This window comes from Acinetobacter sp. WC-323 (genome assembly GCF_000314615.1).
GTDB lineage: Bacteria > Pseudomonadota > Gammaproteobacteria > Pseudomonadales > Moraxellaceae > Acinetobacter > Acinetobacter courvalinii.
In genome coordinates, this window is the sequence record NZ_AMZS01000033.1 from 57,672 (window position 1) to 112,204 (window position 54,533).

At 44.9% G+C, this 54,533-nt stretch carries 51 protein-coding genes and 2 tRNA genes (1 of these 53 only partly in view); 9 read left to right on the plus strand and 44 right to left on the minus strand.

Annotation, left to right across the window (positions count from 1 at the left end; all coding sequences use genetic code 11):
- Positions 1–558: the 3' portion of a DedA family protein gene (locus tag ACINWC323_RS13065; RefSeq protein WP_005228354.1), read on the plus strand. It extends 81 nt beyond the left edge of the window; the window shows 558 of its 639 coding nt (coding positions 82–639); its start codon lies off the left edge, out of view; it ends in the stop codon at positions 556–558.
- A 12-nt stretch (positions 559–570) separates the two neighbouring features.
- Here ACINWC323_RS13065 and ACINWC323_RS13060 read toward each other — a convergent pair whose 3' ends face one another.
- The 5 genes from ACINWC323_RS13060 to ACINWC323_RS13040 all read right to left on the minus strand — a co-directional run bounded on the left by ACINWC323_RS13060 (position 571) and on the right by ACINWC323_RS13040 (position 3,405).
- Entirely contained in the window at positions 571–1,161 is a 591-nt protein-coding gene (locus tag ACINWC323_RS13060) for a LysE family translocator (protein WP_032881273.1), read from the minus strand.
- Positions 1,162–1,370: 209 nt separating this feature from the next.
- Positions 1,371–1,760 carry a hypothetical protein gene (locus tag ACINWC323_RS13055; protein ID WP_005228352.1) on the minus strand — a complete coding sequence of 130 codons (390 nt, stop codon included), beginning with the start codon at positions 1,758–1,760 and terminating at the stop codon, positions 1,371–1,373.
- A gap of 9 nt (positions 1,761–1,769) precedes the next feature.
- Positions 1,770–2,612: a ParA family protein gene (locus ACINWC323_RS13050; protein ID WP_005281283.1), complete on the minus strand. Its 843-nt coding sequence runs from the start codon at positions 2,610–2,612 to the stop codon at positions 1,770–1,772.
- A gap of 82 nt (positions 2,613–2,694) precedes the next feature.
- Complete coding sequence (locus ACINWC323_RS13045; protein WP_009510358.1) at positions 2,695–3,087, minus strand: SirB2 family protein; 393 nt, start codon at positions 3,085–3,087, stop codon at positions 2,695–2,697.
- A 9-nt stretch (positions 3,088–3,096) separates the two neighbouring features.
- Positions 3,097–3,405 carry a BolA family protein gene (locus tag ACINWC323_RS13040; RefSeq protein ID WP_005228347.1) on the minus strand — a complete coding sequence of 103 codons (309 nt, stop codon included), beginning with the start codon at positions 3,403–3,405 and terminating at the stop codon, positions 3,097–3,099.
- 189 nt (positions 3,406–3,594) lie between these two features.
- Here ACINWC323_RS13040 and ACINWC323_RS13035 point away from each other — a divergent pair.
- The 4 genes from ACINWC323_RS13035 (at position 3,595) to ACINWC323_RS13025 (ending at position 5,354) form a co-directional block, all read left to right on the plus strand.
- Positions 3,595–3,670, plus strand: a tRNA-Gly gene (locus tag ACINWC323_RS13035).
- 45 nt (positions 3,671–3,715) lie between these two features.
- Positions 3,716–3,791 (plus strand) — tRNA-Gly (locus tag ACINWC323_RS13030).
- Positions 3,792–4,352: 561 nt separating this feature from the next.
- Positions 4,353–4,658 carry a hypothetical protein gene (locus ACINWC323_RS0118875; RefSeq protein ID WP_150956799.1) on the plus strand — a complete coding sequence of 102 codons (306 nt, stop codon included), beginning with the start codon at positions 4,353–4,355 and terminating at the stop codon, positions 4,656–4,658.
- 255 nt (positions 4,659–4,913) lie between these two features.
- A complete protein-coding gene (locus ACINWC323_RS13025; protein WP_009510396.1) occupies positions 4,914–5,354 on the plus strand; it encodes a hypothetical protein in 441 nt (146 codons plus the stop codon).
- 297 nt (positions 5,355–5,651) lie between these two features.
- On the opposite strand, the gene ACINWC323_RS13020 is transcribed toward ACINWC323_RS13025, so the two are convergent.
- The 8 genes from ACINWC323_RS13020 to ACINWC323_RS12985 all read right to left on the minus strand — a co-directional run bounded on the left by ACINWC323_RS13020 (position 5,652) and on the right by ACINWC323_RS12985 (position 14,838).
- The gene (locus ACINWC323_RS13020; protein WP_009510392.1) at positions 5,652–6,023 is read right to left on the minus strand and encodes a rhodanese-like domain-containing protein; all 372 of its coding nucleotides are present in this window, start codon (positions 6,021–6,023) and stop codon (positions 5,652–5,654) included.
- Between the two features lie 213 nt (positions 6,024–6,236).
- Positions 6,237–7,595 carry an MFS transporter gene (locus ACINWC323_RS13015; protein ID WP_009510402.1) on the minus strand — a complete coding sequence of 453 codons (1,359 nt, stop codon included), beginning with the start codon at positions 7,593–7,595 and terminating at the stop codon, positions 6,237–6,239.
- Between the two features lie 121 nt (positions 7,596–7,716).
- Positions 7,717–8,742, minus strand: coding sequence for an enoyl-CoA hydratase/isomerase family protein (locus tag ACINWC323_RS13010; RefSeq protein ID WP_009510386.1), 1,026 nt, complete (start codon positions 8,740–8,742; stop codon positions 7,717–7,719).
- A 12-nt stretch (positions 8,743–8,754) separates the two neighbouring features.
- On the minus strand, positions 8,755–9,528 hold the full coding sequence (locus ACINWC323_RS13005; RefSeq protein ID WP_009510510.1) for an enoyl-CoA hydratase: 774 nt from the start codon (positions 9,526–9,528) through the stop codon (positions 8,755–8,757).
- Positions 9,529–9,549: 21 nt separating this feature from the next.
- Positions 9,550–10,677, minus strand: a complete 1,128-nt coding sequence (locus ACINWC323_RS13000) for an acyl-CoA dehydrogenase family protein (protein ID WP_009510504.1) — start codon at positions 10,675–10,677, stop codon at positions 9,550–9,552.
- A 10-nt stretch (positions 10,678–10,687) separates the two neighbouring features.
- Positions 10,688–12,337: an AMP-binding protein gene (locus ACINWC323_RS12995; protein WP_009510484.1), complete on the minus strand. Its 1,650-nt coding sequence runs from the start codon at positions 12,335–12,337 to the stop codon at positions 10,688–10,690.
- 81 nt (positions 12,338–12,418) lie between these two features.
- A complete protein-coding gene (mmsB, locus tag ACINWC323_RS12990) occupies positions 12,419–13,309 on the minus strand; it encodes a 3-hydroxyisobutyrate dehydrogenase (RefSeq protein ID WP_009510343.1) in 891 nt (296 codons plus the stop codon).
- Positions 13,310–13,320: 11 nt separating this feature from the next.
- The gene (locus ACINWC323_RS12985) at positions 13,321–14,838 is read right to left on the minus strand and encodes a CoA-acylating methylmalonate-semialdehyde dehydrogenase (RefSeq protein ID WP_009510405.1); all 1,518 of its coding nucleotides are present in this window, start codon (positions 14,836–14,838) and stop codon (positions 13,321–13,323) included.
- A gap of 165 nt (positions 14,839–15,003) precedes the next feature.
- On the opposite strand from ACINWC323_RS12985, the gene ACINWC323_RS12980 reads away from it, so the two are divergent.
- Positions 15,004–15,885 carry a LysR family transcriptional regulator gene (locus tag ACINWC323_RS12980; RefSeq protein WP_005228339.1) on the plus strand — a complete coding sequence of 294 codons (882 nt, stop codon included), beginning with the start codon at positions 15,004–15,006 and terminating at the stop codon, positions 15,883–15,885.
- Between the two features lie 67 nt (positions 15,886–15,952).
- Here ACINWC323_RS12980 and ACINWC323_RS12975 read toward each other — a convergent pair whose 3' ends face one another.
- The 4 genes from ACINWC323_RS12975 to ACINWC323_RS12960 form a co-directional block, all read right to left on the minus strand.
- Positions 15,953–17,389, minus strand: coding sequence for an amino acid permease (locus tag ACINWC323_RS12975; protein ID WP_009510496.1), 1,437 nt, complete (start codon positions 17,387–17,389; stop codon positions 15,953–15,955).
- Between the two features lie 194 nt (positions 17,390–17,583).
- Positions 17,584–17,943, minus strand: coding sequence for a RidA family protein (locus tag ACINWC323_RS12970; protein WP_004773310.1), 360 nt, complete (start codon positions 17,941–17,943; stop codon positions 17,584–17,586).
- Positions 17,944–17,953: 10 nt separating this feature from the next.
- Positions 17,954–19,057 (minus strand): alanine racemase, encoded by a 1,104-nt coding sequence (gene alr, locus ACINWC323_RS12965; protein WP_009510434.1) that lies wholly within the window; start codon positions 19,055–19,057, stop codon positions 17,954–17,956.
- 24 nt (positions 19,058–19,081) lie between these two features.
- Entirely contained in the window at positions 19,082–20,338 is a 1,257-nt protein-coding gene (locus ACINWC323_RS12960) for a D-amino acid dehydrogenase (protein WP_005281316.1), read from the minus strand.
- Between the two features lie 139 nt (positions 20,339–20,477).
- On the opposite strand from ACINWC323_RS12960, the gene ACINWC323_RS12955 reads away from it, so the two are divergent.
- A complete protein-coding gene (locus tag ACINWC323_RS12955; RefSeq protein ID WP_004773316.1) occupies positions 20,478–20,945 on the plus strand; it encodes an Lrp/AsnC ligand binding domain-containing protein in 468 nt (155 codons plus the stop codon).
- Between the two features lie 62 nt (positions 20,946–21,007).
- Here ACINWC323_RS12955 and ACINWC323_RS12950 read toward each other — a convergent pair whose 3' ends face one another.
- The 13 genes from ACINWC323_RS12950 to ACINWC323_RS12895 all read right to left on the minus strand — a co-directional run bounded on the left by ACINWC323_RS12950 (position 21,008) and on the right by ACINWC323_RS12895 (position 33,531).
- Entirely contained in the window at positions 21,008–21,376 is a 369-nt protein-coding gene (locus ACINWC323_RS12950; RefSeq protein ID WP_005228335.1) for a ribonuclease E inhibitor RraB, read from the minus strand.
- A gap of 132 nt (positions 21,377–21,508) precedes the next feature.
- Positions 21,509–21,982, minus strand: a complete 474-nt coding sequence (locus ACINWC323_RS12945) for a GNAT family N-acetyltransferase (protein ID WP_009510408.1) — start codon at positions 21,980–21,982, stop codon at positions 21,509–21,511.
- Between the two features lie 25 nt (positions 21,983–22,007).
- Positions 22,008–22,673, minus strand: a complete 666-nt coding sequence (locus tag ACINWC323_RS12940; protein ID WP_009510490.1) for an RluA family pseudouridine synthase — start codon at positions 22,671–22,673, stop codon at positions 22,008–22,010.
- 102 nt (positions 22,674–22,775) lie between these two features.
- Positions 22,776–23,228 (minus strand): hypothetical protein, encoded by a 453-nt coding sequence (locus ACINWC323_RS12935; RefSeq protein ID WP_009510333.1) that lies wholly within the window; start codon positions 23,226–23,228, stop codon positions 22,776–22,778.
- Between the two features lie 572 nt (positions 23,229–23,800).
- Positions 23,801–24,688 (minus strand): DMT family transporter, encoded by an 888-nt coding sequence (locus ACINWC323_RS12930; protein ID WP_009510445.1) that lies wholly within the window; start codon positions 24,686–24,688, stop codon positions 23,801–23,803.
- A 72-nt stretch (positions 24,689–24,760) separates the two neighbouring features.
- Entirely contained in the window at positions 24,761–25,459 is a 699-nt protein-coding gene (locus tag ACINWC323_RS12925; protein ID WP_009510502.1) for a hypothetical protein, read from the minus strand.
- 37 nt (positions 25,460–25,496) lie between these two features.
- On the minus strand, positions 25,497–26,072 hold the full coding sequence (locus ACINWC323_RS12920; RefSeq protein ID WP_009510492.1) for a DUF4126 domain-containing protein: 576 nt from the start codon (positions 26,070–26,072) through the stop codon (positions 25,497–25,499).
- A 127-nt stretch (positions 26,073–26,199) separates the two neighbouring features.
- Positions 26,200–26,343 carry a zinc ribbon-containing protein gene (locus ACINWC323_RS19675; protein ID WP_004637424.1) on the minus strand — a complete coding sequence of 48 codons (144 nt, stop codon included), beginning with the start codon at positions 26,341–26,343 and terminating at the stop codon, positions 26,200–26,202.
- A 349-nt stretch (positions 26,344–26,692) separates the two neighbouring features.
- The gene (locus tag ACINWC323_RS12915; protein WP_009510351.1) at positions 26,693–27,772 is read right to left on the minus strand and encodes a hypothetical protein; all 1,080 of its coding nucleotides are present in this window, start codon (positions 27,770–27,772) and stop codon (positions 26,693–26,695) included.
- Between the two features lie 79 nt (positions 27,773–27,851).
- On the minus strand, positions 27,852–30,458 hold the full coding sequence (acnD, locus tag ACINWC323_RS12910) for a Fe/S-dependent 2-methylisocitrate dehydratase AcnD (RefSeq protein WP_009510426.1): 2,607 nt from the start codon (positions 30,456–30,458) through the stop codon (positions 27,852–27,854).
- On the minus strand, positions 30,458–31,615 hold the full coding sequence (gene prpC / locus ACINWC323_RS12905) for a bifunctional 2-methylcitrate synthase/citrate synthase (protein ID WP_009510470.1): 1,158 nt from the start codon (positions 31,613–31,615) through the stop codon (positions 30,458–30,460). Before prpC ends, acnD begins: the two co-directional genes overlap by 1 nt.
- 328 nt (positions 31,616–31,943) lie before the next feature.
- Positions 31,944–32,828: a methylisocitrate lyase gene (gene prpB / locus ACINWC323_RS12900; protein ID WP_009510488.1), complete on the minus strand. Its 885-nt coding sequence runs from the start codon at positions 32,826–32,828 to the stop codon at positions 31,944–31,946.
- A complete protein-coding gene (locus ACINWC323_RS12895; protein ID WP_005228321.1) occupies positions 32,821–33,531 on the minus strand; it encodes a GntR family transcriptional regulator in 711 nt (236 codons plus the stop codon). Before ACINWC323_RS12895 ends, prpB begins: the two co-directional genes overlap by 8 nt.
- Positions 33,532–33,982: 451 nt before the next feature.
- Between ACINWC323_RS12895 and ACINWC323_RS12890 the strand changes: the two genes are divergently transcribed.
- Positions 33,983–35,197, plus strand: a complete 1,215-nt coding sequence (locus ACINWC323_RS12890; RefSeq protein ID WP_009510370.1) for an amino acid aminotransferase — start codon at positions 33,983–33,985, stop codon at positions 35,195–35,197.
- 60 nt (positions 35,198–35,257) lie between these two features.
- On the opposite strand, the gene dld is transcribed toward ACINWC323_RS12890, so the two are convergent.
- From dld to lldP, 4 genes are all read right to left on the minus strand, one after another.
- Positions 35,258–36,964, minus strand: coding sequence for a D-lactate dehydrogenase (gene dld, locus ACINWC323_RS12885; RefSeq protein WP_009510335.1), 1,707 nt, complete (start codon positions 36,962–36,964; stop codon positions 35,258–35,260).
- 288 nt (positions 36,965–37,252) lie between these two features.
- Complete coding sequence (gene lldD, locus ACINWC323_RS12880; protein ID WP_009510356.1) at positions 37,253–38,404, minus strand: FMN-dependent L-lactate dehydrogenase LldD; 1,152 nt, start codon at positions 38,402–38,404, stop codon at positions 37,253–37,255.
- Positions 38,401–39,153, minus strand: coding sequence for a transcriptional regulator LldR (lldR, locus tag ACINWC323_RS12875; RefSeq protein ID WP_005228317.1), 753 nt, complete (start codon positions 39,151–39,153; stop codon positions 38,401–38,403). Before lldR ends, lldD begins: the two co-directional genes overlap by 4 nt.
- Before the next feature lie 19 nt (positions 39,154–39,172).
- Entirely contained in the window at positions 39,173–40,840 is a 1,668-nt protein-coding gene (gene lldP / locus ACINWC323_RS12870; protein WP_171062169.1) for an L-lactate permease, read from the minus strand.
- Between the two features lie 383 nt (positions 40,841–41,223).
- Between lldP and ACINWC323_RS12865 the strand changes: the two genes are divergently transcribed.
- Positions 41,224–42,594, plus strand: coding sequence for a phosphohexomutase domain-containing protein (locus ACINWC323_RS12865; RefSeq protein ID WP_032881278.1), 1,371 nt, complete (start codon positions 41,224–41,226; stop codon positions 42,592–42,594).
- A gap of 53 nt (positions 42,595–42,647) precedes the next feature.
- Here ACINWC323_RS12865 and galE read toward each other — a convergent pair whose 3' ends face one another.
- The 10 genes from galE to wecB all read right to left on the minus strand — a co-directional run.
- On the minus strand, positions 42,648–43,664 hold the full coding sequence (gene galE / locus ACINWC323_RS12860) for a UDP-glucose 4-epimerase GalE (protein ID WP_009510336.1): 1,017 nt from the start codon (positions 43,662–43,664) through the stop codon (positions 42,648–42,650).
- Positions 43,657–45,330, minus strand: a complete 1,674-nt coding sequence (gene pgi / locus ACINWC323_RS12855; protein ID WP_009510475.1) for a glucose-6-phosphate isomerase — start codon at positions 45,328–45,330, stop codon at positions 43,657–43,659. Before pgi ends, galE begins: the two co-directional genes overlap by 8 nt.
- 2 nt (positions 45,331–45,332) lie before the next feature.
- Positions 45,333–46,592 carry a nucleotide sugar dehydrogenase gene (locus ACINWC323_RS12850; protein ID WP_009510398.1) on the minus strand — a complete coding sequence of 420 codons (1,260 nt, stop codon included), beginning with the start codon at positions 46,590–46,592 and terminating at the stop codon, positions 45,333–45,335.
- A 20-nt stretch (positions 46,593–46,612) separates the two neighbouring features.
- Positions 46,613–47,488 carry a UTP--glucose-1-phosphate uridylyltransferase GalU gene (gene galU / locus ACINWC323_RS12845; RefSeq protein WP_009510460.1) on the minus strand — a complete coding sequence of 292 codons (876 nt, stop codon included), beginning with the start codon at positions 47,486–47,488 and terminating at the stop codon, positions 46,613–46,615.
- A 12-nt stretch (positions 47,489–47,500) separates the two neighbouring features.
- Positions 47,501–49,375: a polysaccharide biosynthesis protein gene (locus ACINWC323_RS12840; protein WP_009510494.1), complete on the minus strand. Its 1,875-nt coding sequence runs from the start codon at positions 49,373–49,375 to the stop codon at positions 47,501–47,503.
- A 145-nt stretch (positions 49,376–49,520) separates the two neighbouring features.
- Complete coding sequence (locus ACINWC323_RS12835; protein WP_009510443.1) at positions 49,521–50,690, minus strand: DegT/DnrJ/EryC1/StrS family aminotransferase; 1,170 nt, start codon at positions 50,688–50,690, stop codon at positions 49,521–49,523.
- Between the two features lie 31 nt (positions 50,691–50,721).
- Complete coding sequence (locus ACINWC323_RS12830; protein ID WP_009510464.1) at positions 50,722–51,372, minus strand: NeuD/PglB/VioB family sugar acetyltransferase; 651 nt, start codon at positions 51,370–51,372, stop codon at positions 50,722–50,724.
- The gene (locus tag ACINWC323_RS12825; RefSeq protein ID WP_005228306.1) at positions 51,369–51,977 is read right to left on the minus strand and encodes a sugar transferase; all 609 of its coding nucleotides are present in this window, start codon (positions 51,975–51,977) and stop codon (positions 51,369–51,371) included. The genes ACINWC323_RS12830 and ACINWC323_RS12825 overlap by 4 nt, the downstream gene beginning before the upstream one ends.
- Positions 51,978–51,987: 10 nt before the next feature.
- The gene (locus ACINWC323_RS12820) at positions 51,988–53,217 is read right to left on the minus strand and encodes a glycosyltransferase family 4 protein (protein WP_005228305.1); all 1,230 of its coding nucleotides are present in this window, start codon (positions 53,215–53,217) and stop codon (positions 51,988–51,990) included.
- 209 nt (positions 53,218–53,426) lie between these two features.
- Positions 53,427–54,533 (minus strand): non-hydrolyzing UDP-N-acetylglucosamine 2-epimerase (wecB, locus tag ACINWC323_RS12815; protein WP_032881284.1); only part of this gene is annotated, 1,107 nt, incomplete at its 5' end.

The window sequence follows — 54,533 nt, forward strand, 5'->3', positions numbered from 1 at the left end:
ATCCTGTTTTTAATTATCTTTGTTGAAACCGGTCTGGTGGTGATGCCATTTCTACCCGGTGACAGCCTGTTATTTGCAGCAGGGGCACTCGCCGCTTCAACAGGTGCCATGGATCCATGGGTACTCGGTATTTTATTATTTATTGCTGCCGTACTCGGCGATACCGTAAATTATCATATTGGACGTTATATTGGTCCGCGGGTCTTTGAAACCAATTCGCGCTTTATCAATAAACAGCATCTGATCAAAACCCAGCATTTCTTTGCACGTCATGGCGGTAAAACCATTATTTTCGCCCGTTTTGTGCCTTTTGCCCGTACTTTTGCACCTTTTGTTGCCGGTGCAGGCAGCATGAACTATAAGTTCTTCCTGACCTATAACGTGATTGGTGCGTTCTGCTGGATTGCATCGTTTATTACATTGGGTTATTTATTCGGCAACATGCCCATTGTGAAGGATAATTTCACGCACCTGATTTTCGGTATCATTATTATCAGTGTATTACCGGGTGTGATTGGTTTTATTCGTCAGAAACTCAGTAACCGTAAAGGTCAATAATTGATAGCCGCTTTAAAACAGGCGAAAGATCATCGGTAACATACAAATCAGCAATAACACAGCCGATCCTTTATATAAATGATCGGCTTTAATTCCAATCAGACTTCCCGCCATTAATGCACGTCCGAAGATCATCCAGAAAATACTGACCGGTAAAAGAATCAGGCTAAACACCGCAAATACCATGAGCGCATTTTCGATTGAATTCCAGGTTTCACTAGGGAAAATGCCTGATGCCAACAACACCGTTTTCGGATTTTTTAAGGTCGACATGAACAACTGTCGCTTGCGGATATGCGGATGATGCTGATCATGTTTTTGCAAATGTGAACTTTTCCAGAGATGAAAAGCCATCCAGAGCACATAAAGCAAACTTGCGGTATGTAAAATCGCACCCAGTGCAGGCCAGATCGGATCAAAAAGATGAATCAACAGTGCCCATAAACTGATACCGTACATATATCCCAACCATTCGATTGGAATAAATTTGATAGTTTTGGGTACACCTTGTTGGTGGGTTGCACTGGCAAGTAAAGCGTTGGTCGGACCTGGAATCAGTAACACTGCCAACATCGCCAAAACAAAAAACCAACTCTCAATCATACACATACCGAACGACTATACATGGGCGCCACCTTAAACGAATTTAGGGCAAAAATACAAATTTCGGTAATAAAAACAGCAGGGTAAATAGCGGAATTTAGACGAGATAATTTTTTAAAAAATTGATTTTTATGATTATTTTTTGAAACATTTTGCGATAATTTAGTTATTTATCACCATAACGAATTATGGTGATAAACGGGTAGAAATTAAGATTTCGGACGCTGTTTTACGATAATCGGGCAACCTTTAAACTTGGCTGCCTGCACGATCGCATCTTGCTGTCCCAGCACATTGGCGAGTTCGGTATTCTTGGTATTCATCGACTGGCCCATGTTGACAGAAATGGATGGACCGAAGCCCCAACCACCACGGCCCCAGCCACCACCGAGTCCTACCCCCACGCCCATGCCGGTACGTTTTGGTGTTTGAACTCCGTTTTCAATATAGAGTTGAATACGGTTGTACTCGGCCTGTAATTGCTGACAGTTCAAGCCCTGATATTGCGTCGGTGAAACATAAGCTGGCTTAACCGTTGATGCACAAGCACCCAAAAGCATACTTGCCGCCAGAACAGGCATCCAATATAAACGTTTCATAATGTTCTCTTATTGCTTCGATTCAATCTCATTGAACAGGGTGACATACGCAAGCGTCAACTTGTGTTCAGATGCCAGATGAACCAATGGTAAATTCTTTTGATGCGATTCTTTCATCAAGATCGATGGCGGCAACATGCTATCCAGCACAGGCAAACCTTCATCTTTGAGTTGTTGAACCACTTCTCGAGGTAACTTTGCCTGAGACTGGAACTGGTTGACCACAATTCCCTCAATCTCAAGGCGATCATTATGATCATCTTGGGTTTCGAGCACATTTTCAATCAAAGTTTGTAACGCACGCTTGGAGAACACATCACAATCAAATGGAATCAGCACCCGGTCTGCTGAGATCAGCGCAGATAAGGTAAAGAAGTTAAAGGCAGGCGGCGTATCAATAAAGATCCGGTCATAGCGTGCGCTGAGTGACTGAATCGAATCACGCAATTTATAGATTTTGTGTTTACTTTCCAGTGCATGCTCTAAGCTACCCAGACTTGGGCTGGCCGGAATGACATCCAGATTCTCGAATGATGAGCGATGCACATAGCTGTCCAGCCCCTTGCCACGAGGTGCTTTTAAAATCGAACCAATGGCATTGCCAATCAGCCCTTTTTGCTGGGTCTGGCCTAAAACATCATCAAAGAAATTTTCAATATTGGGTTCTAACGCGGCTTTGTCCGCCGAATAGGTCGCATCCTCACCTAACAAGTACTGGCTTGAGTTTGCTTGTGGATCAAGATCAATGACCAGTGTTCTCAGGCCCTGTTTTGCACTAATTGCAGCCAGATTAACAGTAATACTCGATTTCCCCACACCACCTTTCTGGTTAAACACCACACGCGTTAACATGATTTCCCTCTACCCTGTTTTTTTTAAACTGCACGCAGTTTAACCTAGTGCAAAAACAATTTCTAAATACAATGTCCAACAATCAGGCAAAAACTGGTTTAATCATCACAAGACCGAGAATTCCGACTAGGGCCACTGTACCAATCAGCAACCCTGCACGGCGTTGTTCCAGCAAGATACTGCTGTCTTGCTTATAGGTTTTAATCAATGACGACCACAGCACAAAGAACAGGATCACTTTGGCATAGAACCACGGCTGTACATCAAAGTTCTTCATCGCCAGCAAGATCACACCCGTAACAATAATCAGGGTCAACGATAAATGCTGTAAGCCAACCATCGCTTTACGGGCCTTTAGATTAGGCTGCTGATCCTGTATACCCACAAATAAGGTCGAACCGCGTAATACAAAAGCAATAATCAACAGGCTCATTGCAAGCAGATGCAGCATTTTCGTGATGAGATGTAGGTCCATGATCCGTCCTTAAGCTTTTGGTGCATGTGCACAGTCAGGACTGGCAGGTGCTTCACCTTGCCATTCACTCGGGATATAGGCATGAATCGCCAGCGCATGGATACGACCCGGGCTCATTAGCTCGGCAGCAACGGCATAAATCTTTTGATGACGCTGTACCAGACGTAAGCCTTGGAATTCATCACTGACCACAATCACTTTAAAATGTGATTCTTTCCCTGGGAAATAACCACCATGTCCTGCTGACTCATTAATCACTTCGAGATGAGTGGGTGCCAGTGTTTGTAAACGTTCAATCAACTGTTGTTCTAAATTCATGAGTCAGGCTGTCCGGTCAGATTGAGATAGTTCATTAGTATACATGACCTCTCTTGAAGCGAAACTTTTATCCATTTTTTTGCTTTTTAGGCTACTTTTGAATGAAAATGCTTTTATTTTATGCAATTAAACAATTTCTTTGCATAAAGTTATTGACCCTTATTTTGCTTAATGTATTATAGCTGGCACGCGGGAATAGCTCAGTTGGTAGAGCATAACCTTGCCAAGGTTGGGGTCGCGAGTTCGAGTCTCGTTTCCCGCTCCAGATTGGTTTTTTTAAGTGTAAGTTTTAGTAAAAACTGCTCAATATGCGGGAATAGCTCAGTTGGTAGAGCATAACCTTGCCAAGGTTGGGGTCGCGAGTTCGAGTCTCGTTTCCCGCTCCAAATTTAAAAGGCCCTTATCGAAAGATGAGGGCTTTTTTCTGCACAATCATTTTCAGTTTCTTTGTCACAATTGTTATGTCAGCACCTTCGACAAAGTCAACTATATCTAGTATTGCTGTATTCAGAATTCTGCCTTCTATTCTTCTATATTACCTATTTTTATATTATTGATATTCAATTCTTAATTCGTTTTTATGTGGCTAGTCAGTATGGAGACTCTAATTGAAGCTTACTTTATGGCAGGTTAGCGGGAAGCTATAATTTCTATAGCATAATGAAGTCTTAACTAAGCTTTACATGAACTATCATAGACTGTTTTTATACCGCCAACCTCTTCACATTCAATTCTGTATTCATCTACAGCTTTAAGAGGTATTATTAACTGCACTTAACACAGTATCTGTTAAAATTTCTTGCGGTTCAATATATCTGTTATTTATATTCATTTTCTTTAATTTTTTGCTTATAATTATTAAATTCAAAGTTTATAGAAAACTAAATATGACTATAAAATATTTTTTCTATTGTTTCGCTATACTCTTAGCTGTATGCACGATAACGATGTTAATTGCTTTAACTGCAAGCTATACTCTCCACACAATGAATCCTTTATTCATCGCTTTATTTGGAGTATTCGCACTCATTATTTCAGGCTATATTTTCACAGCTAAAGCAACTGAAAATAAATATAAAAATTCTCTTTATGTCTCACTCATTCTTTCACTCATTCTAGTGCTATCTAGTAGTGTAAGAGGAAATAAAGACATTACGAGTATCTTTTTTAGCTTTTTTTCTATGCTAATAACACTCCAATTTGGTGCTCTTATTCATTATTTAATTCACCGTATTAAAAAAACAGTTGTTTAACATTCAATCTCTTTAATACGAGCTAAGGTATATTAAATGACATCTTACTTAGGCAAGTTAAAAGCAATTTGTATTGCTGATTCTTGATCGAATGCGGCGGTATACGGAAGAGTGAAATAAATTCATCTAAGCCTTATTTCTCTTTTATTATTTCTAGTTAACATTCTTATGAAATAGATGCATACAAACACCCCCATATTGTCAAATTCAACCCTATTTATATCCATTAATATCAACAGCTTACCAAGATAAAAAATGAATACCACTTTAAAACAAAAAAATTTTTCTTTCAAAGCAATCGTTATTCTAGCTGCTTCTGTAATTTTCATTGGACTAGCTGTAAAATTTTATATGGACGTTCTGAATGCTAAAGCGCTTATAGAAAAAAATATTACGGAAACAATTGCCATAGAGAAGGCTAAAATTCCTTATCAAGTTAACCCGGATCTTAATTTAGTAAATATTAAACAGGATAAATTGCATCTAACGTATACTTATCAAGCAATCTATAAAACAGTAAATGAAATTGATGTTCAACATCCTGAAAAATACTACACTTTAGCTCAACAGACTGATAACTGTGAGTTCTATAGAGCTTATGTCGTATTAGGTGTTGTTATTGACTACAAGTATATAGATAAAAATGGGAAATTGTTGTTTACCAAATCCGTTGATAAGGCGACTTGTAAACTTTAAGCATATGAGTCTACGACTTAGGCTACTTTTTCATGGTTCTTTGCTAAATCTGTAAATAGCCATGATAGATCGCTATCATTTGAAAAAATTTTCCATAACTTTCTGCCTCATTTCTTTATTAAATTATATTGGCCAGTCAAAAACTTGTTATACCAGTCGAAGTGGGTAATTATCTATTACCTTTGATTTCTACTTGCAAACTCATTATCTTTTCCGCTTTGAACTGATCTGGAATGTCATCTGCTTGTTTCTGAAAATCAATCAAATCCCTTTTAGCTGATGTCTCCTATACACTCATTAAAGCACGGGTTTATTCGCCTCGACCCATGCTTTAAAACCACCCTCTAAATGCGCTACATTACGATAGCCCAGAGCCTGTAAAGTCTTCACCGCTAAGGCCGAACATCCACCACCTGCACAATGTAGAATGGTTCTGGTATTCGGTTGTAATTCAGACCGATACATCGGACTACCCGGATCAGCAGCGAATTCTAGAGTGCCACGAGTGATATGCAACGCGCTTGGTATTGTTCCAACAACACGCTCTTCTGCGTCTCGCACATCAACCAGAATTGCCTGTCCTGAGGCCAACTCTTGTTCAACTTGATCTGGGCTTAGATTTTCAATCTCTGATTTTGCCTGTTTAACCCATTCAGCAACCGTATTCATTCTGATCATTCTTCCTGTGTTATGGACTTACTCAAAATACTAGCGCATTTCAATTTAAATAAGCTCCAATAAATACACTTTGCAACAAAGCTTAAAAATCAACCCACTTTTTATATCTAAATATTTGATGCTCCACGTGGAACCTTTTAAATCTTTCAAACAAAAAGGTGCTTCCAATGATGAGAAACACCTTTTCAGATTCATTTCTTTTCACTAAGACGATTCTGTGGCCTTGGTTGGCACATTCATAGTCTGCTTGCGCTCAGTTTGCATCCCCGCCAGCAGTCCATCCCGCGGCATAAAAGTGGTCGAGATAATCGCGATCACCGCCATACAGCCAATATACATCATAATCAGATGAGGACTGCCGCCACCAACGCTTAATAGTTTGGTCGCAATCAGCGGTGCAAGACCACCACCGACGACGCCTGCCAGCTGGACCGAAATCGAGATACCGCTATAACGGATCTCTGCGGGAAACTGCCGTGCAAACAATTGTGCCTGCGGTGCATACATGAGCGGAAAGACCACACCGATTGCCAATACAATTGCCGTCCACACCAGCACCGGGTCTTTGCTATTGAGCATGCTAAAGAAGGGATAACAATACAATGCCAGCACACACAGACCAAACATGAACATATTGCGCTGCCCAACCTTATCAGACAGATGTCCACATAACGGCGTCATCACCATAATCACGGCGGCACCGCAAATGGTAGCAAATAAAATTTCCTGTCTGGCAATGCCCAGTTGTGTGGTGGTATAGGCCAAGGTAAAGGTAGAGGCAATATAAAACCATGCATTCTCTGCCGCACGTGCCACAATAATGCTGATCAATTGCTTGGGATGCTGCTTGAATACCTGTAAGGCCGGCACTTTAACTGCTTCAGCCTGTTGTTTGACTTTTTCAAAATCTGGCGACTCCGGCACCTTCACCCGGATGTACCAACCGACTACCAGTAAAATAATGCTCGCCAGGAAGGGAATCCGCCAGCCCCAGCTAAACAGGGCCTGTTCAGGCAATAAAGACACCAGTCCCAAGGCAATCGAAGCCAGCATCAGCCCGCCGCCCGTACTGGCCTGAGGAAGACTACCCCAGAATCCTTTTTTGCCCTCTGGCGCATGTTCAACAGCCATGAGCACGGCACCGCCCCACTCACCACCCATCGCCATCCCTTGGATAAAGCGCAAGATCACCAAGCCAATGGCAGCCCAGTAACCAATTGATTCATAGGTCGGTAACAGACCAATCAGCACGGTGGGGATTCCCATCAGCATCAGGGTCAGCAACAGCATCGATTTGCGGCCAATCTTGTCACCAAAATGGCCAAATACCAGTCCACCGAGTGGTCGCCCAATAAATCCCACAGCATAGGTCGCAAAGGCAGCGAGTACGCCCGTCAACGGGTCAAGATTGGGGAAAAATAATTTATTGAAAATTAAGGCGGCTGCTGCGCCGTAAATAAAAAAGTCATACCACTCAATGGTGGTCCCCACCATACTGGAGATACCTGCCAGTCGATGAGATGACTTGTTAGGAGATGAACAGTTTCCATGTATTGTTTGCATCGTCATTTTCCTTGCTTGGATATTCTTGTTTTATATTTTTGTGCTGATGCTCAATCCTGATCATCAGCATGTTCAGAGGGTTGATACTCCTTGAGGTTTGTAGATATAAGGGAAAGTGTATTTAGCTCAGTTTTTCCAGAATCTGTTCCAGCTCTGGATTCCGCTGTTGCCATTTGGGCTGTTTGTCTTTATCTACAATTAAGGCACGTACCCCTTCAATAAAATCACCATGCTCAAACCAGATATCCTGTAAATCCCGTTCCAGTTGCATACACTGCTGCAAAGACAGTCCACGGCCCAGATATTGTAATTTCAGGCTGGTTTGCTTGGCGATAAAGGAACGTTGCTGCAAAATCTCCAGCAGCTTGCTGGCCCATGCTTTGAACGTTTCCTCCTGTTCATGTGCAAGGCTGTGCTCAATCTCATCCAGATGCTGAAAACCGAAATGCTTACGGATCGGCTCGACCAATTGCTGGAGTTCACTTTCAGCAGGACGGGTAATAAAACGGGCAATGATCTGTTCAATATTGGCTTTGCTCAGGTTTGGCGCTGCAATCAATGCCGCCTGTAAGGCAGACAATTGCTCACTCGGCACATGGTAATCGATCAGATCAAGATAGAGCGCATCGCTGCTGCTGATCTGCTCTCCGGTAATCGCCATATACACGCCGATATCATCCAGCCGAGACAGAAAATGGGTTGCGCCAACATCAGGGAAAAAGCCAATCGCGGTTTCAGGCATGGCGAATCTGGACTTTTCACTACTCACCACAATATGACACGCTTGAGCCAAGCCAAAACCGCCACCCAGTACATAGCCATCGAGGAGGACCATCACGGGCTTTGGATATTCGCGTAGCAGATTGAGCATGGTATATTCGGCACTGAAATAGCCTTTATAATCAGCGGTTGCATTCTTATAACTGTCATACAGATAACGGATATCGCCACCCGCACAAAAGGCTTTGGGACTATTCGATTTGAACAAAACCGCCTGAATGGCAGCATCATTGCGCCACAGCTCCAGTTGTGTGCAGATGCCTTCAATCATATCGAGCGATAACGCATTCAAATGCTTGACCCGATCCAGACTGATGACGCCTAAGCTACCTTGTTGCTCAATCATTAAGTGATTTTCTGTATTCATTTTCTTGATCCCTTATTGATTTTTAAAGTTTGCCTGCCGTTTTTCCACAAAGGCCTGCATACCCTCTTTTTGATCTAAGGTCGCAAAAATCGAATGGAACATACGGCGCTCAAAACGCAGACCTTCCGTGAGATTGACCTCGAAGGCTCGATTGATGGTTTCTTTCAGCATCATGTTGGCGGTTAAAGAACGCGCTGCAATTTTTTCTGCGGCTTGTAGGGTCTGTTCTAGTAATTGTTCTTTGCTAAATACACGTGCCACCAAACCACTTTGCTCTGCCTCTACTGCACCCATTTGCCGTGCTGTAAAGCACATTTCCATGGCTTTGGCTTTCCCAATCGCATGGGTTAAACGCTGTGTACCACCAATGCCCGGTATGACACCTAAAGTCACTTCGGGTAAACCAAACTTGGCATTGTCAGCACAATAGATAAAGTCACACATCAGTGCCAGTTCACAACCACCACCCAGAGCATAGCCGCTCACTGCTGCGATAAGCGGTTTACGGCGTTGCGCGATTCGATCTGCCAGATGGAAAAAGTCGTCGAAGTAGATATCTGGAAATGCCAGATCAGCCATTTCCTTAATATCGGCACCTGCGGCAAAAGCCTTTTCAGAACCTGCCAATACCATGCAGCCAATCTCACGATCTTTTTCGAGTTGGTCTAAGGCCTGATTGATTTCACTAATCAATTCACTATTCAGCGCATTCAAGGCTTGCGGACGGTTCAGGGTAATCAGCCCAACCCCATGACGCTTTTCTAATAAAATACTGTTCCACTGCATGCTTGATTCCTTGCTTTGCTTTTATAGACTACGTGCGATCACTAAACGCTGGATATCGCTGGTGCCTTCATAAATCTGACAAATACGCGCATCACGGTAGATCCGCTCAATCGGGAAGTCTTTTAGATAGCCGTAGCCACCAAATACCTGTAATGCATTTGAACAGACCCGTTCGGTCATTTCCGAAGCGAACAGCTTGGCCATTGACGCTTCATTGAGACAGGGTTGCCCTGCTTCTTTGAGTCGTGCAGCGTAGTGCACCAGCTGTCGTGCCGCTTCGATTTCGGTCGCCATACTGGCAAGACGGAATGCCAGCGCCTGATGCTCAAAGATCGGTTTACCAAAGGTTAATCGTTCTTTGGCGTAGCGCGTAGCTTCTTCCAGCGCCGCCCGTGCCAGACCGACGGCCTGTGCGGCAATACCAATACGCCCCCCTTCCAGATTGGCCAGCGCGATTTTTAAACCTTCACCCTCTTTACCCAGCATCAGGCTTTTATGAATACGCACATCCGTCAGGGCAATCTGGCAGGTATCAGAGGCATGCAGGCCGAGTTTTTCTTCAACCCGAATCACTTCATAACCCGGCGTCTCACGTGGCACGAGGAAAGCGCTAATGCCCTTTTTACCGGCGCTCGGATCAGTCACTGCAAACACAATAATCACGCCTGCGTTATCACCCGAGGTAATAAATTGTTTGGCGCCATTCAGAATATAGTCATCACCATCTTTCACCGCGCGGGTTTTAATGGCTGCGGCATCTGAACCTGTATGCGGTTCAGTTAAGGCAAAAGCACCGATCATTTCACCTTGTGCCAAGGGTTTTAAAAAGCGTTCTTTCTGTTCATCGCTACCAAATTTTAAAATCGGCACACAGCCCACCGAGTTATGGACACTCATAATGGTTGAGGTCGCACCATCTGCTGCAGCGACTTCTTCAAGCGCCAATACATAGGCCAAATTACCTGTGTCAGAACCGCCCCATTGCTCTGGGATCAGCATGCCCATAAAACCGAGCTGCCCCATTTGTGCAAGGGCATCTTTGGGAAATGTGCCATCTCGATCCCAATCACTGGCATTGGGTTTAAGCTGTTCTTGGGCGAAACTTTTCGCCATATCACGTATTAAGACTTGTTCTTCGGTCAATTGCATCTTGTCTTCCTTACCCTGCCTTTGCTTGCTGTTTGGCAATTTCCTGATTACGTAATAAAAAGCGCTGAATCTTGCCACTTGGTGTTTTCGGCAGTTCAGTCACGAACTCGACCAGTCGTGGATAGGCATGTGCTGATAAGCGTTTTTTCACAAACTGGCTCAACTCTTCCGCCAATTGCTCCAGAGGTTGTATCCCCGCCGCCAGAATCACGAAAGCCTTCACTACTTCGGTACGGTCCGGATCGGGCACGCCGATGACTGCTGCTTCAACCACCGCATCATGCTCCAGCAAGGCACTTTCTACATCAAACGGCCCGATCCGGTAGCCTGAGGTGGTGATCACATCGTCACTACGCCCGACAAAGCTCATGCTGCCATCGGCATGTAACTCGGCGGTATCACCTGTGAGATAGTAGTGCCCGACAAACGGCGATTTACGACTTTCCTTATAGCCGCCAAACCACATCATCGGCGACTGGCTGATATCCACGGCCAGAATCCCTGGCGTATCTGCAGGTAGTTCCTCGCCCTGTTCATTGACCACGGCAACGCGATAACCTGCGCTGGCAAAACCGGCTGAACCTGCACGAATGCTATGACTTAAACCATGATGATTACACACCACCATACCGACTTCGGTTTGCCCATAATGATCATAAATCGGGGCATCCAGCACCTGCTTAAACCAGCGAATCACTTCAGGATTGAGCGGTTCCCCTGCACTGCTGACCACACGGAACTGGCCTTTTAACGGCGCCATCTGTGCCGGATCAGCCGCCATCATCATGCGATAAGCTGTGGGTGCACCCGCCAAGTTGTTAATTTTATAATCTTTCACAATTTGGCACAGGCTATCGGTACTAAAACCGCCTTCATAGAACAAGGTGGCATGACCCAAGAATAGTGGCCCTGTAATGGCATAGTACAAACCATAAGCCCAACCCGGATCGGCAATATTCCAGAAGGAATCCTCTTCCCTTAAACCAACCGCATCTTGCATATAGCGAGCAAACGCCAGCAAGGCCTTTAACGGTACTTCTAAAGGTTTGGCGGGTCCTGTGGTTCCTGAGGTAAACATCAATAAAAATGGATCTTGAAGGGTTCGCATGACCAAGTCACAATGCTCTGGTTGATGCTGTACTTCATCCCAAAAGTTAAAGTCACCTGACTTCAGCGGCGCACCGTGTGGATCAGCAACCGTGACAATTGCGGGACAATCTGCAATCTCATCCAGTTTGCTGCGGTTCGTCACATCGGTTACCACCAGCTTGCTTTGTGCCAGTTGCAGACGATGCTCAATTGCCTTGGGCCCAAAGGCTGTGAATAAGGGCTGATATACAGCGCCAATACGCCAAGCCGCGAAAATCGTCACCAGCAGTTCAGGCGTTCTCGGCAATAGACCTGAAATACGGTCACCCGCCTGCACGCCTTGCGACTTTAAAAAGTTGGCAAATTGACTCGACCATTGCTGTAACTGGCGAAAGGTATATTGTTCTTTTCGACCGTCTTTACCTTGCCAGTACAACGCGATTTTGTCGCCTTGCGCATGTCGGTCACAACATTCATAACAGGCATTCAGTGCCTGCATTGAACCGGATAACATCTGTTTTGCAGTGCTTTCCAGATCGAAAGCCTGAACCGTCTCTTTATAATTCAACATCTGTGTTCCCTCAGTCTGGATTCATTGTTATTCATGACAGGGTTTAATTTCTGAATAAAAGCCGTCCTTGGGCTTTCGTTTTTATGCCTCGGGCGGCAGGTATTGCTGGATAATGCTGGAAAAATCGAGATCCGCATGGCCACGCATGCACATTTGCTGATATAGCTGCTGCACCATTCCGCCTAATACCACAGGCTGCTTGACCTGCCCTGCGGCTTCAACTGCGAGACCCAAGTCTTTCAGCATCAACTGGGTGGCAAAACCATCCTGATAGCCCCGTGAAGCAGGGGCATTTTCACTGATATGTGGCCATGGGTTACAGACTTCCGAGCTCCAGCAACGACCGCTTGAGGTGTTGATCACGCCTGCCAAGGCTTGTGGATCAATACCGAGTTTGGCACCGAGTGCCATGCCTTCGGCCACCGCCGCCATGGAAATCCCGAGAATCAGGTTATTGCAGATTTTGGCAATCTGACCTGCGCCGACATCGCCACAATGCACCACGTTTTTGCCCATGTGACCGAGTACCGGTTTCACTTCATCAAAGGTCTGATCATTGGCACCGACCATAAAGGTCAGCGTACCGGCTTGTGCGCCAATGGTGCCGCCTGAAACAGGCGCATCGCAAATATGAATGTTTTTAGCTTGCGCAACTGCGGCAATGTCCTTGATGGTTTGCGGGTCAATGGTACTGCTGTCAATGCATAAGCTACCTGCTTTTAGCACGTCCAGAACCCCATTGTCACCTAAGTAAACGTCTTTGACATGCTTTGCCGCAGGTAACATGCTAATCACCACGTCGGCTTGTTTCGCCGCTGCCTGCGGGCTGTCGCAAACCACACCACCCGCCTCGGCAAAGTGCTGAATGGCCACGTCGCTGAGGTCATAACCATAGACGGTGAGTCCGGCTTTAAGCAGGTTTTGGGCCATTCTGCCGCCCATATTACCTAGACCGATAAAGGCGATATTCATCCGTGCTCCCCTTAACGTAAACTGATGGTGGTATTAACAGCGCCAACTTCGTGGCTGTCTTCAAACCAGCGACTGGTAATGGTTTTGGTCTGGGTATAGAACTGCACTGCCTGTTTGCCATAAGGTCCTAAATCACCGAGTTTTGAACCACGGGAACCGGTGAAACTAAAGAATGGTACAGGCACAGGAATTGGAATGTTGATTCCCACCTGACCGATATCAATCAGGTTCTGGAAAGTACGCGCAATCGCACCACTTTGCGTGAATAAGCCCACGCCATTACCAAATGGATTGGCATTGATCAGCGCAATCGCTTGTTCAAGCGTATCAACACAGATAATCGACAGTACAGGGCCAAAGATTTCCTCTTTATAAATGCGCATGTGGGTATTCACGCCACTAAAAATCGTCGCCCCGACAAAGTTACCTGCTTCATAACCTTGCACCTGAACCTCACGACCATCAAGCAGCAGTTCTGCGCCTTGCTCGACCCCGCTATTGATCAAGTCCAGTACACGGGCTTTGGCACGTTTTGAAATAACCGGGCCAATGTCGGTATTCGGCTCATGCCCTGCATTGACTGTTAAAGTCTTGGCTTTTTCAACCAGTTCTGGAATCCAGTGCTTGCTGTCACCGACCATCACCGCCACTGACAATGCCATACAACGTTGTCCTGCTGCACCAAAAGCGGCACCCACCAAGGCATTCAGGGTTTGTTCTTTATTGGCATCAGGCATTACCGCGACATGGTTTTTCGCGCCCATCATCGACTGCACACGTTTGCCATGTTGTCCTGCAAGGTTATAGACATGGGTGCCGACCGCAGTCGAACCGACAAATGAAATCGCTTTAATATCAGGATGGGTACATAGGCGATCCACCACTTCTTTACCGCCATGCACGACATTGAGTACACCCGCTGGAATGCCGGCCTGAATCGCCAGTTCTACCAGCATCATGGTCGAAAGTGGATCTTGTTCGGATGGTTTTAAAACAAAGGTATTGCCACAGACGATCGCCATCGGGAACATCCACAACGGAATCATGGCAGGGAAATTAAATGGGGTAATGCCCGCGCACACGCCCAATGGTTGCTGCAAGGTATAAGTATCGACACCACGCGCTACACCTTCGACGTATTCTCCCATTTGCAAGGTCCCGACTGAACAGGCATGTTCAACCACCTCCAAACCGCGTTGAATATCACCTTCCGCATCCGCCAGCGTTTTACCTTGTTCCGCCGTCAATACCTGTGCAATTTCTTTCATGTTGGCACGAATCAGTTCTTGCAGTTTCAGCATGATGCGCATACGTGCCTGGATCGGAGTTTGACGCCATGAAGCAAAAGCGTCTTGTGCAGCCTGGATCGCAGCATCAACTTCCTGCGCCGTTGCAAAGGGTACACGACCAATCACTTGCTGCGTCGCAGGGTTGACAATGTCTTGCCATTGCTGGGTTTCAGACTCGATAAAATTGCCGTTAATGAGTAATTTGGCGGTGTCCAACTGGATGTTCTGGATTGTATTCATAACCTCTCCATAGGTCGTATTTTTATTGTGTTAAATCATCGGAAATACACTTGCGTGGTATTTTCCTGATTGGGCTTTTATCTGAGACTAACAAAGAAAGCTTTGACCACCAATGCAAATTCATGCACGATTATTGTGCAAATATGCACAGGGAATACAATAACAATGAAAGTGGATTGGGATCATCTACAATTTTTTCTGGTTTTGGCAAGAACCAAGACCTTGACCAATGCAGCACGCGTGATAGGTGTCGAACATAGTACAGTCGCCAGACGGATTCAGGCCTTGGAGCAGACCTTAGGCACCACTCTGTTTAAGCGTGAAGCCACAGGCTATGAGCTAACGCTGGAAGGAATGGCACTGGTCCCACGGGTCGAACAAATGGAACAGGCTTTTCTGCAGATTGAAAAGCCCGATCAGCCTTTGCAAGGACGTGTGCGAATTGGCACACCGGAAGGCTTTGGTACGGCGTTTTTAGCCCGCTTGCTGGCAGAGTTTTCGATCCAGTACCCGTTGCTCACCATCGACCTGATTCCGGTACCGAAAATGATCAAGCTGTCGCATCGTGAAGCGGATATAGTGGTCTCGATTGAGCGTCCAACTTCGGGGCCTTATATCATTACCCGACTCTCCGATTATTGTTTAAAAATTTATGGCAGCCAGCGCTATCTGGCCCAAAACCCGCCGATTCGGGGTCTGGATGATTTAACCCAGCATCGTTTCGTCAATTATATTGATGATCTGGTGTATAGCCCGGAGCTGTATTGTCTGGAACGCTTACCCTTAAAATTGAGCGCCAACTTCCGGAGTAGCAGTATTCTGGCGCAACAGATTGCAGTCAGTGCAGGCGCAGGACTGGCGATTTTGCCCAAGTTTCTGGCCGATGATAAACCTGAGCTTGAAGCGGTATTGCAACAACAGGTGCGCTTTACCCATACCTTCTGGATGCTGACTTTTGTTGATCTACAACATGATCCGCGCATCAAACTGGTCTGGGATTATTTACGACAGCAGGCAGATCAATACCAACAGCTACTGGTGGACTAGACCAATTTAACCAGAGCATAAAAAAAAGCCGATCACTATAGATCGGCTTTCATCCACTCGGCAGGATTTATTGCACCAGTTCACGACCGAGTTTTTTCATTCTTGGCTTATACAGCAACTGATAGGTCACCGCCAACAAAATCACCCATAACGGACTGACATACAGTGCTTTTAAGGTATCTGGTTCCAATGCCAAAATCACCAGTGCAAATAGCAAGAAGGCAATCACCATATAAGACATGAAGACACCACCCGGCATTTTAAACTTCGACTGCGTATGCAGTTCCGGGCGTAACTTACGGTAGCGGATATAGCACACCATAATCAGACTCCAGACACTGATGAACAGAATGACACACAATGAACTCGCCAAGGTAAAGGCTTCAAGAGTATTCGGTACAAAGTATTGCAGTACTGCCCCACCCATGATGAACACACAGGAAAAGATCAGACCATTGGCAGGTACGGCACTTTTGGATAATCGTGCAAATGCATTCGGTGCCTGACCATCTTTAGACAGGCCAAACAGCATACGGCTGGTCGAGAATACACCACTGTTCATCGATGACATCACCGAAGATAGCACCACCAGATTCATGATAATAGCCGAGGTGACAATCCCTGCATTCATGAATAATTCCACAAACGGACTCTTGTCGGCACGGATAATGTTCCATGGCGTGACCGACATTACCACCAGTAAAGCCAGTACATAAAACAGGATAATCCGGATCGGAATGGCATTAATCGCTTTTGGCAGGTTCTTATGCGGATCTTTGGTTTCTGCCGCTGTGGTCCCAATCAGCTCTACCCCGACAAAGGCAAAGACTGCGATCTGGAAGCCCGCCAAGAAACCATCTAGTCCTTTAGGGAACATCCCGCCATGCGACCAGACATTACTGAGCGATGCCACCGCGCCATGTGGAGCATGGAAATGGCTAAAGATCATATAACCGCCGACACCAATCAGCCCGAGGATCGCCAGAATCTTGATCAGGGCAAACCAGAATTCAATTTCGCCAAACAGACGCACCGTCAGCAGATTCAGGAACAACACAAACAGCACACAACCGGCACTGATGGCGGCCTGCCCGATCGGGGTAAACATGGTGCCTTCGGGCAGCCAGAAGGTTAAATAGTTGATCACGGCGGCCAGATCTGCGATTCCGACCAGCACCCATCCCAGCCAGTAAGTCCAGCCCATATAGTAGCCGGCCCATGGGCCAATCAGGTCATGCGCCATGTCGACAAAAGATTTATAGTGTAAATTTGCCAGCAATAACTCACCGAGTGCTCGCATCAAAAAGAAGAACATCCCGCCGATAATCATGTAAATAAACAGAATCGATGGGCCTGCCAGTGAAATGGTTTTTCCTGAGCCCATGAACAGGCCCGTACCGATGGCACCGCCAATTGCAATCAGTTGCAAATGGCGATTGGAGAGTTTGCGCTGCAAGTCATGGGGCGACTGTTCGCCTTCTGACTGTTGATGTGTAACCGTCATAACCAAAAGTTCCTTTTTTACGTTTCCCTCATGAGCCAGCCTGTTATTGTTGTGCTATTGCTAGCCGTCCATTCCTGCGGGCTGACTCATTTTTAATTGCAAGAAAATACGTATCTCACTACGTTTTATCTACTGCAAATACGTTACTTTTCTTCTTTTTTTATATTTTTTAAGCAAAAATAAAGCAGATCGCTTTATTTTTGTGCTGCAACAACCGCAATTTCGATCAACCACTTTGGATTGACCAGATCTGCCTGAATGGTGGCACGTGAAGGCGCAACATGACCTTTTAACCAGTCAATCCAGATGGTGTTGACCACAGGAAAATCTGAAAGATCCTTTAAAAACAGTTGCGCAGAGAGCAAGCGTGATTTATCGGTTCCTGCTGAAGCCAGTAATTGCTCGATGGTGGCAAGCACTTCACGGGTTTGTCCTTCAATATCCAGATCGGCATTTTTAGGCACCTGACCGGACAAATACACCACTTTATTGAATACCGTTACCGCACTCATGACTTCGTTGGTGTTGATCTTTTGAATATCTGAATTTGACATGATTATTTCCTTATTCCTGATAGATAAAATTGACACGTGCCGTCACGCCGCACATCAGTTCATAACCAATGGTGCCTGAGGTCGCCGCGACATCGTCAATCGGTAAAATTGTTCCTGTGCTGGATTGACCCCATAGCACCACTTCACTGCCCACCTGTGCATCATGGATCGGGGTCAGGTCCACCGCCAGCATATCCATGCTGACACGACCAATGGTTCGGGTCCGGATTCCGTTAACCAGTACCGGCGTACCAGTCGCTGAAATGCGTTGGTAACCATCGGCATAACCACACGCAACAATACCGATCCGGATTGGCTGGTCGGCTATATAGCTGGAGCCGTAACCGACACTTTCATTGGCATTGAGTTGTTGCACGGCAATGATTTCACTGCGCAAGCTCATGGTTGGCGCAAGGCCCCAGTCCTGAATGCTATGTTTGGGATAATCGGGAGAACTGCCGTACAGCATGATGCCGCCGCGCACGTAATCCGATTGTAATTGCGTTTGATATCTTAAGATTGCAGCACTATTACTGACCGATCTTTGGCCCGGTAAATCCTGAATGGTGGCTTCAAACTCGCTGAGCTGATAGTCAATGCCCTTCTGGCCGAAACGATCACCATCGGCATCGGAAAAATGCATCATATGGGTCACTGAACTCACTTGCGCAGACGAAGACAACTGCTGCCAGATCTCACGATAGTGCGCTGGCTTGAAACCTAAACGGTTCATGCCACTGTTCATTTTCAGGAAAATATCAAATTGGGCGGGATAGGGATGTTGCTGCAACCAGGCCAGCTGCTGCTCACTATGCACAGTAAAACTTAATTGGTACTGCACACAATCAAACAGGTCTTGCGGAGAGAAAATTCCTTCCAGCAATAAAATCGGGCCGGTCCAGCCTAAAGCACGTAGACGTTTTGCCTCCTCGAGATCGAGTAAGGCAAAACCATCGGCACTTTTAAAAGCATCATAGACCCGTTCAATCCCATGCCCATACGCATTGGCTTTGACCACGGCAAAGACTTTGCTGTTAGGAACCGACTGCCTGACCACCGCCAGATTCTGGCGTAAGGCCTGGGCATGAATCACCGCAGTAATCGGGCGAGGCATACTAAACTTCCTTGTAAAGCGTGGTTATGCAGCGTGTGAATAACGCTGAATGGATAAACCGTCCGTACTGATCTCTGGACGATGGTTCATGACCAGATCACTGATCAACTTGCCAGAACCGCACGCCATGGTCCAACCAAGCGTTCCATGACCGGTATTCAGGAACAGATTCTTATATTTTGTTGCACCAATAATCGGGGTACTGTCTGGGGTCATCGGACGTAAGCCGGTCCAGAATGAAGCCTGAGATAAGTCACCGCCCGGGAACAGGTCCTGAGTCACCATTTCCAGCGTGGCACGACGGTCTTGTTTCAGTCCCAGATTAAAACCACTCAGTTCTGCCATACCACCAACGCGGATACGCTGGTCAAAGCGCGTTAAGGCAACTTTATAGGTTTCATCCAGTACCGTTGATTGTGGTGCAAATTTTGGTTCCACAATTGGAATGGTCAGTGAATAGCCCTTAACCGGATACACAGGCAAATTCAGCTCAAGCGGTTTAAGGAAATCACGTGAATAACTACCAAAGGCCAGAACATAACGATCGGCAGTCAGGACTTCACCATTGACCACCACACCTTTGATCTGGTCGCCTTCAACAATCAGGTTTTCGACATTTTGATCAAACTTGAACTCTACGCCCAGGTCTTGCGCCAGTTTCGCCAAAGCATTGGTAAACAGATAACAATCGCCGGTTTCATCATTCGGTAAATGCAAACCACCGACCAGTTTATCGGTATGCGCTAAAGCAGGTTCAACACTTGCTAGTTCCTGGGCATTGAGTAAATCAAAATCAACGCCACACTCTTTGAGGACTTCAATATCACGTTGTACCGCTTCAAGCTGCGCTTCGCTACGGAACACTTGCAAGGTGCCTTTGGCGCGGTTTTCGTAGTTGATGCCCGTTTGCGCTCTTAGGTCACGTAAGCAGTCACGGCTATATTCTGCGACACGCATCATGCGTTCTTTATTGACTGCATAGCTCTGTGGATTACAGTTTTTCAGCATCTGTGCCATCCACTGCAACTGCCACATACTGCCATCAATATTAATCGCTAACGGTGCATGATGCTGGAACATCCACTTGACCGCTTTAAACGGAATGCCGGGGGCTGCCCACGGCGTTGAATATCCTGGGGAGATTTGGCCTGCGTTACCAAAGCTGGTTTCTTTTGCAGGTCCTGATTGACGGTCAAGCACCGTCACTTGCGCACCTTGTTGTGCAAGATAATAGGCACTTGCCACACCAATGACGCCACTTCCTAAAACGATTACGCGCATCGTCGTTCCCTCACGCACACACTAGTTTATTTAACTAGTATATTTTTGGATCAATAGTTTTTTTCACTGATTTTATGGGTATAATCCAGGTAATTTGATGTTTTCGTCACGGAAAAATTAAAATAAAAGGGAATATATGATGCGTAAATTAGACCGGATTGATCGCCTGATTTTAGATATTCTGCAGCGGGAAGGACGTATTGCGATCAGTGAGCTGGCTTCACGGGTCAACTTATCGACCACCCCCTGTTCAGAACGGGTCAAGCGCTTGGAGCGTGAAGGCATCATCATGGGCTACTACGCCCGCCTCAATCCGGAATACGTCGACCGAAACCTGTTGGTGTTTCTGGAAATCAAACTGTCGGCGAAATCGGGCGATGTCTTTGATCAGGTCGCACGTGATCTGGTGGATATTCCAGAGGTTCTGGAATGCCATCTGATTTCAGGAGAATTTGATTATCTGGTGAAGGCCCGCCTTAAAGAAATGAGTGCCTACCGTCGTCTGTTAGGGGATTTACTGAAAAAACTACCCGCCTCGGCTTCTTCACATAGCTATGTGGTGATGGAGGAAGTGAAAGAATCTTTATATCTGGATATGGGTGTCTAGCATCCAAACATACGCAATAAAAAAGCCCTTCGATCAGGGCTTTTATTCAGACAGTAATCCTATCACTCATCTTCTTCATCGTAAATATAGCTCATACAGCCCCAGCCATCATATTCACCATTGAATTCCTGAGCGATCTTGGTCATCCATTCTTCCAGATCTGCTATATCTTCGTATTCCAGTGTCATGTTGACATGAATATTCAATACCCACAGATCCGAGCCATCGGAGTGCTGTTCTTCCTGAAACAGGGAAATTTTCTGTTCTTGATGCAACAGGTGTAAGGCACATTTTTCAATCTGTTGCTGCGTCTCAAACACAATCGAAAATTCAACTTCATGCGGTTCATTCAGGTCATTACCATCTTCAACCATTTGCCACAGTACGTTGCCGTTATCATTATCTGGAAATTTGTCATAATCACGTGTCATATGCATATCCTTTGTTGTGTTTTGGAGTTGATATTTGGCTATAGATTAACCGATTTTTATTGCAGTTTTTAGACGTGTTAACAACATTATTGTAGTGAAAAAATAAATAGCTTTAGTGAATGATCTATTCGCTCACTCAAATACAATCGATAGCACCACCTGATCGAGGCAGCGGATTCCGTTTTCATAAATCGGTGCCGGATAATCTTTAAAAACATCCGCTTCAATATGTGACAGCCTAAAGCCGCATTTTTGATACAGCGCCAACTGATCCAGACTGGAATTCCCGGTCTTGACCCATAACGTATGGACCTTCAGCTGTTGAGTATAGGCAATCGCATGCTGAATCAGTGTCTTAGCCAAACCCTGGCCTTGATAACCTGCATCTACAGCCAGATTTTTAATTTCAGCCTGAGCATCGCTTTTGCATAAACACAGCTGGGCAATGATCTGTGCCTGCTGATTGAGCAGCACAAACATATCTGAGTTAAATAGATAGGCCTCTATCGCCGCCCAATCCGGATCGGCCTCCAGCAACAAGGTTTTGAGTTGCCATTGTTGTGTAGGCAGTAATGTCTGCCAAAGCACCTGTTGAATCGAATACATTAGCTTGCCTGTTTTTTGTGGTCTTTTAGAAGTTTACCTCAGAATGAATTTCAACCTGATGCTGCCTGAGTGGATGCTGAAAGGCCAGATAAGCGGCATGCAGTGCCATGCGGGTTAAATGAAAGCGGGCAGGCTCAGGATGATACAGTTTATCCCCCATGATCGGATGACCAATGTGCATCATGTGCACCCGCAATTGATGCGAACGCCCTGTTACCGGTTCCAGACGGACACGGCTTTGATCGGTTGCCGCATCATAATCGATACGCTGGAATAAGGTTTTGGCCTGCTTGCCCAGTTCAAAATGCACCATCTGGCGTGGACGGTTTTCCCAATCGGTAATTAACGGAACGTCAACACTGCCCTCGGCCTGAATCTCGCCTTGTACCAGTGCTTGATAATATTTCTTGACGGTTCGTGCCTGAAACATTTTACTGACGGCGACTTCTGCTTCCCGATGCTTGGCAAACATCAACAGCCCGGAAGTCGCCATATCCAGACGATGCGTCACTTTGGCCGCAGGATGCTGTTGTAAAACCCGTAAATAGGCACTGTCCTGATGCTCGGGTAAACGCCCCATTACCGATAATAATCCCGCAGGCTTGTTCACCACAATCAGGTCCTCATCTTCATAGACGATTTCTAAGGGATGTGGTGGAGGAGCATATACAAAGTTGTCATTTAAAGGCATGAGAAAATAGCTAGGCAGGCACAAGGACGGAAACAGCAGCGATTATAGTGCTGCAAAACAGTTTCGCAACAGGCTTATGTTATTGGTCAGAGTGGTGAATGATTAAGAATGAACTTTGATGCCTTTGCTTAAGTTGTCTTTATATTTCTGTTCCAGCAAGGCAATGTCCCGGTTTAAAAAGGCGATCAGATAGTCTTTTGCCCGCGCCAGACTTAACTGTTTAAAGGCGATGGTCTCTTTGCTTTTACGGGTCACCAGTCCAAATACATCTTTTTTCGGCACAATCACCACAACATCACTGTCCAGTTTAAATTCCAGTTGTTGTGATTTGGCATAGGCATCCAGCGTAATGGCAATGGTCTGATCGGTATCAAGATCGGTCACGATAAAACGGGTATCGGCACCGTTGAGCTGTAATTGACGAACCAGTTGCTGACGCCAGCTCATCTCGTCAAATTTAATTAAAATCGAGGCCAGGTCAAATGTCCCCATCGCATCGATTTCATTACGATTGATCTGATGGGGATAGCGGATTTTAAGCTCAAACTGATTCATTCTTGTATTGACCTGTTCCTGTGATCATGTTTTGATTTTTAGGTATAAAGAAAATTATATCATTTTGTTTTTTAATATAAAAATATCGACTTATCTTCATAATGGCAGGATTACAGGATGGATATCACATTCGTTTTTGATTTTATTGATGCAGTGTTTATTATTTGGCGCTGATTATTATTTTCTATTTGGTTAAATTTTTTAGGGTATCAAGGGAAAACAGAGGTTGTTTACTTCAACACCTATGACTTTGTAAGCCATAACCTTTGCCTATAAACTTTTGATCTATAGCGTCCTAAGCCGAATCGAGACCTTTTGGGTACGTACACACTTGCTTTGTAAGCGTCGGTGCATGCTACTCTTTTCGATCCCTTTCACACCCTTGAGACATAGTTTAGGCAGATCACGACGGGATTGTTTTCCTAAAAACTGCTATTTTTAACGCTCAATGAAATAATTTTGCATACTAAAAGATAAATCTTGAAATATTTCCCACTTCCAGTAAAAAACTACGATTTATATTCCGATAAATTCAAATTTACATGTGTATTTTTTCAAAAAGAGATTGTGATTTAGGCCCAAATCACCATAATCGCGGCCACAATCACCAGCCACAGACCTAAATGATCGGTTTTGGCGAGTTTCTCCTTAAAGAAAAAAGCCGAGATCAGCAAACTAAATAAGATTTCGACCTGCCCCAGCGTTTTGACAATGGCGACGGTCTGCATACTCATGGCACTAAACCAGCCGACCGAGGCCAGAAAACTACAGATACTCACTCTTAAGGTCAGCCCAACACGCTGCCACATTTTATAGAGCGTCGGGCGGCTAAAAAATCCGAGATAGATCAGCAATATCATGCATTGAAAGCTGATCAGACTGCATAACACCCAAGCGGCACGATGCAGGAATGGCAACATGCTCAGTTCCAGACTGGCTTCACGCACCAATAAAGAGGTGATGGCAAAACAAAGCCCACTGCCCAGCCCAATCATCAGGGTTTTTAAGGATAAATCAGACTGTTGCTTACCTTTACTCAGTAAGAATACTGCAAGTGCCCCAATCACCACGCCAACCCAGCCCCATGTGCTGAGATGTTCCTGTAAGAACAGTACCCCGACCAAGGCGGCCAAGATCGCTTCACTTTTGGCCAGTCCCACCCCAATGGCATAGTTCTTTTGCTGAAACAGTTTCACCATCAAGGCCGTGGCATAAATCTGGCTAATCCCTGCAATCACAATATAGAACCAGAATTTATCGGAAAAATGCACCGATGCGGTGACAGGCTGGTGTAAATAGAGAAAGGCCAGATAGCTAAAGGCAAAGATCGGTGAAAAGATAAATCGCGCCAGCGTAGTACCGTAGACATCGACGCTAGTGCTGAGTTGTTTTTGAAATGCATTGCGCCAAGCCTGCATGAATGCAGCCATCAGGGTAAACAGAATCCAAGTAATCATCATAAGCTTGAACGCAATATTATCAGTGCCGCTAATTTACGCGGTTCTGGCTGTTTTTTCGATAGTCGTCCGTGCTTAAAAACTTAAATCATTAAAGTCTTTTACTTTGGACAGATAGATCGGCGGCTGCTTGATTTTGCTCCATGTTTCTTTAAATCTTGGATCTTCTTCTGGGTCTTGGCTTAAATTTTCACGAATGAGTTTTTTACCCGTTAAAAAGTTAATACTGGTCTGGCTTTGAATGAGCGGGCCGTGATTGCTTGAATCATCATAACCAATCAGGCGTAGATCACTACCTTCCAAGCGGAATAGATAACGCCAATAACCATAACGGCCATGCGAATAATAGACACTCAATAGATTATTTTTAATTTCAAACCATAGATCAGGTGGGAAATAGACCCCGCCATCTTCATTTTCCGAGCTAAAACAATTTAGGTTAGTGACGATCGGTTTGTATGTACCTTTTTGATTCAGCAATACAATCACACCACGGCGGTTGCGGTCTAAGCGCCCACGATATTCATCCTGTACAAAGGCTTTGGGATCTGTGGCTTTGACGATCAGCACCACATCCTTCAGACCATCTTTATTCAGGTCGCCTTCTATCGCTTCAAACAGTTGATATTTTGCAGGGAGATAAGCTTTATAGGTCACTTTATCTTTGCGCAGCTTCAGCTCTTCTGCCGTTGGCTGTGCTTGAGCAAACGTTGTTTGTGGCAATATGGATAGGCTTGAGCAAGCCAAGATCAGTGCAATACATTTCTTATTCATTGTTATTTCATCATTTAGGACGTGATTACTGTTATGTTTACAGGGAATGGCTGAGTTTCTGCTGGCGTTTTGCACGAATCCAGCGTGCCGTGACGATCACTAAAATAATGACCACAACGGTAATCACCACAGGCATGATAAAGGCCAGTATTGATAATAAGATCGAGCCAATCAGTTCACCGGTAGCTACCACAAAATTACCCAGCCCACCTGTGGTTGCGGTCGAAACTCCGCGTGCCGCTACGGTACTCATTTGCACCACGCCTGCGGTTCCACCACCGACAATCAGCGCCGCGGCCCAAGTGGCAAACTGGGACATTTCACCACTGCTCACCGCCATCGTGGTCAGTGTCCCTGCCACTACAGCCGCAGGTGTAGCAATGGTATCTAACAGGTTATCTACCCAAGGCACATAGTAGGCTGCAATTTCACAGATTGTGGCAAAACCCAGTGCCATACACACCGATGGAAGTGCCAGCCATTCAAAGCCTTGGGCAGGTTGATACCATCCCATAAGGGTGGCAATACTCATCGCCAATAGCGGCACAAAGACACGAAACCCACAGGCTGCGCTGAGTCCAACGCCAATACAGAGTCCTAAAATTGTTTCCATCACGGATTACCTTTCTATGCCTATGACAGGTCTTGTTATTTACATCTTATTTTTAAGGTAACAAAAAGCCCTATCAAGGGATAGGGCTTTTATTCAAACAGTGGATAACTGTTTGGTATTTTGCGGCTTAGGCATTCTTACTGTTGAATTGATTGCCAAGGCATTTGGTACACGGAGGTAAACGATCAGTACCAATTTCTAAATAGGTGCGGTGTCCGCATTGAACACAAAAATAGAAGCCTGTTCCAGGTTTTTCGCCAGCAGTTACCATCTTTGCTCTCCATAGATTTTAGAAATGGTACATATACTATAGCGTGATAGTTTTGATTATTTATTGACCTTTCCGACGAGTGATGATGGCGGAAAGGTGAAGGATGAAATTTGGAATTTTCTTACTACAACTTCTAACAACAATAATCGTTTCATGGATCCAGAACGTTTGATATGACAAGAGTAATATTTAGCAACCAAACACGAGGAATCCTGACGGAGTGTCTAAATTTTTATGTGTGTTTTAAACAACATATTAATAATAATTCTTTTGTATCAATTTTAGGTTCTATTGTCTCGGCTAAGGCAATTTTTCTTAAAAACTTTAAAATTAATATTTTTTAATTTTGTTAATCATCTCTTTCCCATCCCATACGCCCTTCACAAAATTCACAACCTGTTAAGTAAGAATCTTCTCTCAAGTTCGTAGATTGTTCATTACACCATTCACAAGTGCCATATGAACGAGATACATCAAAACATTCTACACATAACAAATCATTTTCATTTATTTCTACAACTGTTCCATATCCCGAGCAAGTCCCACAATTAATAGGAAAATAATCACCTATTCCATCTTTGATTGCTATATATGCAGCGCTATCATCTATAAATTTTTCTTTAAGTTCATCTCCATCAAAAGAATATTTACATTTATTACATTTTGCATGAGGTTCTCCCTGAAATAGTACATCTCCTTCAAAACATTTATCACACTTAATTATTAAACAAAACTGCCTTAAATCACAAACTAAGCATTCTGATTCATAGGTTTCATTTATTACATTAGAGTGTTTATTTGATTCAAAATCGCATGAGGGACAAATATCGAATTTATAACCATCAGCTGTTAGATCAACTATTCTCGGCTTAATTTCTTCATACTTAACTTGTAAAAATAAATGTTGTTTTTTTAACTTAAAACTAATTTCATATATTTTTTTAGAATAATCATTGAAAGTATCTTTCCATTGCTTTGATAATAAATCATTTAGAAAATACCATGCTCTCAATTGCTCCTTAACAACTTTTTGTATCTCCTGTTTACGCTTTTCAAGTGTATCTGCTTCATGATAGAAATGTACCATTTGATTTCTATGTCTAGTAATATTATGAAATGCTGCAAGTGCTTTATCACTAAGACCTGATTGTACAACTTTACTTAACTTTTTTGATGCTTCATCCAAATTAACTGATACAAAATCCCCATTTTGGAATTTATTCCAATCAGGCTCCTTGTTATAGGCGATAACTAATGACCAATGTTCATCCATCAGTCTAGCTTTTAAAAATAATTCAATAGAAGCATGAAAATGAATAACGGAAAACTTTGGCCTATTTTCTAATTCGGCTATCGACTGCTGTAAGAAATCGAAAGCATTCTCAACCAATCGATTAAACTTATTATTAATTATTTCTGACTTTTCCATTCTATTACTTTTATCAAAAAACCCCATCATCAAGATAGGGTTTTTATTAAACAGAATCAATCACTTTCAGATCAAAATATTACGCCACTTGACCTTCTAAAAAGTCTTGTGCAAAACGCTGTAATACCCCACCCGCTTCATACACAGAAACTTCTTCTTCTGTATCTAAGCGACAGGTTACAGGCACTTCCAGAATTTCTTCCTTACCATCCGCTGTAGCACGCTCAATGACCAACGTTAATGTCGAACGCGGTGCAATATTACCAATCACACTATAAAGCTCAGTACCATCCAGCTTTAAGGTTTTACGGTTCACACCTGGCTTAAACTCAAGCGGTAAAACGCCCATACCCACCAAGTTAGTACGGTGAATACGCTCAAAACCTTCAGCCACAATCGCTTCAACCCCTGCAAGACGAACACCTTTTGCTGCCCAGTCACGACTTGAACCCTGACCATAATCCGCACCCGCCACAATGATCAACGGTTGCTTACGGTTCATATAGGTTTCAATCGCTTCCCACATCCGCATCACTTCGCCTTCTGGCTCGACACGTGCTTTTGAACCCTGCTTGATCGTGCCGTCGGAACGAACCACCATTTCATTAAACAGTTTCGGATTGGCAAAGGTCGCACGCTGTGCTGTCAAATGGTCACCACGATGGGTGGCGTACGAGTTGAAGTCTTCTTCAGGTACACCCATCTTGTGCAGGTATTCACCCGCAGCCGAATCCATCAGAATCGCATTCGATGGCGACAAGTGATCGGTGGTGATGTTGTCCCCCAAAATTGCCAACGGACGCATATTGGCTAAAGTACGTGGTGCAGCCAACGCCCCTTCCCAATACGGAGGACGACGGATATAAGTACTTTGCGGACGCCAGTCGTATAACGGACTTTCGGCTTGTTCAACTTCGCCCAAGTCAAACATTGGAATATAGACTTTGCGGAACTGTTCAGGCTTGACCGCTTCTTTGACCAATGCATCAATTTCAGCATCCGAAGGCCAGATATCTTTCAGGTAAATTGGATTACCGTCTTGGTCTGTACCTAATGCATCTTTTTCGATATCAAAACGAATCGTTCCTGCAATTGCATAGGCCACAACGAGTGGCGGAGATGCAAGGAATGCCTGTTTTGCGTATGGATGGATACGACCATCGAAGTTACGGTTACCTGAAAGTACCGCAGTGGCATACAGGTCGCGATCAATGATTTCTTGTTGAATCACAGGATCAAGTGCACCCGACATCCCATTACAGGTGGTACATGCATAGGCGACGATACCAAAACCAAGTTTCTCAAGATCACCCAACACACCCGCTTCTTCCAAATACAGCGCAGCTGCCTTAGAACCTGGTGCAAATGAAGATTTTACCCAAGGTTTACGTACCAAGCCCAATTCATTGGCTTTACGTGCCAGTAGACCTGCAGCAACGGTATTACGCGGGTTAGAGGTATTGGTACAAGAGGTAATGGCCGCAATAATGATTGCGCCATCAGGCATTAAGCCATCAGTACGGTTTTCAACTACACCGGCAATGCCTTTCTCTTTCAAATCAGCTGTAGAGACACGTGCATGCGGGTTTGATGGACCGGCAATGTTACGTGTCACCGTTGAAAGGTCAAAACGAAGGACACGTGGGTACTCAGCTTGGGTCATATCCGATGCCCAAAGCCCGATTTCTTTGGCATATTGTTCAACTAACGCCACTTGCGCATCTTCACGACCGGTCAGGCGTAAATAGTCGATGGTGTTCTGATCGATATAGAACATCGCCGCAGTTGCGCCATATTCAGGGGTCATGTTCGAAATCGTAGCACGGTCGCCCACCGACATGCTGTCAGCACCTTCACCGAAGAACTCTAAATAAGCACCCACCACACGCTCTTTACGCAAGAACTCAGTCAATGCCAACACGATATCCGTTGCAGTAATGCCTGCTTGACGCTGACCAACAAACTCAACCCCGATGATGTCTGGCAGACGCATCCAGGATGCACGACCAAGCATCACATTTTCAGCTTCCAGGCCACCCACACCGACTGAAATCACGCCTAGCGCATCGGTATGCGGGGTATGTGAATCGGTACCGACACAGGTATCCGGGAACGCCAAACCATCACGGTTTTGGATCACCGGAGACATTTTCTCCAGGTTGATCTGATGCATGATGCCGTTACCCGCAGGAATCACGTCGACATTTTTAAAGGCGGTCTTGGTCCATTCAATAAAATGGAAACGGTCTTCATTACGACGATCTTCTACTGCACGGTTTTTCTCAAACGCATCCGGATCAAAACCACCATATTCCACTGCCAATGAATGGTCCACGATCAACTGGGTTGGCACCACAGGATTGACTTTAGATGGATCACCGCCTTTATCGGCAATCGCATCACGCAAACCAGCCAAATCCACCAGTGCGGTTTGTCCCAAGATGTCGTGACAGACCACACGTGCCGGGTACCACGGAAAATCGAGATCCTGACGGCGTTCGATTAACTGGGTTAAATAGGCCGTTAAATTTTCGGCATCCGCTTTACGCACCAGCTGCTCAGCCAGTACTTTCGAGGTGTATGGCAGCTTTGCGTATGCGCCTGGCTGAATATCTTCAACGGCTTGGCGCACGTCATAGTATTCGAGCTGGGTACCTGCCAGCGGTTTACGATATTTTGTGTTCATTAACCACGCTCCGCCAATGGTTTGAATTCAAGGTTTTCAGGGCCGGTATAGTTGGCGCTTGGACGAATGATCTTGCCGTCCTGACGTTGTTCAATCACGTGTGCAGACCAGCCCGCAGTACGTGCAATCACGAATAACGGCGTGAACATTGCCGTTGGTACGCCCATCAAGTGATAGCTTACTGCACTGAACCAGTCGAGGTTCGGGAACATGTTCTTCACTTCTTTCATCACCGCTTCTAAACGTTCAGCGATCAGATACATCTTGGTATTTTCTTGTGCTTCAGCCAGTTCACGCGCCACTTGCTTGATCACTTCGTTACGTGGATCAGACACGGTATAGACCGGATGACCAAAACCAATCACCACTTCTTTATTTTCAACACGTTTACGGATATCAACTTCGGCTTCATCGGCATTGTCATAGCGTTGTTGAATCACGAACGCCACTTCATTGGCACCACCGTGTTTAGGGCCACGCAGCGCACCGATCCCGCCTGTAATGGCTGAATACATGTCTGAACCTGTCCCTGCCACCACACGTGAAGTAAAGGTTGAGGCGTTGAACTCATGCTCTGCATACAGAATCAAAGAGGTGTGCATCGCTTGAATCCATTCTTCCGATGGCGCTTCACCATGCAGGAGATGCAGGAAATGCGCAGCAATCGAGTCATCATCCGTTTCAACTTCGATACGACGACCGTTGTTGCTGAAGTGGTACCAGTACAACAACATTGAGCCTAGGCTTGCCATCAATTTGTCAGCAATGTCTTTTGCGCCTGCTTCGTTGTGGTCTTCGTGTTCTGGGGTTAAACAGCCGAGTACAGATATACCGGTACGCATCACATCCATTGGGTGTGCAGATGGTGGCAGTTGCTCAAGTGCAGTTTTCAGTGCTGCGGGTAAGCCACGCAATGCTTTTAATTTTGCTTTATAAGCTTTGAGTTCGGCTTTGTTTGGTAATTTACCGTGTACCAGCAGGTGTGCCACTTCTTCAAACTGGCTCCCGGCTGCAAGGTCGAGAATGTCATAGCCGCGGTAGTGTAAGTCGTTGCCGCTGCGGCCTACGGTACACAGTGCGGTGTTGCCTGCCACTTGTCCGCTAAGGGCAACTGATTTTTTTGGTTTGAAGCCTGTTGTTGTTTCATTACTGCTCATAAGATTGTCCTTTTTATATCCTTAGGTGAATTTCGTAGCGGTGTCTTACCGAACTCTCATCTTATTTGAGGATAAGCCTTCGGCCGGACTTACTTTTGATGGATCAAAAGTAAGCAAAAATCCTTTGTTGGCCTGACGGTACTTCCTGAGCAATTTCAAAGCATCGCTTTGAAAGCAGCGCAAGGCAGCCCAACGTGGCGGCATCCATGCCGCCCTCACGGTCATTAATACTTTCATGAAACTGATAAAAATACTTTTTTATCTCTACTAGAAAGTCTTCAATTCGTGAAATCCCTCTCCCTCTGGGGGAGGTTAGGAGGGGGCGAAATTATTTATTCTTCGCAAAAGTTCCATCAAGATATTGTTCAAACGCGTGGTAGTTAATGCGTTCATACAATTCTTGACGGGTTTGCATGGTATCGACCACGTTCTTTTGTGTGCCTTCTTTACGCAAAGTCTCATAAACATTTTCTGCGGCCTTGTTCATGGCACGGAATGCAGAAAGTGGATACAGCGCAATGCTGACATCGGCAGAAGCCAGTTCTTCCGTGGTAAATAATGGGGTTGAACCAAATTCGGTGATATTGGCTAAAACTGGCACTTTGGTCGCATTTGCAAACTGCTTATACATGGCCAATTCCGTGATCGCTTCCGGGAACAACATGTCTGCACCCGCTTCGATATACGCCCCAGCACGGTCAATCGCAGCCTGCAAGCCTTCAACCGCAAGTGCATCGGTACGCGCCATGATCACAAAGCTGTCATCGATACGGGCATCAACTGCGGCTTTAATACGATCGACCATTTCTTGCTGGGTGACGATGGCTTTATTCGGACGATGACCGCAACGCTTGGCACCCACCTGGTCTTCGATATGCATGGCAGCAGCACCAAACTTGATCATCGACTTGGTGGTCCGTGCGATATTAAAGGCAGAAGCACCGAAACCGGTGTCGACATCGACCAATAACGGCAGGTCACAGACATCGGTAATACGGCGTACATCAGTCAATACATCATCAAGGTTACTGATACCCAAATCAGGTAAGCCCAAAGAACCTGCGGCAACACCACCACCAGACAAATAGATGGCCTTGTAGCCAGCGCGTTTTGCCAATAACGCATGGTTGGCATTGATCGCACCCACCACCTGTAATGGTTTTTCATTTGCGACCGCGTCGCGGAATAGCTGACCAGCTGACTGTTTAGCCATGTTGTTGTTCTCCTTGATTTTGCAGCAATGTTTGCTCAACAATTTTGTAGGATGCATTGATGTGACGGTGCATCAGCATTTCGGCAAGCTCACCGTCACCTTCAGCAATCGCATCTAAAATGCGGATATGTTCATCCCAAGCCTTGCTTGGTCGATCTGGGGTATTTGAAAACTGGATTCGATACATACGGATGAGGTGATACAGCTCATCACATAACATTTTTTCGAGGGTTTTATTGCCACTGCTTTTGATAATGCAGTAATGGAAATCGTCCTGACCTTCTTGCAGATAGTAGCCCTTACCTGCTTTAAAATTTTCATCCTCGGCATGCATCCGCAATACATCACGCAAGGCCAGAATCTGTTTTTTATCAATATGCTGCGCGGCCAGTTTACAGGCCAAACCTTCTAATGACGCACGGATCTGGTAGAGTTCCTGAAACTGCTGTAACGACAGTGATACCACACGCGCACCGACATGGGCCGTTCGTTCCACCAGTTTCTGCCCTTCCAGCCGATGAATCGCCTCACGCAATGGACCTCGACTGATGCCATACATCCGTGCCAGCTCAGGCTCTGAAATCTTGCTGCCCGCAGGAATCTGTCCCAATACTATCGCCGACTGAATTTGCTTGAATACGTGTTCCGTCAGGGTCATTCCCTGACTGGTGCTGAGGGCTTGAGGAACAAGGGTATCTTGCATATTGTCGACAATCTCTACGGTTTTGATGATTTTATAACGAGGTAGAAGAAAAAATGCAATAGGATTGTCGACAATAAATTAGACTGATGCTTTCAATCCTACTGTATCATCCTGACTTAACGGCGAATCAATACACTGCTAAACAACTTATATAAAAACAGATAAACCAATAGTTTAAGCACGGCCCTATGTATCATTTAGCCCTGCAATCCGACCGACTGGGCAGGCTTAGACTGTTCATGCTACGACCATGGTATGACAGCTTGATTGTAGACAATCTTTATAATGATTACATGGCGACAAATTTTGTAAGTAAATACTGCACCAAAATGTAAATAACAGCGTGCTTCATGCAGTCTTTATTGATACATTATTGGGCATCGAAGGTTCCGCTTCTGAAGCCGACCTCCCCAGACATCTATGCACTTTGTTGAAGAAAAGGACATTGTTAATGTTTCAACATATCCCACCTTATGCAGGCGATCCGATCCTATCACTCATGGAACAGTTCAATGCTGATTCGCGTGCTGAAAAGGTAAACCTCAGTATTGGTTTGTACTATAACGAAGACAGTATCGTTCCTCAGCTTGATACCATTATCGAAGCGCAAAAACGTATTGCTCCTAAAAACACGCAAACCAAGCTTTATTTACCAATGGAAGGTTTCAAGCCTTACCGCGATGCGATTCAAGCCTTATTGTTTGGTGCAAATAGCCCTGCAATTCAACAAGGCCGTGTTGCAACGATTCAAACGCTTGGTGGTTCAGGTGCATTAAAAGTCGGTGCAGACTTCTTGAAAACCTACTTCCCGAATTCAGAAGTTTGGGTCAGCCAGCCAACTTGGGATAACCACGTTGCGATCTTCAATGGTGCAGGCATCAAGAGCAACTTCTACCCGTACTTCGATGCTGAAACACGTGGCGTTGATTTTGACGGGATGTTGTCTACGTTAAAAACATTGCCAGAACAAAGCATTGTGTTATTGCACCCATGCTGCCATAACCCAACAGGTGCAGACTTGAACCCAGCACAATGGGATCAAGTGATTGTGGTATTAAAAGAACGTAACCTGATTCCGTTCCTCGATATCGCGTATCAAGGTTTTGGCGATGGTATGGAACAGGATGCTTATGCCATCCGTGCTTTAGACCAAGCGGGTCTGAACTTTATTGTCAGCAACTCGTTCTCTAAAATCTTCTCACTTTACGGTGAGCGCGTTGGCGGTTTGACGTTCGTATGTGACGATGCAGAAGCAGCAAAATGCACCTTCGGTCAGTTGAAAGCCACAGTACGTCGTATCTACTCTAGCCCACCAACAACAGGTGCATGGTTGGTTGATCAAGTGTTAAATGACGCTGATCTTAATCAACAATGGCAAGGCGAAGTGAAAGAGATGCGTGAGCGTATTATCAAAATGCGTAGCATCTTGAAGGATGAGTTGACCAAAGCCCTTCCTGACCGTGACTTTAGCTACCTTGTGAATCAAAAAGGCATGTTCAGCTACACTGGTTTAACCGCTGAGCAAGTCGACATTCTTCGTGAAGAATATGCAATCTACCTGGTACGTAGTGGTCGTATCTGTGTTGCTGGTCTGAACATGAATAACGTATATAAAGTTGCCAAAGCAGTGGCTGAAGTTTTAGCAAAATCTACTGCAACCGCTTAAGTTGTAACACCTAAAAAAGGCGCTTGAAGCGCCTTTTTTTATGGCCTGTTTTATTTAAAGTCAGGACTTGGCCTTGCCCCAATACTTCAACTTAGAGGTCTGTCCAATCCCGACATTAAAACAGTTATTCGGATCAAGTTTCTGGTAGAAATTGGCCAGTGCAGGCTTGGCAATATACAGATGACCGACATTATGCTCGGCAGGATATTCCGCACGGCGGGCATCGAGTAAATGCCACATTTGATGTTCCATCACTAAAGGATCATGGCCCTTTTTCAGAATGTAATCCTGATGAAACACATGACAGAAAAAATGTCCATAATAGAGCTTATGAATAATCTGCTGTTCCATCTCTGCAGGCAGTTGCTCGACCCATTCACGATCATTACGACGTAAGGCAATATCGAGCGCCACAATATCTTCCACTTCATCCCGATGGGTATCACGATAACGAATCGCTGCACCTGCCACCGCAAAACGATGCAAAAAGGCTTTACGCCCTTCCTCAGCATCACAGAGGAAGAAATTGCCTGATGAATGCACTGCAAAATAGTCATGTAAAAATTGCTCGGTCTGAGTCTTGCAATTATTTTCAACGCGTAACATCAAGTGATGCTCGTAACAATCGCGATATTCCGTCATCCGCTTAGGTAGATGGCTCGGTAACAAGGACGTGATCGCTTGTAAAAGATGATCGGTCAGCCCTTTGATTTTAAATCTTTCTAAAAAGCCATCGACCTTATCCTTGAATGCAAAGGCTTTGGGTACATTGGCAGTGCCAAATTTCTCAATAAACAGGAAAGTATCTTTGCCGTATTTTTCACCAATATGATACGCATCACGATGAATATATTCGCCTGCAATCGGCAAGCTTGGCAATGAAGTCAGTAAATAACGACGAATCGCAGTCAGATCATCGGCATCATTTGTACCAATATAAAACACACTGCTTTCTACCTTTTCATAAGTATCCAGACGCACCGCAAACACACAGACTTTGCCTGCCGAACCCGAGGCTTCAAACAGGCGTGAAGGATCGGCATTAAAACGTGCCGGACTGTCGGCATCGACTTGAGTGACGTCTTGCGCATAGCGTTGATCGGATGCCTGCTTTTCAGCATCATCCAGAATATCTGTGGCTTGATAGCGTTGCTGTTCTAAACGAGTCAGGATTTCTTCAGGAGTTGAGCCCAAGTTGACGCCCAGATGATTGACCAACTCCAGCTGACCTTGGGCATTGACCTGCGCATACAGTGCCAGTTCAGTATAGGCAGGGCCACGACGAACCAAGGCACCGCCTGAGTTATTACAGACACCACCCAGTACCGAAGCACCGATGCAGGAAGAGCCAATCACCGAATGCGGCTCACGATCATAGCCTTTTAGTATATGTTCCAGATTGTCCAAAGTTGCCCCCGGCAAACAGATCACCTGCTTACCCTCATGAATCACCTGAATCCCTTTTAAACGACGGGTACTCATCACCAAAACAGGTCGGTCATAATCAACGCCATAGGGTGTTGAGCCACCTGTCAGGCCCGTATTGGCCGCTTGCATGATGACAATACAATCGGCTTCGATGGCGGCTTGTAGCACCTGCCATTGTTCCAGCAAGGTCCCCGGGATGACCACTGCAAAGACTTTGCCTTCACCAAAACGACGGCCTTGACGATACTGCCGTGTACTTTGATCATCACTCAGTACATGCTGACGACCAACAATCTGCTGTAAACGATCAATCACCACTTTGGGAGAAAATGTTTGCATGACGGCTCCTTTGGATCATTCATTTATAAACTTAGACCAACACGGCAGAATCTTAGTATTTGTCATTCGAGTAGCTCATTCTTCAATATGAATCAGCCCTTTATTTGCTATCGCGGAAGGCGGCAAGGATGCCGCCTGTTGAGCAACCGTACAAGGAAGTACGGTTTGCTCAACAAAAGGTTTTTGGTTACTTTTGACCTTTCAAAAGTGACAAACGCCTCTACACAAGAAACACGCAAGTCACCCAATGATGAAGCAGTGCCTACTGCATCACTTAGCAAATTATTCTTAAAAACCTTGTTTAATGGCTTGTACCAGACAATCCGCATTAATCTCTTGAATCGACTTAGCACCCGTCAACGTCATTGCTACCCGCATTTCCTTATCAATCAAATCAAGCAAGTTCGACACCCCTTGCCCACCCGCAGCAGCCAAGGCATACACAAAGGCACGTCCCAATAACACCGTATCTGCACCAAGCGCCAACATGCGCACCACATCCAGACCATTACGAATGCCAGAGTCTGCCAAAATCGCCAGATCACCCTTCACCGCATCGGCAATCGCAGGCAAAGCCCGCGCAGAAGACATCACCCCATCCAGCTGACGCCCACCATGATTGGAGACCACAATGCCATCCGCACCAAAACGCACCGCATCCTTAGCATCTTCTGGGTCCAGAATGCCCTTGATCACCATCGGGCCATCCCAGAACTCACGAATCCACTCCAGATCTTTCCATGAGATTGACGGATCAAAGTTAGACCCCAACCAGCCGATATAGTCTTCAAGCCCAGTCGGTTTACCCAGATATTTAGAGATATTGCCCAAGTCATGCGGACGCCCACACATCCCGACATTCCATGCCCAATGCGGATGCAACATCGATTGCATATAACGGCGCATCGCCGCATTCGGCCCACTCATGCCTGAATGAGCATCACGATAACGCGCACCTGGCACAGGCATATCCACAGTAAACACCAGTGTTGAGCATCCTGCTGCCTTGGCACGTTCCAGGGCATTGCGCATAAAGCCACGATCACGCAACACATAGAGCTGGAACCACATTGGGCGATTGATTGCAGGTGCCACTTCTTCGATCGGACAAACCGAAACCGTCGACAAGGTAAATGGAATACCTTTTTTATCCGCTGCCACCGCCGCTTGCACTTCACCACGACGTGCATACATACCGGTTAAACCCACAGGTGCCAAAGCCACTGGCATGGATAAGGTTTCGTTAAACAGTCTGGTTTCCAGACTCAATGCCGTCATGTCATTCAGCACCCGTTGGCGTAAGGCAATTTCAGACAGGTCCTGTACATTACGTTTTAAGGTGTATTCCGAATAGGCGCCTCCATCGATGTAGTGAAATAAAAATGGCGGTAAACGACGTTGTGCCGCAGCACGATAATCATTGCCAGAAGAAATAATCATTTTGAGTCAACTCTACTTAAACGTGTTGCACGTTTCTGGCGAGCTTCATCTTCATCCAGAGCACGTACATGATTAATCACAAATTCAATATGACCACACACCGCCTGGCGTGCAGCTTCGGGATCTTTACGATCAATCGCATCCATCACCTGAAAATGCTGCTCACTGAGCAAGTCACCATTGACAGGATCGTTATAAACTTTCTTGCGCCCCAGTAAGACGTTGTATTGCAACAGGTCAAACAAGCCACGCATCATCTGGATCAGCACAATATTGTGCGAAGCCTCAGCAATCGCTAAGTGGAATTCAGCATCCGCCACTGCCGCCTGAGCCGAATCGCCAGCATTCTGATGGCGGCTAATCTCGTCAAAATAATGATGGATTTTGGCGCGATCTTCAGCGGTTGAGCGTAATGCCGCATACCATGCGGTGCCGCCTTCCAGCAATAAACGCGCTTCTTGCACATCAAAACGGTACAACGGATCTTCTTCAATCAGGTTACTGATCGGATTCACAATCAACTGTTGTGACCATTGCTCTGGTAACTGTTGAATGTAAGTCCCATCACCACGGCGGCTACTGAGCACCCCCTGACTGTTTAGCTGTTGGATCGCTTCGCGTAAGGATGGACGAGAGACCCCCAAACTGGTCGCAAGCTGACGCTCGGCGGGCAAACGATCACCTTGTTTCATCTGGCGTTGCTCAATGAGTGCCTGTAATTTCATGACCACTTGATCGGAGATTCTCATCACATTTCCTTGAGTAGAGTTATGGAATCATCCACGGCAACAGATAAGCCTGAACCGTGACGATGATGCCAACAAAGACTGTAAATATGATGCTATGTTTTACCGTGAAACGGAACAGGTCTGCTTCTTTCCCCACCAGGCCCACCGCGGCACAGGCAATCGCAATTGATTGCGGTGAAATCATCTTGCCCGTTACGCCGCCACTGGTATTGGCCGCCACCAGCAATACTTCTGGAATCCCGATTTGCTGAGCGGTAGTCGCTTGTAAAGCCGAAAACAAGGCATTGGATGAGGTATCCGAACCCGTCAGGAAGACACCGAGCCAGCCCAAGAAGGGTGAAAAGAAGGTAAAGGCATGACCGGTATGCGATAACGCCAAAGCCAGCGTCGCAGACAGACCTGAGTAATTGGCAATAAAGGCAAAGGCCAACACCATACCAATCGAATAAATCGGGGTTTTTAATTCATTCAAGGTTTCAGCAAAGGTGCTGACCGCTTCACGGGTTTTCATTTTCAGGAAAATGATGGTGATAATTGCGGCAATGAAAATCGCGGTCCCTGTGGCAGAGAACCAGTCAAATTTATAGATCGCTTCATAGGCCGTGGTTTCAGGCACAATCGGTGCCATTTTTTCTACCAGCTTATGCAGATATGGCACTTCGATTTTAACCATCCAGTCCGCCAAGGCACCGTCTTTGCTAAACAAGGCTTTAAACGGCTGCACACTCCAGATCGTCACCATCACGGTTAAAATCATAAACGGCGACCATGCTTTGGCAATCTGCGCAATGCTATAGCGTTGTGACGTATGCGCTGCTGAGCTTGTATTTTTTGGCTCTACACCCTCAAAACGGAAAATATGCTTTGGCTTCCAGACACGGAACAGTAAGGTCAGGCTGACCAGTGAAGCAATCGATGCCGTAATATCCGGTAGCTCGGGCCCCAGAAAATTAGAGGTTAGATATTGCGCGATTGCAAAAGCACTACCACCGACCAGTACCGCAGGCCAGGTCTCTTTTACCCCGCGCCAGCCATCCATAATCGCCATGATCCAGAACAGCACGATAATAACTAGAAACGGCAACTGACGGCCCACCATCTGGCTGATTTCCATGGTCTCGACACCCGAGACCTGCCCCGCCACAATAATCGGAATGCCCATTGCGCCAAAAGCCACTGGGGCAGTATTGACGATCAGGCAGAGTCCCGCCGCATAAAGTGGCTTAAAGCCCAATCCCACCAACAGGGCAGCGGTAATCGCAACAGGCGCACCAAAACCTGCGGCACCTTCCAGAAAGGTCCCAAAGGCAAAACCGACCAAGAGCATCTGTAAGCGCTGATCTTCGGTAATCGATAAAATACTGGAACGAATGACATCAAACTGCCCGGTTTTGACGGAAATTTTATACAGAAACACCGCACCGATAATAATCCAGGAAATCGGCCATAAGCCGTAAAAAAAGCCATAAATCACCGAAGCAAATGCCATTTCAGCGGGCATCTGATAAAAGAATAACGCAATCAGCAGGGCAATGATGACGGTACAGGTCCCTGCCACACTACCTTTTAAACGAAATACCGCCAAAGCCAAAAAGAAGAAAATAATAGGAATCAGCGCCACCGCACTGGATAGCCAGATATTATTGAAAGGATCATAAATTTGTTGCCACACATTTAGCATTCTCATCTCCTTGAAATGCTGGGCGTCATTTTGTTTTCACTTCGATCTTGAACGAATCTTTCTATATTGGTATGACCAATATTAACTAAACCAGCAAATATCATCCATTTGCAATCCTTATGCATCTTAATTACATGAATTCTCAGGATCAAGCCTACCAAAACCCCAATAATTGGTATGACCAATAATAATTAAATTAAATCAACCTGTTTAGCTTGCACGCATTATTCCCCATTCGACTAAAGTCTGATAAATGATTTGTCTTTACGATCTCTATTCGAAAGCATACTCAACTTAAACCAGCCTACTCAGAACTATAAATATGACTTGCTGGCGATATCTGTATAATGTGTTCACAACTCAAATCACATCACCATGAATTGAACAATATGACTCAACTGACTTGCTTTAAAGCCTACGATATTCGAGGCAAACTCGGTACTGAACTGAATGAAGAGATTGCCTATAACATTGGTCGTGCCTATGGACAGATTTATCAGCCCAAAACTGTCGTGATTGGCTGTGATATCCGTTTAAGCAGTGAGAGTCTAAAACAAGCCACCATTCGGGGCCTGAATGATGCAGGCGTCAATGTGCTTGATCTGGGCATGACCGGCACGGAAGAAGTGTATTTCGCAGCGTTCCATCTCGATGTACAAGGCGGGATTGAAGTCACTGCCAGCCATAACCCGATGGATTACAATGGCATGAAACTGGTGCGTGAAAATGCACGCCCGATCAGTGCGGAAACAGGCTTAAAAGAAATTCAGGCACTGGCGGAATCAGGGCAATTCACTGAAGTTGCGAATAAAGGTACTACGCAAAACTATAATATTTTGCCTGAGTTCGTTGAGCATCTGCTCACTTATATTGACCCGCAAAAAATCAAAGCACTTAAACTGGTAGTGAATGCCGGCAATGGCGCAGCAGGTCATGTGATTGATGCGATTGAACAAAAATTCCAGCAACTCAACATTCCGGTGGAATTTATTAAAATCCACCATGAAGCGGATGGCACCTTCCCGAATGGTATTCCCAACCCGATCCTGATTGAAAACCGTGACAGCACCCGTGATGCTGTACTGCAGCATCAGGCCGATATGGGCATTGCCTGGGATGGTGACTTTGACCGTTGCTTCCTGTTTGATGAAAAAGGGCAGTTTATTGAAGGCTATTACATTGTCGGTTTATTGGCACAAGCCTTCCTGATCAAACAGGCTGGCGAGAAAATTGTGCATGACCCACGTCTGGTCTGGAATACCTTTGATATCGTCGATCAATACCAAGGCATCGCGGTACAGTCGAAATCAGGCCATGCATTCATTAAAGACGTGATGCGTGAACACAATGCGGTATACGGCGGTGAAATGAGTGCTCATCACTATTTCCGTGATTTTGCGTATTGTGATAGCGGGATGATTCCGTGGTTACTCACCATTGCGCTACTGTCTGAAACAGGGCAATCGCTTTCCACCCTGGTTGAAAACATGATTGCCAAATTCCCATGTAGTGGTGAAATCAACTTTAAAGTCACAGACACCCAAGCGACGGTACAAAAAATCTTTGACCATTATGCCGATCAGAATCCACAGGTAGACCGTACCGATGGCGTTAGCCTCGATTTTGGTGCTTGGCGCCTGAATGTCCGTGCCTCCAATACCGAGCCATTATTACGCTTAAATATTGAAAGCCGTGCCGATCAAAATCCGCAACCGATGCAACACTATGTCGATGAATTAACCGCGTTGATTCAGGGCTAATTTAGTCCAAATAAAAAAGGAGCTTGACGCTCCTTTTTTTATGACAACCAAACTCAGTTAAAACCGTTTGGATTTTGCTTTTGCCAGTTCCAGCTGTCTGCCAACATATCTTCCAGCGTATATTGCGGCTGCCAACCGAGCTCAGCTTGCGCTCGCGAAGCATCTGCATAAAATGCTGGCAAATCCCCGACTCTGCGCTCCGCAAATTCGGTTGGAATCTGAATCCCGTTCACTTTTTCAAAGGTTTCTTTAATTTGTAGAACCGAAATTGGTGTACCTGTTCCAATATTCCAGGCCCGACAACCGTGACTGTTTAACCGATTGGTGACCGCCAGCACATGGGCTTTCGCTAAATCCACTACATGGATAAAGTCCCGCTCACAAGTGCCGTCTTTGGTTGGATAATCATCACCAAAAATGGATAGTTTTTCACGTCGTCCCACAGCAACCTGGGTCACATACGGCATCAGGTTGTTCGGAATGCCTTGCGGGTCTTCCCCAATCTGGCCACTCTTATGTGCACCGACCGGATTAAAATAACGCAGTAAGGCAATTGACCATTTTGTATCTGCCAGCGCCATTTTTTCTAGCATCTGCTCAATGATCAGTTTGGTATAACCATAATTATTATTCGGCAAACTCAGCGGCATGTCTTCCTGATAAGGAGATGGATTCAGCTCACCATATACCGTTGCAGAGGAGCTAAAGGCCAAGGTAAATACGCCAGCTTTCTCCATTGACTTGAACAATTGAACACTGCCAGCAATATTATGATCAAAATATGCCAAAGGAATTTGCTGGCTCTCTCCCACCGCTTTTAAGCCCGCAAAATGAATTACGGCATCAATTTGGTGATTTTGAAAAACGGGGTCTAGTTCATGGGCATGACGAATATCACCCTGTATGAATACCAGGCTTTTATTGGCCAGTTTTTCGACACGGCGTAAAGCCTCTTCCGAGCTATTGGATAGATTATCGAATACCACTACCTCATGGCCTGCATCCAATAATTCTACACAGGTATGCGAACCGATATAGCCAGCCCCGCCGGTGACTAAAATCTTAGCCATCTGTTTTTCCTAGCAATATTTTAAGCAAGCCTTGCGTTGATGCATCAAAGCTAGATAGATCTTCCTGCTCACGGTTAAGAATCGGCAACAGCTGATTGGCAATTTCCTTGCCTTTTTCAACGCCCCATTGATCAAAGGGATTGATATTCCACAATACCGATTGCACAAACACTTTATGTTCGTACATCGCAATCAGCATCCCCAAGCTATATGGATTCAACTCTTTGAGTAAAATGGTTGAACTCGGCTGATTGCCTTCATATTGCTTATAGGCAGGTAGGCCTTGCAGTTCATCTGCCGCCAAGGCCTGATTACCAAAAGCCAGCAGGCGTGACTGGGCCAGACAGTTGGATAAAGCCAGATGATGTTGCTCGACTAAGGCTTCGGCACTTTCTGCATAGGTAAACTGATTGGCATTATAACGTTTGACCGGAGCAATAAAGTCACAACTGACGGAATGGGTACCTTGATGCAGCAACTGATAGAATGCATGTTGCGCATTCGGCCCCACTTCGCCCCAAACGATTGGACACGTCACTGAACTGACCTTTTCGCCATTGCGCTGGATGGATTTGCCGTTCGACTCCATTTCCAGTTGCTGCAAATAAGCGGCAAAATACTTGAGCCGCCCGTCATAAGGCAGCACGGCGTGGGTCTGGATATCGAGAAAATTATTATTCCATGCCCCTAACAGGCCCATTAATACCGGAATATTCTGTTCAAACGGGGCCGTCTGGAAATGTTGGTCAATGGCGTATGCCCCGGCCAAGAATTGCTTAAAGCCTTCCACGCCAATGGTCAGTGCAATTGGCAGACCAATACACGACCATAATGAATAACGGCCACCGACCCAATCCCACAGTAAAAGCTGCTTATCCGGTGCAATACCCCATTCGGTCATTTTATCCGGTTTGGTCGACACCCCCACAAAATGATTCTTGAGGATTTTTTCATTATTGCCTAAGGCTTTCTCTAACCATTGACGTACGGTCTGGGCATTGGAAAGTGTATCAATGGTCCCGAACGACTTGGAGGAAATAATAAATAAGGTGGTTTCAGGGCGCAGCTGATGCAACAACCCGGAGAGCTGACTGCCATCCATAGTTGAAACAAAATGAATATCTAAGGGCTTTGCGGTTTTGACCTTAAAATCTGAAAGTGCATGCGTGACCATGAGTGGACCGAGATCTGATCCACCGACCCCAATATTCACCACATCCTGAATCACTTCACCCGTTGCGCCACGACATTGGCCGGCATGAATTTTTTCAACCAGTGCATACATTTGCTCAAGTTGCGCTTGGACCGCCTGATTCACGACGGGCAGCGTTGGACTGGATTTGGGTAAGCGTAAGGCCCAGTGCATCGCAGCGCGTTGTTCCGTGTAGTTAATCTGCTCACATGAAAATAGACGTTTAATCCATCCATCCAGATCCTGCGCATGCGCCAGATGCACCAGCTGGCTTAAAACCTGCTGATCAATCCGATGTTTACTAAAATCAAAAACAATCTGGTCATACTCAGCGGAAAAACGTTTAAAACGTGCCTCATCTGCTGCAAACAGGGTATTCAGATGCAGGTCTTTAAATTGTTTTTGTAAAACCGCTAACTGTTCTACCACCGAAGTCTGTTCCCTGACCGGAAAAGGATGTATCTGTTTTGTCATCTTTAACGCCCCACTCCCATATAGGCAAAACCTTGTGCTTTTACATAGTGCGGGTCATAAATATTGCGACCGTCTAAAATTAAGGGATGTTGCATCAATTGGTTCAACTGTTTGAAATCCGGACTCCAGTATTGTTTCCAGGCCGTTAAAACACATAATCCATGCACGTTGTGTACAGCTTCATATTGATCATGATGCAACACCAGATCACTGCGCTGTCCGTACATCATCTCGATTTCATCCAGCGCCTGCGGATCATGCAGATGAACGGTGACACCCTGCGCCCACAAGGCGGCAAGCATCTGATGAATTGGAGAATGTTGAATGCTGGAGGTATTCTCCTTAAAAGAAGCACCCCAGATCGCAACGGATTTTGCTTGTAAAGCGCCGTGGTAGTAATTCCACAACTTACGGAACAGGATCTCTTTTTGTTGCTCATTGATATCCCAGACCTGGGCAAGCAACTGGCTTTTCACCCCAGTATTGGCAACAGTATTGGCAAGGGTCAAAATATCATGCGAGAAGTTTTCCCCGCCAAAACCGGCACCAGGTGCCAGATACGCCGAGCCGATACGACTGTCTGCAGACATGCCCTGCCGCACCGAGGCAATATCAATCCCGAGTTTTTCAGCCACCACGGCCAGATCATTAATATAACTAATGCGGGTCGCCAACATGCCGGAAATACTCAGTTTGGTAAACTCGGCATCCAGTATCGGCATAAATAGATATTGCTGTTCTAATGGAAAAAAGGGTCTGAGCAACTCTTTAACCTTGACCTGCACTTCACTGCACGTACAGCCCACAATCAACTGCTTGGCCTGGGTCAAACTCTGTAAGGCATTACCTTCCTGCATGGTATCCGGCAAATACACCCAGTCATCATCCGACAAAATCTGCTGGAACTTTTCGGTTCCGCGTAAACCAAAGGTTGAGGCATTGATCATCAGTTTTGGATGAATGATCGGACGTTGTTTCAACGAGTGTAACAGTTGAAAAACCTGCTGTTCCTGCGTCTGATTAAAACTGAACAGATAGGCATCGATATCCAGCGGGATATTGGCTAAATCGCTATAGCGCAGAAAACCCGTAGTCAGCTGTTTTTCGAGTAAATGACTGACATTTTCATCATGAAAGGAATATTGCTGATCATCCGCTTTGGTATCGAGCTGTGAGCACCAATACACCAGATGCCCCGTTTCAGACAATAATGCAGACATCACGCCTGCATATAAGGTATTGCCAAAGATTGCAACTTTCATAACATGCTTGCCCTCAATGATTACAGGGCCAATTCCTTAATCAGGCCCTTAAACTCTGCGCCCAGTTTTGGATGCTCAATCCCATAATGTAACACAGCTTTTAGATAACCCAGCTTGCTACCACAATCGAAGGTCTGACCTTTCATGCGATACGCCTCAACGGTTTGTGCCTGCTGTAAAGTGGCAATCGCGTCCGTCAACTGAATTTCATTGCCAGCACCGCGTGGGGTATTTTCCAGCAGTCCCATAATCTGGGCAGGCAGAATATAACGGCCAACCACAGATAAATTCGAAGGTGCCGTACCGACTGGCGGTTTTTCTACAATGCCTTGCATCACGATACTCTCACCTTCATTCGGTGAAACCGCAACATCCACAATCCCATACTGATCAACCAAATGATCGGGCACAGCCTCCACCATGATTTGTGCAGCTTGAGATGCTTCAAAGCGTTGAATCATCAAAGACAGGTCATTTTCAGAGGTCGCATTTTTTACTAACACATCAGGTAATAACACCGCAAAGTCTTCATCGCCGACAATATCTTTTGCACAAAGTACCGCATGACCCAAGCCCAATGGCTGTGGCTGACGCACACTCACCACGCTGACATGTTTTGGCAGAATGTCGGTGATTTCTTTGAGCAAGTCGAATTTCTTTTTTTGCTCTAACGTCGTTTCCAGCTCAAAATTACGATCAAAATAATTTTCAATTGATGCTTTTGAAGAATGGGTGACCAGAATAATTTGTTCAATTCCCGCTTCAACTGCTTCACGTACCACATATTCAATTGCAGGACGATCAACAACGGTCACCATTTCCTTTGGAATCGATTTACTTGCAGGTAGAAAACGTGTCCCCAGACCTGCAACAGGTAGAATTGCTTTTTTGATCATTACTTTCTCAGATTAATTTACTCTAACTTCGCCACTGCGCTTATAGCCATCTACATAATGTTCAAGCTGGGTTAAGGCCCAGTCAACATCATGATCAATTGCAGTCATCTGGCTGATTTTACCAAAGACTTCCTGAATTTCGTCCAATGCAAAATGCTTCTCAAAGGAACGCAGGATACGGGTATGTTCAGTATATTCGGTATTGTCCTGATCAATCAGCAGTTCTTCATACAGTTTCTCGCCTGGACGTAGACCGCTATAGGCAATTTCGATATCACCATCCAGTGATCCATTTTCTCTCACTTTTAAACCGCTGAGCTTGATCATTTGGCGCGCCAGATCCTGAATTCTGACCGGTTCACCCATATCCAGCAGGAATACATCCCCGCCAGAACCCAAGGCACCTGCCTGAATCACCAGTTGCGAAGCTTCTGGAATGGTCATGAAATAGCGGGTCACTTCAGGATGAGTCACGGTAATGGGGCCACCTTTGGCGATCTGTTGCTTAAACAGTGGAACAACCGAACCGGAAGAGCCCAATACATTACCAAAACGAACAATGCTGATTTGGGTAGCAGGTTTGGTTTCAGCCACAGCCTGACAATACAGCTCAGCCATACGCTTTGATGCCCCCATCACATTGGTCGGACGTACCGCTTTATCGGTTGAGATCAGCACAAAGGTTTCCACACCTTTTTTCACGGCCGCATTCAAGCTGTTTGCGGTACCAATGCTATTGTTCTTCAATCCCGCAATCGGATTACATTCAACCAAAGGAACATGCTTATAGGCCGCAGCATGATAAACCGTCTGGATCTGGTATTGTTCAATAATCCGTTCAAGTTTTTGCTGGTCCTGTACCGTGCCCAAAATTGGAACAATTTCACAAGTGGCTGTTTGTCTTAACTCTTTATCAATGTCATATAACGCAAATTCTGTGAGCTCATACAGCACTAACATTTTAGGTTTATTTTTAATAATTTGACGGCATAGTTCAGAACCAATTGAACCACCCGCACCTGTCACCATGACCACTTTATTCTGGATATTTTTGGCAATCAGATGTGAAATCGGTGGCACCGGATCACGTCCCAATAAATCGATAATATCCACTTCCTGGATATCCGAAACCTGGATTTCGCCATCGACCAGACGGGTCAACCCAGGGAGTTCGGTAATTTTTAAACGTGCACTTTCAAACTGCTGAATAATTTCCGTTTTGCGCACCCGCCCCACTGAAGGCAGCGCTAGTAAAATTTCATCGATACGGTCTTTCTTGAAGCGCTGTAAGGCTTTTTCAACCGAATAGACCTTTAAGCCACCAACTGTCTGTCCTTGCAAAGAAGCATAGTCATCAATAAAGAATACCGGTAAATGGTCATCTGAACGGTGCAATGCCGCAGCAATTTGCTGACCTGCATCACCGGCGCCATAAATCGCAATGCGTTTACGTCCGATTTCAGAATAATAAGATGCCTTAATCATAAAGCGAATCACTGCGCGACTAAGCCATACCCAGGCAAACATCATGAAACCATACATAAATGGAATCGACATCGGGATATAGGCTTGCGTACATACATTCAGGACGTACAAGGTGGCCATGGTCAAGGCAACCGCAATCGCCAGCTTAACGATAAAGACTTCGTTAAATGTCCGTACAATAAAATGATAAACACCGGTAAGCGCCAAGCTTACGACCGTAATCAGGCTAACCAGAATAATCCCGTGATCAATACCTGGGATAATGTCCGCGCCTAAATCAAATAAACGGATGACATAGCACAACCATAAAATCACGGGAAAAGCTAATGCATCCAGAAAAATCAGGAAAAATTGTTTATATAATCTTGGCGCTGAGGCGAATTGATGAATAATCTTTTTCACAATGATCTTCTAATGATCCATTTTACAGTTTGATCTTTATACGCATTTCTGACAGAACTAGAAATGACTTTTACATATTGATTACACAATCATAAGGGCCAGAGTTTGAAAGCTTATCACACTCTTTCCCTTAGTTCTTGAGCTATCAAATCGCGCCTATTACATGCTGAATTGCGCTAATAGTTTTATCGATACTCTCTGTACTCAGTGTTGGATGCACCAAGAACATCAAACTGGTCTCACCGAGTTGTTGTGCGTTCTTCAAACGCTGTTGCGGACGCCATGGTGTGCCGTCAAAAGCATGTTCCAGATAGACTTCCGAACATGAACCACTAAAACACGGTACATTTTGCGCATTAATTTCCTGCATGATCCGGTCACGTGACCAACCTTCAGGCAATGCAGCTAAATTGACTTGGACATAACATTTATAGTGAGCATGTACATAGTCAGCCGCAGGCAAGTGAACGGTAAAATAAGGAGAATCTTCAAATGCCTTTAAAATTTTCTCTGCATTTTCAGTGCGTTGTTGTGTCCACTCTGCCATACGCGTTAACTGGATACGACCAATCACCGCCTGCATCTCCATCATACGCCAGTTTGTACCAAATGAATCATGCAACCATCGGAAACCTGGCGGATGTTGCTTGTTATAAACGCTATCATAACTTTTGCCATGATCTTTATAAGACCACATTTTCTTCCATAGCATTTCATCATTGGTGGTCACCATACCGCCTTCACCACCGGTGGTCATGATCTTGTCCTGACAGAATGACCAGGCCGCAATATGCCCAATCGAACCAGCCGGTTTGCCTTTGTATTTGGCACCATGCGCTTGGGCACAGTCTTCAATGACATACAGCCCCTTTTCTTCAGCAAGCTGCATGATCGGGTCCATATCACACATCCAGCCTGCCAGATGCACACAAATGATCGCTTTGGTATTTGGTGTAAGTACTGCTTCAATGGTACGACGTGAAATATTCTGTGAATCCAGTTCTACATCAGCAAATACAGGATTGGCGCCAGCCGTGACAATTGAGCTGGCTGAAGCCAGGAAGGTACGTGAAGTGACAATCACATCATCACCCGATCCAATACCCAAGGCTTTTAAAGCAACATCCAGCGCAACAGTACCATTGGTTAAAGCCACTGCATATTGAGTACCGGCAAATGTTGCAAACTCTTTTTCAAACTCCCGGCATTCTTGCCCTGTCCAGTAATTTACTTTATTGGAAAGTAATACATTTTTAACTGCGTCCGCTTCTTCTTGCGTAAAACTTGGCCATGGTTCGAATGCTGTGTTCAACATTGTAAATTCCTGATCTATAAAATAATACGGCTTACTTCTTTTCTAAAATTCTTGCAGGGTTACCAATTACGGTTACACCTGGCGGCACGCTTTTGGTGACTACCGCGCCCATCCCCACAACCGCACCTTTACCAATCACTAACGGCTTATCGGGCGTGCCCTGTTTAATCACAGCACCTGTCCCAATATAGGCATGGTCTTCAATATGAATATTGCCATTACATTTGACACCTGGTGCAAAAGTAACATAGTCACCAATCACGCAATCATGAGCAACATAACTATAAATATTAGCGTGGAAAAACTTGCCAATTTTTATATTTGACGTCAAACAAGTGAATGGACAAAGTAAACTCCCTTCACCAATCTCTACCTCATCTAAAATTACTGTATTGCCTGCTTGTATCGCTAAATGTTGGACACCGTCTTCATTGAGACGAGCAACCAGTTTTTCCCGTACAATACTATTTGCAATCGCAATCGTTACAGCTTTATGAGTAGCAGAATTGTTAATGAAATCTGTATAGGTAAGAACAGAATAACCATTTAGGCTTGCGCCCGCCTGTCCGTCATCAATAAAAACAAATTGTTCTTTATGCAAAGTAGGAAATTTTTGGCGGACTAATGGCATCACTTCTTTACCAAAACCACTTGCACCGTAAACACCAATAAATTCTGTCATTTATCTAAATCCTTATTATTCGTTCCTGTAAATTTACTCATAGTTGCTTCACCAGCTTCACTGATATCATCTTTGGCTATGACTTTTTTCACCGTCTGCAGCATGATCTTAAAATCTAACCATAGCGAACGGTTTTCTACATACCAGGTATCCAGCTTAAACTTCTGTTCCCAGCTAATCGCATTCCGACCATTGACCTGAGCATGTCCAGTCATACCTGGACGGACCTCATGGCGTTTGGCTTGTTCTTCATTATATAAAGGTAAATACTCCATCAAGAGTGGACGTGGGCCCACAACGCTCATATCACCTTTAATTACGTTCCAGAGCTCAGGCATTTCATCCAGACTGGTCGAACGTAACATTTTGCCAAAAGGGGTTAAACGCTCACTATCCGGTAACGGATTACCCTGCTCATCAATTGCATCTTTCATGGTTCGAAACTTGATCATTTCAAAGGGCTTACCATGCAGGCCTGGACGAATCTGACGAAACAATACAGGTGAACCCAGATTCTTTTTAACTTTATAAGCCACATAGGCATATAAAGGTGAAAGTAGAACTAATGCAATTGAAGCAATAATGATATCCAGTAATCGTTTCATGAGTTATCCATTATTTAAAGACAATATTTTCAAGTTTTTCTGCAATCATGGCGTACTCTAAATGTTGTAATACAAACTGTTTACCATTTGAACCTAACTGTTGACGCTGTTCAGCAGTTAAATTATATAATTGTTGTACAGCTCCTACGATTGCTTCAGGATCTTCGGCTTCAATGGTGATACCAGCTTGAGCTTGCTGAACAATATCCCCCTTACCAGAAAAGGCATGAATAATTGGTTTACCTGCATATAAATATTCAGGTAATTTATTCGGCGCGATTCCAAATCGATAAAGAGAATTTTTCTGCCAGCCAATATAACAAATATCAAACTGCTCAAGCATGGACTGAATTTGTTTCTTTGGAATTGCATCTATAAACGTAATGTTGTGTAAGTTCAAAGATTGAACTTTTTTTATTAAATTTTCTTTTTCCTTTCCTGAACCAACAAGAACAAAATGTAACTGCGGATTACTGGAAAGGATCTTTGCTGCTTCAATAAGATCATCTATAGCATTAGCAACGCCAATAGTTCCTGTATATCCAATGATAAATTTATTTTGAGGTAACTGACTGAGTGTCTCCGCATTTAAAGGTTGCTTTTGAGACACCTCTTCTAAAGATACACCATTTGGTATCCAGTGAAACTTACTACTATCCAGACCTCGGGTTTGCATATGTTCAACAGCATTATATAAATTTGAAAATACGTAATCAGCTTTTTTATAAGCTCGATCCTCAACCCATTGCATGAACTTTATAAATGGATGTTTTGATGAATGTCCACCTAATTCCATTAAAGTTAAAGGCCAAATATCTCTTACTTCAAAAATAAAAGGAACCCTAAATTTGTTTGCGAGATACTTAGCACCCAGATAACCAATAAGAGAAGGAGATGAATATAAAATTACATCTGGCTTGGCTGGAATTACGTTTGACATATTACGTAAAAGCCAGGAGAACTTAAACCAATTTAGTACACGCTGTTTGCTATGCGCTTCCTGATATTCAGGTAAATTGATCCATACAAATGAGAAATTAGGAATAATTTCCTCAATAAAATATTGCTCGTCAAACTGTTTTGGATTACGTAACAGATGACTATATCGACCAGCAATCACATAAACTTGATGGCCTTTCTTTGCTAGCTCTTGGGCCAGATAATAATGTCGACCACCCATTGCTGTTTCTGGCGTTGAGCTATATTGATTAATAAACCAAAAGGTTTTTTTATCACTCATTTCTATGTCAAACACTCTTTCAAAAATTAAAGATCTGTTGTGATAGCTATTTATTGATTAAATTCAATTAATTGGAATTCAAATCAAAAAGTAATTAAATTCAAACACTTAATTAAATAAGGCTATATAATTTAACAATCCTTAGCTAAATAGAATTACACTTACATTCATGCCAAGTACAGTAAAAATCTTCTTTATAATTAATTATTTTATAAAGAAGATTTTTTTAAAAACTGAATAATTTGCTGACAGGCTGTACCATCGCCATACGGATTATGTGCTGCAGCCATTTCAGCATAAACATCAGGATTTTCAAGCAATTCTGCTACCGACTGTTCAATCGCAGCGATCTCTGTTCCCACTAAACGCACTGTGCCAGCCTGTACAGCTTCAGGTCTTTCTGTGGTATCTCGCATTACCAGCACCGGTTTACCTAAAGAAGGTGCTTCTTCCTGAATCCCGCCAGAGTCAGTCAGAATCAGGTAACTACGATTCATTAAATAGACGAAAGGTAAGTAGTCTTGAGGCGCAATCAGATACACATTGTCAATATCGGCTAAAAGTGCGTTTACCGGTTGCTGTACATTGGGATTTAAATGCACCGGATACGCAATCTGGATATCCGGATATTTTTTTGCCAGATTCGCTAAGGCCTGACAAATATTTAAAAAACCCTGGCCAAAGTTCTCACGACGATGACCCGTCACCAGAATCAGTTTCTTCTCTTGCTCGAGAAATGAGAACTGCTGTTGAAATTGTTCGACCAGTGTTTGATCTTGCTCAACCTTTTGTTTGACTTGCAATAGCGCATCAATCACGGTATTACCAGTCACGACAATAGTCGCTGGATTCACATTTTCTTTAATCAGGTTGTCATAAGAGGATTGTGTGGGTGCAAAATGATAATTTGCCAATACCCCGGTTAATTGTCGATTAGCTTCTTCCGGCCAAGGCGAATATAAATCACCTGTACGTAGCCCAGCCTCAACATGCCCTACTTTAATTTTATGGTAATACGCAGCTAAGGATGCGGCAAACGTGGTCGCGGTATCACCATGTACCAAAATTACATCTGGCAGCCATTGTTCAAACACCTGCTCCAGACCTTTAAGTACTCCGGAGGTCACATCAGAGAGCGTTTGTCCTGGCTTCATTAAATTCAAGTCAAAATCAGGTTTTAAACTAAATAGCTCCAACACCTGATCTAGCATCTGCCGATGTTGTCCGGTTACACAGACTTTGGTCTCAAAATCTTGCGAATAGTGTTGTAACTTTAAAGCCAAAGGCGCCATTTTTATCGCTTCTGGCCGAGTGCC

Coding starts and splice junctions, on each gene's coding strand:
- ACINWC323_RS13020 (WP_009510392.1), bottom strand. CDS start 6,023: ATGAATACGGTTGCTGAATGGGTTAAACAGGCAAAATCAGAGATTGAA.
- ACINWC323_RS12960 (WP_005281316.1), bottom strand. CDS start 20,338: ATGCGCGTAATCGTTTTAGGAAGTGGCGTCATTGGTGTGGCAAGTGCC.
- ACINWC323_RS13055 (WP_005228352.1), bottom strand. CDS start 1,760: ATGAAACGTTTATATTGGATGCCTGTTCTGGCGGCAAGTATGCTTTTG.
- acnD (WP_009510426.1), bottom strand. CDS start 30,458: ATGAACACAAAATATCGTAAACCGCTGGCAGGTACCCAGCTCGAATAC.
- ACINWC323_RS12930 (WP_009510445.1), bottom strand. CDS start 24,688: ATGATGATTACTTGGATTCTGTTTACCCTGATGGCTGCATTCATGCAG.
- alr (WP_009510434.1), bottom strand. CDS start 19,057: ATGCCTCGCCCGATTACTGCGGTGATTCATGCCCAGGCCTTACGCCAG.
- galU (WP_009510460.1), bottom strand. CDS start 47,488: ATGATCAAAAAAGCAATTCTACCTGTTGCAGGTCTGGGGACACGTTTT.
- ACINWC323_RS13000 (WP_009510504.1), bottom strand. CDS start 10,677: ATGCAATTGACCGAAGAACAAGTCTTAATACGTGATATGGCGAAAAGT.
- prpB (WP_009510488.1), bottom strand. CDS start 32,828: ATGGCTAAACAGTCAGCTGGTCAGCTATTCCGCGACGCGGTCGCAAAT.
- ACINWC323_RS13040 (WP_005228347.1), bottom strand. CDS start 3,405: ATGAATTTAGAACAACAGTTGATTGAACGTTTACAAACACTGGCACCC.
- ACINWC323_RS12915 (WP_009510351.1), bottom strand. CDS start 27,772: ATGGAAAAGTCAGAAATAATTAATAATAAGTTTAATCGATTGGTTGAG.
- dld (WP_009510335.1), bottom strand. CDS start 36,964: ATGCAAACATTTTCTCCCAAAGTGGTGATTGATCGTTTACAGCAGATT.
- ACINWC323_RS13015 (WP_009510402.1), bottom strand. CDS start 7,595: ATGCAAACAATACATGGAAACTGTTCATCTCCTAACAAGTCATCTCAT.
- ACINWC323_RS12980 (WP_005228339.1), top strand. CDS start 15,004: ATGAAAGTGGATTGGGATCATCTACAATTTTTTCTGGTTTTGGCAAGA.
- ACINWC323_RS12830 (WP_009510464.1), bottom strand. CDS start 51,372: ATGACAGAATTTATTGGTGTTTACGGTGCAAGTGGTTTTGGTAAAGAA.
- ACINWC323_RS12940 (WP_009510490.1), bottom strand. CDS start 22,673: ATGCCTTTAAATGACAACTTTGTATATGCTCCTCCACCACATCCCTTA.
- ACINWC323_RS12945 (WP_009510408.1), bottom strand. CDS start 21,982: ATGTATTCGATTCAACAGGTGCTTTGGCAGACATTACTGCCTACACAA.
- ACINWC323_RS12955 (WP_004773316.1), top strand. CDS start 20,478: ATGCGTAAATTAGACCGGATTGATCGCCTGATTTTAGATATTCTGCAG.
- ACINWC323_RS13010 (WP_009510386.1), bottom strand. CDS start 8,742: ATGAATACAGAAAATCACTTAATGATTGAGCAACAAGGTAGCTTAGGC.
- lldP (WP_171062169.1), bottom strand. CDS start 40,840: ATGAGAATGCTAAATGTGTGGCAACAAATTTATGATCCTTTCAATAAT.
- ACINWC323_RS12920 (WP_009510492.1), bottom strand. CDS start 26,072: ATGGAAACAATTTTAGGACTCTGTATTGGCGTTGGACTCAGCGCAGCC.
- ACINWC323_RS12925 (WP_009510502.1), bottom strand. CDS start 25,459: ATGAATAAGAAATGTATTGCACTGATCTTGGCTTGCTCAAGCCTATCC.
- ACINWC323_RS13005 (WP_009510510.1), bottom strand. CDS start 9,528: ATGCAGTGGAACAGTATTTTATTAGAAAAGCGTCATGGGGTTGGGCTG.
- ACINWC323_RS12950 (WP_005228335.1), bottom strand. CDS start 21,376: ATGACACGTGATTATGACAAATTTCCAGATAATGATAACGGCAACGTA.
- ACINWC323_RS12865 (WP_032881278.1), top strand. CDS start 41,224: ATGACTCAACTGACTTGCTTTAAAGCCTACGATATTCGAGGCAAACTC.
- ACINWC323_RS13060 (WP_032881273.1), bottom strand. CDS start 1,161: ATGATTGAGAGTTGGTTTTTTGTTTTGGCGATGTTGGCAGTGTTACTG.
- ACINWC323_RS12985 (WP_009510405.1), bottom strand. CDS start 14,838: ATGAATACAATCCAGAACATCCAGTTGGACACCGCCAAATTACTCATT.
- ACINWC323_RS12975 (WP_009510496.1), bottom strand. CDS start 17,389: ATGACGGTTACACATCAACAGTCAGAAGGCGAACAGTCGCCCCATGAC.
- ACINWC323_RS19675 (WP_004637424.1), bottom strand. CDS start 26,343: ATGGTAACTGCTGGCGAAAAACCTGGAACAGGCTTCTATTTTTGTGTT.
- ACINWC323_RS12835 (WP_009510443.1), bottom strand. CDS start 50,690: ATGTTGAACACAGCATTCGAACCATGGCCAAGTTTTACGCAAGAAGAA.
- ACINWC323_RS13050 (WP_005281283.1), bottom strand. CDS start 2,612: ATGTTAACGCGTGTGGTGTTTAACCAGAAAGGTGGTGTGGGGAAATCG.
- galE (WP_009510336.1), bottom strand. CDS start 43,664: ATGGCTAAGATTTTAGTCACCGGCGGGGCTGGCTATATCGGTTCGCAT.
- ACINWC323_RS12890 (WP_009510370.1), top strand. CDS start 33,983: ATGTTTCAACATATCCCACCTTATGCAGGCGATCCGATCCTATCACTC.
- ACINWC323_RS12970 (WP_004773310.1), bottom strand. CDS start 17,943: ATGTCAAATTCAGATATTCAAAAGATCAACACCAACGAAGTCATGAGT.
- ACINWC323_RS0118875 (WP_150956799.1), top strand. CDS start 4,353: ATGTTAATTGCTTTAACTGCAAGCTATACTCTCCACACAATGAATCCT.
- prpC (WP_009510470.1), bottom strand. CDS start 31,615: ATGAGCAGTAATGAAACAACAACAGGCTTCAAACCAAAAAAATCAGTT.
- ACINWC323_RS12820 (WP_005228305.1), bottom strand. CDS start 53,217: ATGAGTGATAAAAAAACCTTTTGGTTTATTAATCAATATAGCTCAACG.
- ACINWC323_RS12825 (WP_005228306.1), bottom strand. CDS start 51,977: ATGAAACGATTACTGGATATCATTATTGCTTCAATTGCATTAGTTCTA.
- ACINWC323_RS12995 (WP_009510484.1), bottom strand. CDS start 12,337: ATGTTGAATTATAAAGAGACGGTTCAGGCTTTCGATCTGGAAAGCACT.
- ACINWC323_RS12935 (WP_009510333.1), bottom strand. CDS start 23,228: ATGAATCAGTTTGAGCTTAAAATCCGCTATCCCCATCAGATCAATCGT.
- pgi (WP_009510475.1), bottom strand. CDS start 45,330: ATGACAAAACAGATACATCCTTTTCCGGTCAGGGAACAGACTTCGGTG.
- ACINWC323_RS12895 (WP_005228321.1), bottom strand. CDS start 33,531: ATGCAAGATACCCTTGTTCCTCAAGCCCTCAGCACCAGTCAGGGAATG.
- ACINWC323_RS12850 (WP_009510398.1), bottom strand. CDS start 46,592: ATGAAAGTTGCAATCTTTGGCAATACCTTATATGCAGGCGTGATGTCT.
- ACINWC323_RS13045 (WP_009510358.1), bottom strand. CDS start 3,087: ATGGACCTACATCTCATCACGAAAATGCTGCATCTGCTTGCAATGAGC.
- ACINWC323_RS13025 (WP_009510396.1), top strand. CDS start 4,914: ATGAATACCACTTTAAAACAAAAAAATTTTTCTTTCAAAGCAATCGTT.
- mmsB (WP_009510343.1), bottom strand. CDS start 13,309: ATGAATATCGCCTTTATCGGTCTAGGTAATATGGGCGGCAGAATGGCC.
- lldR (WP_005228317.1), bottom strand. CDS start 39,153: ATGAGAATCTCCGATCAAGTGGTCATGAAATTACAGGCACTCATTGAG.
- lldD (WP_009510356.1), bottom strand. CDS start 38,404: ATGATTATTTCTTCTGGCAATGATTATCGTGCTGCGGCACAACGTCGT.